The organism is Promicromonospora xylanilytica (assembly GCF_054782895.1).
In genome coordinates this window covers 57,352-113,284 of the sequence record NZ_BAAGRP010000006.1, presented here as the reverse complement: position 1 = coordinate 113,284, position 55,933 = coordinate 57,352, and the positions used below count along the sequence as shown (strand labels likewise).

General features: G+C 72.1%; 53 protein-coding genes (2 of these 53 running past the window's edge). 23 read left to right on the top strand and 30 right to left on the bottom strand.

Annotated elements, in window-relative coordinates:
• On the top strand, positions 1–534 hold the 3' portion of the coding sequence (locus ACYVK7_RS07670; protein WP_460887095.1) for a DeoR/GlpR family DNA-binding transcription regulator. It extends 273 nt beyond the left edge of the window; only the last 534 of its 807 coding nucleotides appear in the window; its start codon lies beyond the left edge, outside the window; it ends in the stop codon at positions 532–534.
• A gap of 510 nt (positions 535–1,044) precedes the next feature.
• Here the strand turns inward: ACYVK7_RS07670 and ACYVK7_RS07665 are convergent.
• The 6 genes from ACYVK7_RS07665 to ACYVK7_RS07640 form a co-directional block, all read right to left on the bottom strand.
• Positions 1,045–1,962 (bottom strand): 1-phosphofructokinase family hexose kinase, encoded by a 918-nt coding sequence (locus tag ACYVK7_RS07665; protein ID WP_460887094.1) that lies wholly within the window; start codon positions 1,960–1,962, stop codon positions 1,045–1,047.
• On the bottom strand, positions 1,959–2,954 hold the full coding sequence (locus tag ACYVK7_RS07660; protein ID WP_460887093.1) for a carbohydrate kinase family protein: 996 nt from the start codon (positions 2,952–2,954) through the stop codon (positions 1,959–1,961). Before ACYVK7_RS07660 ends, ACYVK7_RS07665 begins: the two co-directional genes overlap by 4 nt.
• Positions 2,951–3,841: a carbohydrate ABC transporter permease gene (locus ACYVK7_RS07655; RefSeq protein WP_460887092.1), complete on the bottom strand. Its 891-nt coding sequence runs from the start codon at positions 3,839–3,841 to the stop codon at positions 2,951–2,953. Before ACYVK7_RS07655 ends, ACYVK7_RS07660 begins: the two co-directional genes overlap by 4 nt.
• Positions 3,841–4,791, bottom strand: a complete 951-nt coding sequence (locus ACYVK7_RS07650; protein ID WP_460887091.1) for a carbohydrate ABC transporter permease — start codon at positions 4,789–4,791, stop codon at positions 3,841–3,843. The genes ACYVK7_RS07655 and ACYVK7_RS07650 overlap by 1 nt, the downstream gene beginning before the upstream one ends.
• Positions 4,788–6,116 (bottom strand): ABC transporter substrate-binding protein, encoded by a 1,329-nt coding sequence (locus ACYVK7_RS07645; RefSeq protein WP_460887090.1) that lies wholly within the window; start codon positions 6,114–6,116, stop codon positions 4,788–4,790. The genes ACYVK7_RS07650 and ACYVK7_RS07645 overlap by 4 nt, the downstream gene beginning before the upstream one ends.
• Before the next feature lie 113 nt (positions 6,117–6,229).
• Positions 6,230–7,117, bottom strand: coding sequence for an SIS domain-containing protein (locus ACYVK7_RS07640; RefSeq protein ID WP_460887089.1), 888 nt, complete (start codon positions 7,115–7,117; stop codon positions 6,230–6,232).
• Positions 7,118–7,360: 243 nt separating this feature from the next.
• Between ACYVK7_RS07640 and ACYVK7_RS07635 the strand changes: the two genes are divergently transcribed.
• From ACYVK7_RS07635 to ACYVK7_RS07620, 4 genes are all read left to right on the top strand, one after another.
• Positions 7,361–8,488, top strand: coding sequence for an amidohydrolase family protein (locus tag ACYVK7_RS07635; protein ID WP_460887088.1), 1,128 nt, complete (start codon positions 7,361–7,363; stop codon positions 8,486–8,488).
• 153 nt (positions 8,489–8,641) lie between these two features.
• Positions 8,642–8,791, top strand: coding sequence for a hypothetical protein (locus ACYVK7_RS07630; protein ID WP_460887087.1), 150 nt, complete (start codon positions 8,642–8,644; stop codon positions 8,789–8,791).
• Between the two features lie 78 nt (positions 8,792–8,869).
• Positions 8,870–9,499, top strand: coding sequence for a TetR/AcrR family transcriptional regulator (locus tag ACYVK7_RS07625; RefSeq protein ID WP_460887086.1), 630 nt, complete (start codon positions 8,870–8,872; stop codon positions 9,497–9,499).
• A 204-nt stretch (positions 9,500–9,703) separates the two neighbouring features.
• Positions 9,704–10,132 carry an organic hydroperoxide resistance protein gene (locus tag ACYVK7_RS07620; protein ID WP_460887085.1) on the top strand — a complete coding sequence of 143 codons (429 nt, stop codon included), beginning with the start codon at positions 9,704–9,706 and terminating at the stop codon, positions 10,130–10,132.
• Between the two features lie 46 nt (positions 10,133–10,178).
• On the opposite strand, the gene ACYVK7_RS07615 is transcribed toward ACYVK7_RS07620, so the two are convergent.
• Entirely contained in the window at positions 10,179–10,706 is a 528-nt protein-coding gene (locus ACYVK7_RS07615; protein ID WP_460887084.1) for a CGNR zinc finger domain-containing protein, read from the bottom strand.
• Positions 10,707–10,732: 26 nt separating this feature from the next.
• Between ACYVK7_RS07615 and ACYVK7_RS07610 the strand changes: the two genes are divergently transcribed.
• Positions 10,733–10,981: a hypothetical protein gene (locus ACYVK7_RS07610; protein WP_460887083.1), complete on the top strand. Its 249-nt coding sequence runs from the start codon at positions 10,733–10,735 to the stop codon at positions 10,979–10,981.
• A 135-nt stretch (positions 10,982–11,116) separates the two neighbouring features.
• On the top strand, positions 11,117–12,094 hold the full coding sequence (locus tag ACYVK7_RS07605) for a hypothetical protein (RefSeq protein WP_460887082.1): 978 nt from the start codon (positions 11,117–11,119) through the stop codon (positions 12,092–12,094).
• A gap of 12 nt (positions 12,095–12,106) precedes the next feature.
• On the opposite strand, the gene ACYVK7_RS07600 is transcribed toward ACYVK7_RS07605, so the two are convergent.
• Genes ACYVK7_RS07600 through ACYVK7_RS07590 form a run of 3 tightly spaced genes read right to left on the bottom strand, consistent with a single transcriptional unit; the run spans position 12,107 to position 14,695 of the window.
• Entirely contained in the window at positions 12,107–13,114 is a 1,008-nt protein-coding gene (locus ACYVK7_RS07600) for a hypothetical protein (protein ID WP_460887081.1), read from the bottom strand.
• A 47-nt stretch (positions 13,115–13,161) separates the two neighbouring features.
• Positions 13,162–13,614 carry a hypothetical protein gene (locus ACYVK7_RS07595; RefSeq protein WP_460887080.1) on the bottom strand — a complete coding sequence of 151 codons (453 nt, stop codon included), beginning with the start codon at positions 13,612–13,614 and terminating at the stop codon, positions 13,162–13,164.
• 31 nt (positions 13,615–13,645) lie between these two features.
• Positions 13,646–14,695 carry a DNA topoisomerase IB gene (locus ACYVK7_RS07590; RefSeq protein WP_460887079.1) on the bottom strand — a complete coding sequence of 350 codons (1,050 nt, stop codon included), beginning with the start codon at positions 14,693–14,695 and terminating at the stop codon, positions 13,646–13,648.
• A gap of 106 nt (positions 14,696–14,801) precedes the next feature.
• On the opposite strand from ACYVK7_RS07590, the gene ACYVK7_RS07585 reads away from it, so the two are divergent.
• Complete coding sequence (locus ACYVK7_RS07585; protein WP_460887078.1) at positions 14,802–16,775, top strand: thioredoxin domain-containing protein; 1,974 nt, start codon at positions 14,802–14,804, stop codon at positions 16,773–16,775.
• A gap of 14 nt (positions 16,776–16,789) precedes the next feature.
• Here the strand turns inward: ACYVK7_RS07585 and ACYVK7_RS07580 are convergent, their stop codons facing one another.
• From ACYVK7_RS07580 to ACYVK7_RS07555, 6 genes are all read right to left on the bottom strand, one after another.
• The gene (locus tag ACYVK7_RS07580; RefSeq protein ID WP_460887077.1) at positions 16,790–18,187 is read right to left on the bottom strand and encodes a threonine/serine exporter family protein; all 1,398 of its coding nucleotides are present in this window, start codon (positions 18,185–18,187) and stop codon (positions 16,790–16,792) included.
• Positions 18,188–18,287: 100 nt separating this feature from the next.
• Positions 18,288–19,919: an ABC transporter ATP-binding protein gene (locus ACYVK7_RS07575; protein ID WP_460887076.1), complete on the bottom strand. Its 1,632-nt coding sequence runs from the start codon at positions 19,917–19,919 to the stop codon at positions 18,288–18,290.
• A complete protein-coding gene (locus ACYVK7_RS07570; protein WP_460887075.1) occupies positions 19,916–21,625 on the bottom strand; it encodes an ABC transporter ATP-binding protein/permease in 1,710 nt (569 codons plus the stop codon). Before ACYVK7_RS07570 ends, ACYVK7_RS07575 begins: the two co-directional genes overlap by 4 nt.
• Before the next feature lie 3 nt (positions 21,626–21,628).
• Positions 21,629–22,642: an ABC transporter substrate-binding protein gene (locus tag ACYVK7_RS07565; RefSeq protein ID WP_460887074.1), complete on the bottom strand. Its 1,014-nt coding sequence runs from the start codon at positions 22,640–22,642 to the stop codon at positions 21,629–21,631.
• Positions 22,639–23,469 (bottom strand): ABC transporter ATP-binding protein, encoded by an 831-nt coding sequence (locus ACYVK7_RS07560; RefSeq protein WP_460887073.1) that lies wholly within the window; start codon positions 23,467–23,469, stop codon positions 22,639–22,641. Before ACYVK7_RS07560 ends, ACYVK7_RS07565 begins: the two co-directional genes overlap by 4 nt.
• On the bottom strand, positions 23,466–24,590 hold the full coding sequence (locus tag ACYVK7_RS07555) for a FecCD family ABC transporter permease (RefSeq protein WP_460887072.1): 1,125 nt from the start codon (positions 24,588–24,590) through the stop codon (positions 23,466–23,468). The genes ACYVK7_RS07560 and ACYVK7_RS07555 overlap by 4 nt, the downstream gene beginning before the upstream one ends.
• Before the next feature lie 95 nt (positions 24,591–24,685).
• On the opposite strand from ACYVK7_RS07555, the gene ACYVK7_RS07550 reads away from it, so the two are divergent.
• A complete protein-coding gene (locus ACYVK7_RS07550) occupies positions 24,686–25,135 on the top strand; it encodes an SRPBCC family protein (RefSeq protein ID WP_460887071.1) in 450 nt (149 codons plus the stop codon).
• 35 nt (positions 25,136–25,170) lie between these two features.
• On the opposite strand, the gene ACYVK7_RS07545 is transcribed toward ACYVK7_RS07550, so the two are convergent.
• From ACYVK7_RS07545 to ACYVK7_RS07535, 3 genes are all read right to left on the bottom strand, one after another.
• Positions 25,171–26,385, bottom strand: coding sequence for a sulfotransferase family protein (locus ACYVK7_RS07545; protein ID WP_460887070.1), 1,215 nt, complete (start codon positions 26,383–26,385; stop codon positions 25,171–25,173).
• A gap of 40 nt (positions 26,386–26,425) precedes the next feature.
• Entirely contained in the window at positions 26,426–27,757 is a 1,332-nt protein-coding gene (locus ACYVK7_RS07540; protein ID WP_460887069.1) for a cytochrome P450 family protein, read from the bottom strand.
• A gap of 116 nt (positions 27,758–27,873) precedes the next feature.
• Positions 27,874–28,224 (bottom strand): winged helix-turn-helix transcriptional regulator, encoded by a 351-nt coding sequence (locus ACYVK7_RS07535; RefSeq protein WP_460887068.1) that lies wholly within the window; start codon positions 28,222–28,224, stop codon positions 27,874–27,876.
• Positions 28,225–28,312: 88 nt separating this feature from the next.
• Here ACYVK7_RS07535 and ACYVK7_RS07530 point away from each other — a divergent pair, with 88 nt between their 5' ends.
• The 3 genes from ACYVK7_RS07530 (at position 28,313) to ACYVK7_RS07520 (ending at position 32,577) form a co-directional block, all read left to right on the top strand.
• Positions 28,313–29,197, top strand: a complete 885-nt coding sequence (locus tag ACYVK7_RS07530; RefSeq protein ID WP_460887067.1) for an enoyl-CoA hydratase/isomerase family protein — start codon at positions 28,313–28,315, stop codon at positions 29,195–29,197.
• 260 nt (positions 29,198–29,457) lie between these two features.
• Positions 29,458–31,212 carry an HNH endonuclease signature motif containing protein gene (locus ACYVK7_RS07525; RefSeq protein ID WP_460887066.1) on the top strand — a complete coding sequence of 585 codons (1,755 nt, stop codon included), beginning with the start codon at positions 29,458–29,460 and terminating at the stop codon, positions 31,210–31,212.
• 108 nt (positions 31,213–31,320) lie between these two features.
• A complete protein-coding gene (locus ACYVK7_RS07520) occupies positions 31,321–32,577 on the top strand; it encodes a prolyl oligopeptidase family serine peptidase (protein WP_460887065.1) in 1,257 nt (418 codons plus the stop codon).
• A gap of 105 nt (positions 32,578–32,682) precedes the next feature.
• Here the strand turns inward: ACYVK7_RS07520 and ACYVK7_RS07515 are convergent, their stop codons facing one another.
• The 3 genes from ACYVK7_RS07515 to ACYVK7_RS07505 all read right to left on the bottom strand — a co-directional run bounded on the left by ACYVK7_RS07515 (position 32,683) and on the right by ACYVK7_RS07505 (position 35,602).
• The gene (locus tag ACYVK7_RS07515) at positions 32,683–34,032 is read right to left on the bottom strand and encodes an MFS transporter (protein ID WP_460887064.1); all 1,350 of its coding nucleotides are present in this window, start codon (positions 34,030–34,032) and stop codon (positions 32,683–32,685) included.
• Positions 34,033–34,181: 149 nt separating this feature from the next.
• A complete protein-coding gene (locus ACYVK7_RS07510) occupies positions 34,182–34,889 on the bottom strand; it encodes a helix-turn-helix transcriptional regulator (RefSeq protein ID WP_460887063.1) in 708 nt (235 codons plus the stop codon).
• Between the two features lie 77 nt (positions 34,890–34,966).
• The gene (locus tag ACYVK7_RS07505; protein ID WP_460887062.1) at positions 34,967–35,602 is read right to left on the bottom strand and encodes a TetR/AcrR family transcriptional regulator; all 636 of its coding nucleotides are present in this window, start codon (positions 35,600–35,602) and stop codon (positions 34,967–34,969) included.
• A gap of 25 nt (positions 35,603–35,627) precedes the next feature.
• On the opposite strand from ACYVK7_RS07505, the gene ACYVK7_RS07500 reads away from it, so the two are divergent.
• Complete coding sequence (locus tag ACYVK7_RS07500; protein WP_460887061.1) at positions 35,628–36,434, top strand: CPBP family glutamic-type intramembrane protease; 807 nt, start codon at positions 35,628–35,630, stop codon at positions 36,432–36,434.
• 19 nt (positions 36,435–36,453) lie between these two features.
• Here the strand turns inward: ACYVK7_RS07500 and ACYVK7_RS07495 are convergent, their stop codons facing one another.
• A complete protein-coding gene (locus tag ACYVK7_RS07495; protein WP_460887060.1) occupies positions 36,454–37,746 on the bottom strand; it encodes a glycosyltransferase in 1,293 nt (430 codons plus the stop codon).
• A 164-nt stretch (positions 37,747–37,910) separates the two neighbouring features.
• On the opposite strand from ACYVK7_RS07495, the gene ACYVK7_RS07490 reads away from it, so the two are divergent.
• On the top strand, positions 37,911–38,543 hold the full coding sequence (locus ACYVK7_RS07490; RefSeq protein WP_460887059.1) for a TetR/AcrR family transcriptional regulator: 633 nt from the start codon (positions 37,911–37,913) through the stop codon (positions 38,541–38,543).
• Between the two features lie 166 nt (positions 38,544–38,709).
• Positions 38,710–40,002 carry a Na+/H+ antiporter NhaA gene (gene nhaA, locus ACYVK7_RS07485; protein ID WP_460887058.1) on the top strand — a complete coding sequence of 431 codons (1,293 nt, stop codon included), beginning with the start codon at positions 38,710–38,712 and terminating at the stop codon, positions 40,000–40,002.
• Between the two features lie 7 nt (positions 40,003–40,009).
• Here nhaA and ACYVK7_RS07480 read toward each other — a convergent pair whose 3' ends face one another.
• Positions 40,010–40,837 (bottom strand): helix-turn-helix transcriptional regulator, encoded by an 828-nt coding sequence (locus ACYVK7_RS07480; RefSeq protein WP_460887057.1) that lies wholly within the window; start codon positions 40,835–40,837, stop codon positions 40,010–40,012.
• A 201-nt stretch (positions 40,838–41,038) separates the two neighbouring features.
• Between ACYVK7_RS07480 and ACYVK7_RS07475 the strand changes: the two genes are divergently transcribed.
• Together ACYVK7_RS07475 and ACYVK7_RS07470 are read left to right on the top strand one after the other, a co-directional pair.
• Entirely contained in the window at positions 41,039–41,524 is a 486-nt protein-coding gene (locus tag ACYVK7_RS07475; RefSeq protein WP_460887056.1) for a nuclear transport factor 2 family protein, read from the top strand.
• Positions 41,524–42,411, top strand: coding sequence for an NAD(P)H-binding protein (locus tag ACYVK7_RS07470; protein ID WP_460887055.1), 888 nt, complete (start codon positions 41,524–41,526; stop codon positions 42,409–42,411). The genes ACYVK7_RS07475 and ACYVK7_RS07470 overlap by 1 nt, the downstream gene beginning before the upstream one ends.
• On the opposite strand, the gene ACYVK7_RS07465 is transcribed toward ACYVK7_RS07470, so the two are convergent.
• Positions 42,377–44,560 (bottom strand): DEAD/DEAH box helicase, encoded by a 2,184-nt coding sequence (locus ACYVK7_RS07465; RefSeq protein WP_460887054.1) that lies wholly within the window; start codon positions 44,558–44,560, stop codon positions 42,377–42,379. The two genes, ACYVK7_RS07470 and ACYVK7_RS07465, sit on opposite strands and share 35 nt — an antisense overlap.
• Before the next feature lie 457 nt (positions 44,561–45,017).
• Between ACYVK7_RS07465 and ACYVK7_RS07460 the strand changes: the two genes are divergently transcribed.
• The 4 genes from ACYVK7_RS07460 to ACYVK7_RS07445 all read left to right on the top strand — a co-directional run bounded on the left by ACYVK7_RS07460 (position 45,018) and on the right by ACYVK7_RS07445 (position 47,559).
• On the top strand, positions 45,018–46,091 hold the full coding sequence (locus ACYVK7_RS07460; protein WP_460887053.1) for a protein kinase family protein: 1,074 nt from the start codon (positions 45,018–45,020) through the stop codon (positions 46,089–46,091).
• A 78-nt stretch (positions 46,092–46,169) separates the two neighbouring features.
• Positions 46,170–46,610 (top strand): ribonuclease domain-containing protein, encoded by a 441-nt coding sequence (locus ACYVK7_RS07455; protein ID WP_460887052.1) that lies wholly within the window; start codon positions 46,170–46,172, stop codon positions 46,608–46,610.
• A 98-nt stretch (positions 46,611–46,708) separates the two neighbouring features.
• A complete protein-coding gene (locus ACYVK7_RS07450) occupies positions 46,709–47,119 on the top strand; it encodes a barstar family protein (protein ID WP_460887051.1) in 411 nt (136 codons plus the stop codon).
• A gap of 83 nt (positions 47,120–47,202) precedes the next feature.
• Positions 47,203–47,559, top strand: coding sequence for an FtsX-like permease family protein (locus ACYVK7_RS07445; RefSeq protein ID WP_460887150.1), 357 nt, complete (start codon positions 47,203–47,205; stop codon positions 47,557–47,559).
• Positions 47,560–47,579: 20 nt separating this feature from the next.
• On the opposite strand, the gene ACYVK7_RS07440 is transcribed toward ACYVK7_RS07445, so the two are convergent.
• Positions 47,580–48,023, bottom strand: a complete 444-nt coding sequence (locus tag ACYVK7_RS07440; protein WP_460887050.1) for a DUF4383 domain-containing protein — start codon at positions 48,021–48,023, stop codon at positions 47,580–47,582.
• Between the two features lie 211 nt (positions 48,024–48,234).
• Here ACYVK7_RS07440 and ACYVK7_RS07435 point away from each other — a divergent pair, with 211 nt between their 5' ends.
• Complete coding sequence (locus ACYVK7_RS07435) at positions 48,235–49,761, top strand: alkaline phosphatase D family protein (protein ID WP_460887049.1); 1,527 nt, start codon at positions 48,235–48,237, stop codon at positions 49,759–49,761.
• Between the two features lie 132 nt (positions 49,762–49,893).
• Here ACYVK7_RS07435 and ACYVK7_RS07430 read toward each other — a convergent pair whose 3' ends face one another.
• Positions 49,894–50,910, bottom strand: a complete 1,017-nt coding sequence (locus ACYVK7_RS07430) for a sugar phosphate isomerase/epimerase family protein (protein ID WP_460887048.1) — start codon at positions 50,908–50,910, stop codon at positions 49,894–49,896.
• A 351-nt stretch (positions 50,911–51,261) separates the two neighbouring features.
• Between ACYVK7_RS07430 and ACYVK7_RS07425 the strand changes: the two genes are divergently transcribed.
• Entirely contained in the window at positions 51,262–51,708 is a 447-nt protein-coding gene (locus ACYVK7_RS07425; protein ID WP_460887047.1) for a DUF4383 domain-containing protein, read from the top strand.
• Positions 51,709–51,916: 208 nt separating this feature from the next.
• On the opposite strand, the gene ACYVK7_RS07420 is transcribed toward ACYVK7_RS07425, so the two are convergent.
• The 3 genes in view from ACYVK7_RS07420 to ACYVK7_RS07410 are tightly spaced (at most 8 nt apart) and all read right to left on the bottom strand, a layout consistent with a single transcriptional unit that may run on beyond the window.
• Entirely contained in the window at positions 51,917–53,089 is a 1,173-nt protein-coding gene (locus ACYVK7_RS07420; protein WP_460887046.1) for a GDSL-type esterase/lipase family protein, read from the bottom strand.
• Positions 53,086–54,024 (bottom strand): glycoside hydrolase family 130 protein, encoded by a 939-nt coding sequence (locus ACYVK7_RS07415; protein ID WP_460887045.1) that lies wholly within the window; start codon positions 54,022–54,024, stop codon positions 53,086–53,088. Before ACYVK7_RS07415 ends, ACYVK7_RS07420 begins: the two co-directional genes overlap by 4 nt.
• An 8-nt stretch (positions 54,025–54,032) precedes the next feature.
• On the bottom strand, positions 54,033–55,933 hold the 3' portion of the coding sequence (locus tag ACYVK7_RS07410; protein WP_460887044.1) for an alpha-mannosidase. 1,156 nt of this gene lie beyond the right edge of the window; only the last 1,901 of its 3,057 coding nucleotides appear in the window; its start codon lies beyond the right edge, outside the window; its stop codon occupies positions 54,033–54,035.

Below are 55,933 nucleotides of genomic sequence, written 5' to 3'. Positions count from 1 at the left end.
GTCCGCATCGCCGAGCACGCCGCGGGCCTGCTCCCCGCGGGCCGCTACTCCGTGGCCATCAGCGGAGGCACCACCGCCGCCGCCGTCGCCAGGGAGCTGGCCACGCGCCCCGACCTGGCCATCGTCACCAACGCGCTGACGACGGCGACGGAGCTCGCCTCCCGGAGCAACCTGAAGGTGATCATGACCGGCGGGTTCGTCCGGTCCAGCTCGTTCGAGGCCGTCGGCGCCCTGGCGGAGAACACGTTCAACGCCATCAACGTCGGCACGGCGTTCCTCGGCACGGACGGCATCAGCGTACGCGGCGGGGCGACCACCCACGACGAGACCGAGGCCCGGACCAACCACGCGATGCTCGCGCACGCCGAGCACGTGGTGGTCGTCGCCGACGGCTCGAAGGTGGGCCGGGTGACCCTCGCCAAGGTGGCCGACCTCCCGGAGATCGACGTGCTGGTCACGGACTCCTCGGCGGACCCGGAGGCGCTCGCGGCGATCGAGGCGGCAGGCGTGGAGGTCCAGGTGGTCCCGGACTGAGCTCTCTGTCGGCCTGCTGGTCCCGACCCGCCGCCGAACCGCAACTTACGCGTCCAACTCGGCCGGGTCCGGCCGCTACCCGCCGCCGAACCGCAACTTACGCGTCCACCCGGCCGAGTCCGGCCGCTACCCGCCGCCGAACCGCAACTTACGCGTCCACCCGGCCGAGTCCGGCCGCCGAACCGCAACCTATGTGTCCCTTCGGGCGCCGAACCGCAGCAGGAGCGTGCATCGGCCCGTCGAAGGACCATCAACTTTCGGGTCGGCGCGAGATGGGCTCCTACATTGCGGTTCGGCGTTCGCCAGGGACCCGGATGCACGCACACATTGCGGTTCGGCGTTCGCCAGGGACCGGATGCACGCACACATTGCGGTTCGGCGCCGCGATCTCGGTGTGGGTGGGAACGTACGAGTAGGCCCGGGCCGAGCTGGAGCTCGAGAAGGTCCGCCTCGAGAAGGTCCGCCTCGAGAAAGTCCCAGGACTTCCGCCGACGTCCTGATCCGGTACACCTAGCAGCTGACCTCGACGTCCCGGGCGAGGAGGCGGGCCAGGGCCGGGTCGAGGATCGCCGCGCCCGGGACCTGCGCGTTGGCCGTGCCTGTCGCCGTGGCGAGCGCCATGGCCTCGGGCAGGTCGTCTCCCCCGTCGAGTGCGACGAGCAGACCGCCGAGGAACGAGTCACCGCTGCCCACCGGGAAGTGTCCCGTGTGTCCGGCGAGCCGCGCCCGCAGCACCCGCTCGCCGTCCGTCGCCCAGGCCCCCGCCGCGCCGTCGGTCACGACGACCAGGCCTCGGGCCAGCGCGTGCACGGCGGCGAGCAGGTTGGGCACCGGAACCTCCGGGTCACCACCCACGAGCTCCAGCGCCTCGGCCCGGTTGACCTTCACGAGGTCGGGCCCAGCACCGACGGCGCCCCTCAGCGCGGCGCCGTGGCTGTCGACGGCGACCCGGACCCCCGCGGCGTGCAGCCGGCGCACGACGTCGGCCAGCAGGCCCGCCGGGGCGGAGTCCGGCAGGCCGCCCGAGACGAACCACCAGCCGGGGCGGGACGCCGCCAGCGTGACGGCCGTGTCGAGCGCACGTGTCGCCGTGCCGGCCGCGACCGGCACGGCCCGCTCGTAGATCTCGGTGAGCTGCCCGGTGGCCAGCGAGAAGACGGAGACGCAGCTGCGGGTCGGCTCCTGATCCTCCACGACGTGCACGTCGACGCCGTCGGCCCGCGCGCCCGCCGCGACGTCCCTGCCCACGCCGGCGCCGAGCACCGCAACGGCGGACACCTCGGCGCCGAGGGCCGCGGCCGCTCGTGCCGCGTTGAGGGCCTTGCCGCCGCCGACGCGGTGCACGGAGCGGGGGCGCTGAATGCCGTCCAGGCCGTCGACCACGTACGTGACGTCGAGCGACGGGCTGAGCGCGATCGCCGAGATCACCGTGCGAGCACCTGCTCCAGCTCGTCGCGGGTCGCCTGACGCCCGGTGCCGCCGGAGCCGAGGGTCGACAGCGAGCCCGCGACCGTGGCCCACCGCACGCGTGTCTCCTCGTCGGGGACGCCGTGCGCGAGGGCCGCCAGGTAGCCCGCGTCGAAGCTGTCCCCGGCCCCGGTGGTGTCGACGACGTCGACGGTCACGCCCGGCGCGCGCACGACGTCGCCGTCGGCGCCGACCGACCAGCCGCCGTCGGCCCCGTCCTTGACGACCACCCGGGGGCCGCGCCGCGCGACCCGGACCGCCAGCGCGACGTCGTCGAGACCGTCGTGCGGGCCTACCGGCTCGCCGAGGGCACCGGCGATGGCACGCAGCTCGTTGCGGTTGGGCAGCAGCAGGTCCAGGTGCGGCAGCACCTCGTCCAGCCCCGCCCACTGCTCGCCCGGGTCCCAGTTGGTGTCGAGGCTCGTGGTCCAGCCCTGCTCCCGCGCCCGGGCGAGCACCCCGGGCAGCGCACGGGCCAGACCAGGCTGGAGAAAGTAGGAGGCGACGTGCAGCAGCCCGGGGCGTGCGTCGTCGAGCACCGCGCTGACCCGCTCCCCCGTCAGGGTCGGGATGGTGCCCGGCACCGTGAGGATCGCGCGGTCCCGCGGCGTGGACAGGATCACCGACAGCCCGGTCGGCTCGCCGTCCGCCACCTCGACGAGGCCGACGTCGACGCCGCAGCCGCGCAGCGCGTCGAGCGTGACCGTGCCGAACGGGTCGGCCCCCACGCGGGCCACCAGCGACGTCGGCACGTCCAGGCGGGCGGTGCCGGCCGCCGCGATGCTCGCGGAGCCGCCCAGCACCAGATCGCCCGAGTCGGCGAGCTGCTCGGCCTGACCGAACCGGGGCACGACGTCGCCCCGCAGGACGAGGTCGACGTTCGCGTCCCCCGCGACCACCACGGGTCGTGGGGCGGATCGTGCGGCGTGCGGCGAGGTCCCGGTGGTGGTCATCCCTTGACTCCTGAGAACGACATGGTGGCGATGAACTGCTTCTGCGCGAAGACGAAGAAGACGATCAGGGGCAGCGTCGCCACCACGTTGCTCGCCATGAGGAGCGACCAGTCGGTGCGCCGGGCGCCCTGGAAGTTGGTGATGCCGAGCTGGAGCGTGAACGCGCCCGGGTCGTTGATGGCGATCAGCGGCCAGACGAGGTCGTTCCAGGAGCTCAGGAGCGTGAAGATCGCCAGGGTCGCGAGGGCCGGCCGGGCGAGCGGCAGGATGATCCGCCAGAAGGTCGTGAAGCGGGAGCAGCCGTCGAGCAGCGCCGCCTCCTCGAGCTCCACGGGCAGCGACAGGAAGAACTGGCGCATCAGGAAGATCCCGAACACCGACGCGAGCCACGGGACCATCGCCGCGGCGAGCGTGTCGATGATCCCGACCCGGGCGAACATCACGTAGGTCGGCACCATGAGGAGCTGCGTCGGGATCATGATCGTCGCGATGATCATCAGGAACCCGACGTCGCGCCCCGGGAACGTGAGCCGGGCGAACCCGTAGCCCGCGAGCGAGCACAGCACGAGGTGGGAGCCGACCGCGACAAGGGACACGAGCACGGTGTTCCCGGTCCACAGGAGCACGTCCGTGTCGCGGAAGAGCTTCGCGTACCCGTCGAGGGTCAGCTCGGACGGGAAGAACCGCACCGGGAACCGGTTGATCTCCGACTCCGGCGTCAGCGAGGTGAGGAACATCTGCACGAACGGCGTGGCGAAGAGCAGCGCGACGGGGACGAGCACCAGGTGCCACCAGCCCCTGCGGGGCTTGCGGCGCGAGGGTTCCCCTGCCTGCTCGTCGTGCGGCGGCCAGGGTGCCGGCCGGGTGGGTGTGGCGAGTACGGTCATCAGAATCCACCTACCGAGCTGCGGCGCGAGTAGATCGTCACGCCGATCGTGATCGCGAGGGTGACGGCGAAGAGCCCGTAGGCGACGGCCGACGCGTACCCGAACTCCAGGTCCTTGAAGGCCGAGGTCCACAGGTAGTAGACGATCGTCTCCGTGGCCCCCAGCGGACCGCCCCGGGTGGTCGTGTACACGAGGTCGAAGAGCTGGATGGCCTGGATGGTCTGCCAGATGGTCACGAACACCGTCACGGGTGCGAGCTGCGGGAACGTCACGTGCCAGAAGGACTGCCAGCGGTTGGCTCCGTCGACGAGGGCCGCCTCGGAAAGCTCCGCGGGGATGTCCTGGAGCGCGGCGAGGTAGATGACCGTCGTGAAGGCGGCCTGCCCCCACAGCGACATGATCGCGAGGACCACCATCGCCTGGTTCGGGTCCTCGAGCCAGCCCTGCTGGGGCAGACCCACGACCCGTAGCACGTTGTTGACCAGTCCGAACTGCGGGTTGAACAGGTACGTCGTCAGGATGCCCGTGGCAGCGGCCGACACGACGAACGGGAGAAAGATCAGGGTGCGGTACAGGCCGACCAGGACGATCCGCCGGTTCAGCGCCGTGGCGAGGCCGAGGCCGAGGAGCACCGACGCGGGCACGAACAGCGCCGTGTACAGCACGGTGTGCGTGGCGGCGGCCGCGAGGTCGGCGTCGCCGGCCATCTCGGCGTAGTTCTCGAACCCGACCTGCTCGGGCACAGAGAAGCCGTTCCAGTCCTGCAGGGACAGCAGGAACGCCCAGACCGCCGGGAAGATGGACAGGCCCAGCACGATGAGGGTCGCGGGCCCGACGAATCCCCATCCGGTGAGGCCGTCCCTGAGCCGGTGGGCCGGGCGCGGGCGCTGCGGCGGGACGCCCCGCGGGATGGGGACGTCCCGCCGCGACGGGAGGGCGGTCGCGGTCACTTGTCCGCCAGGGCGGCCGTCGCCTCGTCCGCGGCTCGCGCGAGGGCGTCGGCAGGCTCGCCCTGGCCCTGCAGCACCTCGGAGATGGCGGTCCCGATCGCCTCGGAGAGGTTCACGTAGCCGGGGACGGTGGGGCGCGGGATGGTCGCGTTCTCACTGTTCGCGGCCATCACCTCGAGCCCGGGCATCTCCTTGACCTGCGCCTGGAACTCGGGCGATTCGATCTCGCTCGCGCGCAGGGGCAGGTTGCCGTAGGCGACGTTCCAGCGCACGTCCTGCTCCGGGTCGGTCAGCCACTTCGTGAACTCGTACGACCAGTACTCGCGGTTGGCGTCCTGGTGGTCGAAGAGCACCCACAGGTCCGCACCGGAGATCGTGGTGTGCTTGCCGTCGGTCCCGGGCAGCGGCACCACGCCGTAGTCCGTCTCCGCGACCTGGAGGTCGTACAGCGACCACGGGCCGGAGGTGATCATCCCGATCTGGTCGCTCGCGAAGATCTGCCCGAACTTCGTGTCGGTCTGGTCCAGGTACACGGACTCGTCCTCGACCGCCATGTCGCGCAGCAAGGTCAGCGCCTCGACGCCGGCCTCGGAGTCGAAGGTCGCGGTGGTCTCGGACTCGTCGAGGATCTCGCCGCCGTTCTGCCACAGGTGCGGCCAGAACTGCCAGGTCGTCTCCTCGGACCCGGAGACCGAGTACCCGTACCCGTAGGTGGTGGTCGCCGGGTCGGTGAGCTCCTTGGCCGCGGCGCGGAAGTCGTCCCATGTCCAGTCGGCGGTGGGGTACTCGACGCCGGCCTCGTCGAAGACCGTCTTGTTGTAGATCAGCGAGAGATTGTCGACGACGGCGGGGAACCCGATGGTGGCGTCGCCGGTCGGCTGCGCCGTCGCACGGGCGGCTCCCGAGAACTCGTCCCACCCGACGGCGGGGTCGGCCACCTGCTCCGAGATGTCGAGTGTCCGCCCGGAGTCGGCGAGCTCGCTCGCCCACGACCCGAACGCGTAGGAGATGTCGGGGTAGGTCCCGCCGGCGAACGACGACGAGAGCTTCTGGAGCAGGTCCTCCGTCGACGGCGCCCCCGAGGAGACCTCGATGGTCACGTTGGGGTGCTCCTCCTCGAACTCCTCGGCGAGCCCGGTGAGTATGGTCTGGGCCTGGTCGGCCTGTCCCGTCCACCAGGTGAGCGTGACGTCGGCCTCGGTGTCGAGCGTCGTCGCGCCCTGGGCGCCCGTCGAGCAGGAGGCGAGCAGGGCCGTCGTCGCGAGGAGGGCGGCGGCACCGATGGCGCCCCGTCCACGGTCGGTACGGATGTGTTGACGCAGCATGATCGTCCTCGTTCCTTCTGCGTACTTCGATGGTCTTCTCAGGTGTCCTGCAAGGTCGCTTCGTGGTCGCTGCCGTGCCGTGACTCGCGTCGTGGCTCGGCTCGTGCCGTGGCTCAGCCGAGCACGACCGACCGGGTCAGATGCCGTGGCGCGTCCGCGTCCAGTCCCCGCGAGCCCGCGAGCTCGACGGCGAGCCGCTGCGCCTGCACCAGCTGGATGAGCGGGTCGAGGTCCTCGTGCACGACGGTGGCCCCGGTGCGCTCGACGTCGGCGGTGAGGGCCGGTTCGGCCTCGCCGAAGAGCGTGACCAGGCTGGTCTCCCCCGCCACGGCCACGGGGCCGTGCCGGTAGTCGAGTGCCGGGTAGGCCTCGGACCAGGCCTGTGCGGCCTCGCGGATCTTGAGCGCCGCCTCCTGAGCGAGACCGTAGCCCCACGACCTGCCGAGGAACACGAAGTGCTCGAAGCGCGCGGGATCGACGGTCAGCGGTGCGGCGAGCACGTCGGCCACGCGGGCCAGTACAGGCGCCAGGTCCTCACCGAAGCCGGTCCGTGCCAGCGCCAGGACCGCGGTGGGGAACCGGGTCTGGACCACGGACTCCTCGTTCGCGAAGTCCAGCACCAGGCTCTCGTCGGCCGCCTCGGTCACCGGGGAACCCGCCACGCCGACGACCGCTGCTCTGGCCGTGCCGGCCGGCACGCGGCCGAGCGCCTCGAGCACCTCGCTCGTGGTCCCGGATCGGCTGATCACGACGACGCGGTCGTACGGGCGTCCTGGCGTCCACTCCGACGCGTACGCGGCGTCGGTCTCACCGAGGCCCGCGCCCTCGCGCAGCACGGCGAGGGACTCGGCGACGAAGGCGCTGGTGCCGCAGCCGAGCACCAGGACCCGCTCGCCCGGGCGGCCGAGCACCTGGGCGGCCTGGGGAGCCAGGGCGACGGCACGGGCCCAGACCTCGGGCTGGCTGCGGATCTCACGCTCGGTGGTGGTGCTGATGCTCACGTGCGGCTTCCTGTCGTCGTCCGGTCGCCCCGGCCCGGCGCCGAGGGCTCGGCACCGACTGGTCGGCGCCGCTGAGGCCCATCGTGCTCGACTGTTGCGCGGGAGTCACCAAGACTGGCGTATTCGATCACTCTGACTGATTGAATCGCGTAACAAGTCGGCAATCTGCTCATGGATGCTCGATCCTCAGGGACGTCTCGCGCACGTCGAGCACTTTCCTGGACTCTCGCCGAGGAGGCAGTCATGAGCCACGTTCCCGAACCCGCCGGCTCCAGCCATCCCAGCCATCCCAGCAGTGGCACGCACCCCGCCCGTCCCGCGGTACCGGACCTCCAGCTCGTCGACTGGGCGCCGTGTCCGCAGGTCTCACTGCCCGTCACCCGGGTGCCGCGCGCCGCCGTGCCGGCCGTGGACGTGCACAACCACCTCGGACGCTGGCTCACCTCCCACTGGTGCGCACCGGACGTCGCCGCGCTCCTCGGCATGATGGACGACGCGGGGATCGAGACGGTCGTCAACCTCGACGGACTGTGGGGCGACGAGCTGGAGGCCAACCTCGACCGGTACGACCGGGCGCACCCCGGCCGCTTCCTCACGTTCTGCCAGGTCGACTGGAGTCTTCTGCGCCGGAGCGGCGGGGAGCGGGAGATCCAGGACCAGCTGCGGGACAGCGCCGCGCGGGGCGCCCGGGGCCTCAAGGTGTGGAAGAACCTCGGCCTCACCGTCGTCGGACCCGACGGGGAGCTGGTGCTCCCCGACGACCAGCGGGTGGTCGACGTGCTCGCCCTGGCCGGCGAGCTCGGGCTGCCCGCCCTCGTGCACGTCGCCGACCCGAAGGCGTTCTTCGAGCCGCTGGACGCACGCAACGAGCGGTTCGACGAGCTCGCCGGCCAGCCGGACTGGTCGTTCGCCGACCGGGACCGCTACCCGTCCTTCGACCGCCTCCTCGACGCGTTCGAGGCCCTGGTCGTGGCGACCCCCGGCACCCGGTACATCGGCGCGCACGTGGGTTGCGCGGCCGAGGACCTCGACCGGGTCGAGCGGCTCCTGCGGGCGGCGCCCCACCTCGTCGTCGACATCGCCGGCCGGCTCGCCGAGCTCGGTCGGCAGCCGCGCCGGTTCCGGCGGCTCGTGGAGAGCTTCCCGGACCGCGTCCTCTTCGGCACGGACGCCTTTCCGCTGGACCCCGAGCAGCTCGCTGTCCACTTCCGCTTTCTCGAGACGGACGACGAGTGCTTCGACTACGCACCGGGCGAGGACGTGCCGCCGCAGGGCAGGTGGCAGATCTCGGGTGCCGCCCTGCCCGCGCACCTGCTGCCCGGTCTGTACGCGGGCAACGCGCGCCGGGTGCTGGGGATCGGTGAGGGGTGACCGGCTCGAGCCGCGCACCGTGGGCACCATGGCGCGACCCCTGGCCGTCCGACCGCAATACCAGTAATGCCCGACATGCGAGTAACCGGGCACGGGGGCACTGTCGAAGGAGCACGGCGCGATCACCGCGCCGTGCGGAGGAAGGAGATCGACATGCCAACGTGGCTCATCCTCATCCTGGTCGGCGTAGCGCTCGTGATTCTCGGTGTCGCCACCGAGATCGGCCAGTTCCTCATCTGGATCGGTGTGATCGTCCTCGTGGCCAGCCTCATCATCGGCCTCGTCGGACGCACCCGGACCTAGCGGCCAGGTAGACGAACCCGTCCGTACACCCCGGCGTAGACTGCTCGGTCAGGTCATCCGGAACGGAAGCGAGCAGGTATGAGCACGACGACGCCGGCCGAACCGTCGAGGGGCGGTGCCGCGGGCACCGGAGGCACCCGCTCCACCCGCGACCGCATCCTCGACGCGGCCACCGAGCTGTTCTACGCGCAGGGCATCCGCGCGATCAGCGCCGACAAGATCATCGAGCGCGCCGGCATCACGAAGGTGACGTTCTACCGACACTTCCGGACCAAGGACGCCCTGGTGGTGGCGTACCTCGAGCGGCAGGCCGCGTCGGAGCGGAGCGCGCTGGACGGGCTGCGCTCGTCCGCCGCGGACGACGCGGAGGCGCTCCGGCTGTTCGTCGCGGCGGTCGGTGCAGAGAGCTGCAAGCCGGGTTTCCGCGGCTGCGCGTTCATCAACGCGGCCGCGGAGTACGCCGAACCGGACGGCCCCGTCCGCAAGACGGTCGCCGAGCACCGGGCCTGGTACCGGTCGATGTTCGCCGAGCTGCTCGGCGGGATGGGCGTGACGAACACCGCCCAGGCCGCCGACGAGCTGATGATGCTCCGCGACGGGGCGATGGTGTCGGGATACCTCGACGAACCCTCCCGCGTGGGTGCCGCCCTGGAGCGCGCCGTCACCGCGGTCGTCGACGCCGGCCGCGCGGCCCGGCCGGCCGGCTGACCGCCGGGTTCCACCGGCGCCGCCCGGGACCCCGGGCGCCCGCAGCCCGTCGTCACGTCAGTGGCGGCGGGCTTTCACATGGTCCGGCGCCTGTCGCCGCCCGGTGCGCCGGGACTTGTGCGGGCGTGGCATCCGGCCTACGGTAGACGTACTAGTTCGTCTACATCGGCGCACCGTCGCCGTGCCCCATGAAGGAGCTGCACCATGGCCGACAGCATCTACACCGCCATCGCGACGTCCACCGGTGACGGTCGCGCGGGAGGCCGCGCCGCCACCGACGACGGCGCGCTGGACCTCACCCTGGCCGTGCCGGCAGCCATGGGTGGGCCCGGCGGGGGCACCAACCCCGAGCAGCTCTTCGCGGCCGGCTGGGCCGCCTGCTTCCACAGCGCGCTCAAGGGTGTCGCCGCCGCACAGAAGGTCAGGTTCGCCGACTCCGCGGTGGTCGCGGAGATCGGCATCCAGCCGATCGAGGGCGGCGCGTACGGCCTGAGCGCCGCACTGCACGTGGAGCTCTCCGGCGTGGACCAGGCCACCGCCGACCAGCTCGTCGAGGCCGCCCACAAGGTCTGCCCCTACTCGAACGCCACCCGCGGCAACATCCCGGTCACGATCGACGCGACCGTCGCCTGAGCCGGGGATAAACCCTGAGCCGGAGGTGCGGCGCCGGGTGCGGGCCCTACCGGCCCGCACCCGTCCGCTCGCGGTGCCTCCGCACGGCCGCCCGGTTGGCGCACCGCACGGAGCAGTAGCGCTGTCGCCCGTTCCGGGTGACGTCGACCACGACGGCCGTGCACGGTGCGGCCGCGCACCGCCCCAGCCGGTGCATCCCGCGCGTGACCAGGTGGAGCGAGGTACCCACGCTGATCACGGCGCGCAGGACCGAGGACAGGACCTGACCCTCGTCCCGGTAGTGCAGGTGCCATCCCTCGCCGTCGTGATCGGTCAGGCGCGGGTAGGCGGCTGCGGCCGCCATCTGGACGTTCAGCAGTGCGGCGCGCCGCCCCGGGTCCGCCTCGTCCACGACGCGCAGCCAGTCGTCGATGACCAGGCGTAGCCGGGCGTGGTCCTCCGGGTCCTCGTGGAAGGCCATCGTCATGCCGAACTCGCGGGTACGCGCCTCGATGCCCGCACGATCGGCCGGCCACTCGTTGGCCAGAGAGGCCGCCAGCAGGACCGCGTACTCGCCGTAAGGGTTGAGATGCACAACACCATTACACCATCGTGTGGTGCATGGCTCCCCTGCACATCCTTCCCGCGTCCCGGACCAGCACGGACGCGGCGCACGAGTACGAGCACGAGCACGAGCACGAGCACGCGTGGACGACCGAGTCACGCCACGCGACCTCGGCGGGATGCGTGCTCTACGTACGGTGCGCCACGTGCGGCACCCGTCGCGTGGATCTCCAGGGCGGCCTCGACACACCACCGACGCCGCTCAGCCGAGCGGTCGGCGAGCGCCCTGTGCGCCCCGTGCGCTGATACTTCGCATGATCACCTTGACCGCCGCGGGCCACCGGCCACAGATTCGGTCCCGATGGGTCCGGCGCGAGAGAAATTTCGCACCGCCGCGCACCGGAGCGCGGGGGCGTCCGCCCGGGCCGGACTGGAGTCATTGTGGAATCAGACCGAAAGCCCATGCTGGACCGGCGGAGCCTGCTCGTCGGCGCGACGGTGCTCGGCTCGGCCGCCGCCCTCGGCATCGCCCCGCCCGCCGCCGCGGCGGTACCCGGCTTCCCCGCCTTCACCCGCCTGGGCGCGGCGCTCGACAAGTCGGCGCTCGCCTACAACCCCACGGGCGAGCTCATCTTCCCGTCGGTGCGGCACGTCGCCGGGCGCGTGCGGAACCCGCTGGGCGCCTGGTACATGTACTACGCGCCGCACGACGCACCCGGCGGCATCTGCCTGGCCTACGCCGACTCCCTCGCGGGACCGTGGCGGGAGTACCCGGGCAACCCGGTGGTCTCCCGCACCTGGTCGCCGCACTACTCGGTCAGCCACGTCTCGAGCCCGCACGCGGTGTGGAACTCCGCGGACGGGCGGATGTACCTCTACTTCCACGGGGAGAACACCACGACCCGGGTGGCGACGTCGGACGACGGGCGGACCTTCGCCTACGGCGGCACGGTGCTGCACACCGGGATGCTGCCCTCGGACGTCACCGAGACGTCCTACGCGCGGGTGTTCCCCCACCCGACCAAGGCAGACACCCAGATCATGCTGTTCATGGGCGCCCAGGCCGGGACGCGCAAGATCTTCATCGGCTGGTCGAACCAGCTGGCCTCGGGCTGGCAGTTCAAGCACGCCCCGCTGATCTCGCCGATCTCCGGCGAGGGCGGCCAGCTCTCCGGGGCCCACTACTGGTCGCGGAACGGCGGCGGCCACGTGGTCTACCACAGCGGTGCCGGCACGATCCACGTGGCCGACGTCGGCACGAGCTTCGACCGCGAGCACCACCTCGGGGTGCTGTACGACGAGCCCGTCGCCACGCGCGCGGCGGCGCCGAGCTTCGCCGAGGAGGACGGCCGCCTCTACATGTACTACGAGGCCGGAATGCGTGGCAGGACCAACATCGCGATCGCCCGGGCCGGCTGACCGGGCCGCGCGTCAGATGGCGGACGGGGAGCCGGTCGGACCGGGCGTGGCCGTCGGCGAGACCGAGGGGTCCGGCGTCGGGTCCGAGGACGGCTCGGGCGTCGGCTCCGCGCTCGCCGACGGTTCGGCGCTCGGGGTCGGCTCGGCGGGCGACGGCGTCGTCGTGCCGCCGCCGGGCGTCCCCGGCCCGCCCGTGCCTCCGGTGCCGCCGTCGGAGCCGCCACCGCCGGTCCCGCCGCCGTCCGGGGCACCGGTCCCGGCGCCGCCCTCGCTCGCGCCGCCCCCGTCGGACGACGAACCGGCCGTCCCCGTGCCCTCGGCACCGCTCCCCCACTGTGACCGGGGCACCGCCGGGTCCTGCGGCGCCTGCCCGTGGCCGGTGACATCGGCCGCCGCGTCGAGGATGGCCGAGCGGCGCGCGTCGAGATCCTCGAGGTACGCGCTGGTGCGCGACGGCGGGGCTCCGGCGCTCGGTGGCCGCGCCTCCAGGGCCGCCCTCCCCGCGTCGAGCGCGCGGCGCAGGTCGCGCAGCGCGGAGGGTGCCGCGCCCCGGGTGACCGCCTCGGCGTGGACCGCCTCGCCGTCCTCGACCGCGTCGGCGAGCCGGTCACGCGCGTCGGCCACGCGCTGGTCCGGTCCGGACGCGTCGTCCGACGACTGCGATCCCGGTGCGGCGACGGGAAGCTCCAGCGCTCCCACGACGGTCGGTCCGCCGACGTCGTCCGGGCGGTCGCCACGCAGCGCGAAGGCTCCGCCGGCGCCCAGCGCGACCACGGCGAGGGTGACGCCGCCGGCCACCACGGCCCGTAGCCGCGAGCGCGGCGGGTCCGGTTCGGTGCCTTGCCCGATGCCGTCCGCCCGCACCGACCCGGGTTCCGCCTCGGCGCGCCGGTCGTCGTGCGTCTCGGCGTCGCCGGCCGTGGCCGCTGCCCACGCCTGCGCCGAGCCCGGAATCGGCGTGCCGACCCGGGACGGTTCGATGTGCTCAAGGTGGCGGGTGGGCCTCGGGTTCTCGATCACGAGGGAACGATAGCGCCTATGGGTGAAATGTCGGATACCACCGCGCGTCAGCGGGTGGGGGCGCGCTGGTCCGCGCGGGACCTGGCCCGGCGGCGCCCGGCCGGGGCGCCGTTGGTCGCTCCGGCGTCCCAGGCCCGTGCGATGCCGAGACGGCGCAGGTGGTCGGCGGTCACCGTCGCCCCGTCGGGCCCGATCCAGTGCTCGGGCCCGAAGCGGTCGTCGGTCCTCGCGTCCCAGCGCCGCATGAAGGGAGTGCCGTTGTCGGCGATGACCACCGACCCGTAGGTGGTGGGCAGCGTCGTGTCGGGCAGATGGATGAGGGTGTAGATCTCCGCGAGGTCCGCCGGGCCCACGGACGACACGCTGTACCAGTTGCCGTCGGCGTCCCGCTGGACCGCGTACCCGCTGGCGTCCAGCACGACGCTGAGGCGGGGCAGGTCGGCGTCGAGGAGCTCCTGGCTGTTCCGGTAGACGGTGCCGACCTGGGCTGTCTGGGTCATCGCGAGATCTCCTTGACGTCGAAGGTGGTATTCACCTATCAAAGCGGATTCGTCGCGGTTCGGGGTTTCTGACCGTGATCGCCGTCAGAAACTTCAGGAGGGCGCGCTCGTCGGCGTCCATCCAGCGGGAGGTCCGGACGGCGTTGGCGCCGGAGCGCTCGATCAGCCGGTCCAGCTCGGCACGGTCGTCGGCGAGGATCGCCGGGTGGATGTAGCTCTTGCGGCACACCGCAGGAGTGTTGTGGAGCTGGGCGGCGGCGATCCGGACGGCCTCGGCGCGCTGCTCGTCGTGCTCACGCCCGTTCGCCGGGTCGAGGCGGCGCAGGTGACCGAACGCGACCGCGCTGGCTCCCCACGTCCGGAACGTCTTGGCCGTGTAGTCGGCGGCGGTCACCAGGCCGAGGTAGTCGTTGACGTCGCGGGAACCGACGCTGCGGACCTCCTCGCCGTCCACGTACTGCAGCAGCTGCTGTCCGGGCAGCTCCCGGCAGCGGCGGACGATGTTCGCGACCCGCCGGTCGTGGACCACGACGTCGTGCGGCGTGCCCGACTTGCCGGGGAAGCGGAACCGCACCTCGGCTCCCTCGATCGTGGCGTGCCGGCTGCGCAGCGTCGTCAGCCCGAACGAATCGCCCGACCGCACGTACTCGTCGTTGCCGACCCGGACCAGCGTCGCGTCGAGCAGCCAGACGACGGTCGCGACCACCCGTTCCTGGCTGAGCCGTGGTGCGCGCCGGTCGGCGTCGACCCGTCGGCGCAGGGCCGTGAGCCCCTCGCCGAACCCCCGCAGCTCGTGGAACTTGGCCGCGTCCCGGTACGCGCGCCACCGCCGGTGGTACAGGTACTGCTTGCGGCCCTTGGCGTCACGCCCCGTCGCCTGGACGTGGCCGGTCGGGTCGACGCAGATCCACACGTCGGTCCACGCGGGCGGGACCGCGAGCGCCCGGATCCGCTCGAGCGCCTCCGGATCCGTGATCCTGGCCCCGCGATGGTCCACGTACGTGAAGCCCCTGCCACGCCGGTGGCGGTGGATGCCGCGGTCGGCGTCGCAGCTGTGGGTGAGCAGGTCCTCCGCGCTCATCGCAGCTCCTTCCGCACGACCTCCCGGTGCCGGCTCTCGCCTCCAGCCACTATGGCCCCGGTCCCGGTGCGGGGCGAGCGCGCGCGTGGGGTGTCAGGCTGGTGGGATGCCGAACCGTCTGGGGACCGCGACCAGCCCGTACCTCCTGCAGCACGCCGACAACCCGGTCGACTGGTGGGAGTGGGGCGACGAGGCGTTCGCGGAGGCCCGGCGCCGGGACGTGCCGGTCCTCCTGTCGGTCGGGTACGCCGCGTGCCACTGGTGCCACGTCATGGCGCACGAGTCGTTCGAGGACGCGGGCGTGGCCGCCGTCGTCAACGCCCGCTTCGTCGCGGTGAAGGTGGACCGGGAGGAACGCCCCGACGTCGACGCCGTCTACATGAGCGCGACGACGGCCCTGACCGGGCAGGGTGGCTGGCCCATGACCTGCTTCCTCACCCCGGACGGCGCACCGTTCTACTGCGGCACCTACTACCCCCGCGAACAGTTCCTGGCCCTGCTCGACGCGATCACGGAGGCCTGGACGCAACGGCGCGACGCCGTGGCACAGCAGGGCGCGGCGATCACCGACGCCGTACGCACGGCCTCCCGGCTGACGCCCGACGCGCTGGACGACGCGGCCCTCGACGGGGCCGCACGGCTCGTGACCCGCGACGCCGACCCCGTACGGGGCGGGTTCGGCGGCGCGCCCAAGTTCCCGCCGTCGATGACCCTCGAGCACCTCCTGCGCCACCACGCACGCACCGGGGACCCCGAGTCGCTGCGCGTCGTCGAGCGCACGTGCGAGGCCATGGCCCGTGGCGGCATCTACGACCAGCTCGCCGGCGGGTTCGCGCGGTACTCGGTGGACGGCGCCTGGGTGGTGCCCCACTTCGAGAAGATGCTGTACGACAACGCCCAGCTCCTGCGCGTCTACCTGCACCTGTACCGCGTGACCGGCTCGACGCTCGCAGCACGCGTCGCCCGCGAGACCGCCGGCTTCCTCCTCGCGGACCTGGGCACGCCCGAGGGCGGGTTCGCCTCCGCGCTCGACGCCGACACCGACGGCGCGGAGGGGCTCACCTACGTCTGGACCCCGCAGCAGCTCACGGCAGCCCTGGGGCCCGACGACGGCGCCCGCGCCGCCGAGGTCCTCTCCGTCACACCAGAGGGCACGTTCGAGCACGGCACCTCGACCCTCCAGCTCCTCGCCGACCCCGACCCGGCCTGGTGGGCCGGGGTACGGGCGCGGCTCGCCGAGGCCCGGGCAGGGCGGCCCCAGCCCGCGCGGGACGACAAGGTGGTCACCGCATGGAACGGGCTGGCGATCGCCGCCCTCGCCGAGGCCGGCGCCCTGCTCGACGTCCCGGGCCACGTCCTCGCCGCACGGGACTGCGCCGAGCTGATCCTGCACCTCCACCTCGTCGACGGGCGGCTCCGGCGGGCGTCCCGCGGCGGCGTGGTCGGGGCCGCACCAGGGGTCGCCGCCGACCACGGCGACCTCGCCGAGGGGCTCCTCGCACTGCACCAGGCGACGGGCGAGGCACGATGGCTCGAGGCCGCGGGCAGCCTGCTCGACACCGCGACGGCCCGGTTCGGCGACGGCGACGGCGGGTTCTTCGACACGGCCGACGACGCCGAACGCCTCGTGAGCCGGCCGAAGGACCCCACCGACGGCCCAGAACCCTCCGGGCAGTCGTCGCTCGCGGGCGCCCTGAGCACCTACGCGGCACTGACCGGGTCGCCCCGGCACCGCACGTCGGCCGAGACCGCCGTCGCCGCGGCGGGCACCCTGGCCCGGCAGGCGCCGCGGTTCGCCGGCTGGACGCTCGCCACCGCGGAGGCGCTCGCCGCCGGCCCGCTGCAGGTCGCCGTCGTCGGGCCCGACGACGCGGCGCGGGCGGCGCTCGAGCACGTGGCGCGACACGCCGCCTCCCCCGGCCTGGTGGTCACCGTCGGCGAGCCGGACGCACCGGGTCTGCCCCTGCTCGCCGGCCGACCGCTCGTCGACGGCCGGGCGGCCGCCTACGTGTGCAGGGAGTTCGTGTGCGACCGGCCGGTGACGACGCCCGCGGACCTCACGGCGGCGCTCGCCGGGTGATCCGCCGCCGGCCGTCAGCGGCGAACGCGCGCGCGGGAGCGCGCGACGCTGGAGAGCGTGGCCCGCACCGGCGTCCCGAGGTAGATCCCGAGCGACGCACCCGCCGCGAGCCCGACGCCGACGGACGCCGCGAGGATCAGGGAGCCGGTCCCGCCGCCGGACGCCGATGCGGGGTCGGCGTGCACCATGCCCAGCAGCCCGTAGAACACCGCGCCACCCGGCACGAGCGGCACGATGGCCGCCGTCGTCACCGCGACGGACGGGACGTGCAGCCGGTGGGCGATCAGCACCCCGACGAAGCTGGCCAGCAGCGCCGCGACGCCGCTCGCGGCCGCCTCGTGCAGCTGTGACGTCACGGCGACCACGTGTCCGAGCACCGTGACCGCGCCCAGCACGGCGCTGACGGCGAGGATGCGCACGCCTGCGCCGTTGAACAACGCGACGGCGACCGCGACGATGACCGCACCGGCGAGCTGGTCGGGCAGCGGGCCGAACGGCGGCGGACCGTCCGGCAGGGTCATCCGGAACCCGAGCACGCTGCCGAGCTCCAGCCCCGCGAGAATGCCCACGACCAGGCCGAGCGTCTGCAGCGTGACGTCGAGGATGCGGCCGGCGGCCGTGAGGGCGAACCCGTCGATGGCGTCCTGCGCCGCCCCGACGACGGTGAGTCCGGAGAGCATCAGGACGATCCCGGACGCCACGATGATGGAGGGTGACACCCCGGCGAACGGCTCGATGCCCGCCGCGGCGAGGGCCGACACGGCTACCGCGACCACCGTGGTGACGAAGGCTCCGGCGATCTGGCTGAAGAACGACGGCACCCGCAGGCGCGCGAGCCCCGACTGGGTCGCCGCCGCACCCAGCGCCGCGACGAAGGTGAGCCCCACCACGGCGGCCGAACCTCCGGAGAGGATGCTCGCGCCCACCGCCAGCAGTGCCCGGGCCGCCACGACGACGGGCTGTCGGTAGCGGAACGGCACCCGCCGGATCGCCCGGAACGCGACACGCGCCTGGTCCAGGTCCAGCCCCTCGTCGACGTCGACCAGCAGCGCCTGCAGGCGCTGCAGCTTCGTGTGGTCCGGCGCCGCCACGCGCACCACCCTGAGCAGCGTGTGCGGCCAGCCCTCACCGCTGCGGTGGTACGAGAGGGTGATCGACGTGTAGGTGACGTCCACGTGCACGCCCCGCAGCCCGTAGGCCGTGGCCACGCGTGTGATCGCAAGGGTCACCTCGTGCGCCGACGCGCCGACCGCGAACATCGACTCGCCGATGCGCATCGCCAGGTCCAATGCCCGGAGCACCATGGCGTCGTCGACGGCGGGCTGCACCTCCGTGTCCGGCGCCTGGGACGGGTCGGTGTGCAGCACCTTGCGCACCGACGAGTACAGACTCCGGCGAGGTGGCTGGCTCATGCCCTCCATTCTGCAGCCGAACGGTCGCGGCCAGGGCGGTGGGGCCGGTACCAGGGCCAGCGGAAGGGACGGCCGGGGGCCGGCGGCGGGGTCAGCCCCGTCAGCCGACCGGCGGCACGGTGACCTGCCGGTCGGCCCGGGCGATGGTGGCCGGCCGGTGCGCGACGAGCAGCACGGCGCGGTCGCACGAGCGGCTCAGCAGATCGAGGATCGCGGTGTCCGCCTCGTGGTCGAGGGACGCGGTCGCCTCGTCGAGCACGAGCAGCCTCGGCTCCCGCAGCAGCGCCCGGGCGATCGCGACCCGGGCCCGCTGCCCGCCCGACAGCCCGGCGCCGTGCTCGCCGACGGGTGTGTCCAGGCCGAGCGGCAGCCCGACGTCGGGGGCGTCGAGCCCTGCGTCCCGGGCGGCGCGCAGCACGTGGTCGTCCGGGGCGTCCGGCCGGCCGAGCACGATGTTGCTCCGGACAGTCCCGTGCAGGAGCGGGGAGGACTGCGGTACCACGGCGACGAGCTCGCGCAGCCGGTCCTCCGGTATCGCCCGCAGGTCCACGCCGTCGAGGCGGATGCTGCCGCCGTCCGGGTCCCAGAGCCGCAGGGCGAGTCGTGCGACGGTCGTCTTGCCCGCGCCGGAGGGACCGGTGAGGGCCACGATCTCGCCGGGGCGCACGTGCAGGTCGAGCTGCTCGAGCACCGGCCGGCTCCGTTCGTAGGCGAAGTCCACGCGGTCGAAGACGAGGCCCGTCTCGCCGGGGCGCGCGCCCACCGGAGCCGTGGCGGCGAGGTCGACGGCGGGCGGCTCGTCCAGCGAGCGGAGGATCCGGGCGGCGGACTCGCGCAGCGTGCCCGCGTTGCGCAGCAGCTCGGCGAGCTGGGCCGCCGGGCCGAGCCCTGCCACCGCGACGGTCACGGCGAGCGGCACCGCCGCGGCCTCGACGGCCTCGGCGTTCTGCAGCACGACGGCGATCGCACCGACGGCCGCGAGGGCGAACATCGCGTCGGCGATGCCGCGCTCGGTACCCAGCCGGGCCGCCTCGCGCCGCTCGACACGAGCCTGCGCCAGCGTGCCGGCGGTGATCCGAGCGAGCTGGGCGTCCAGTGCGTCGGCACTGGTCAGCTCCCGGATGCCGTGGATCGTGTCGAGCAGCTCCGCCCGGACCTGCGCCGATCCCGCCGCGAGCGCCTCCGCGTTGCGCCGCGCGTGCCGGGCGGTGACCAGGGGCACGGCGACGCCGACCACGAGCAGCGGGACCCAGACGAGCAGGAGCAGCGGGGTGATCCAGAGGGACACGAGCGTGCCGGCCGCCAGGACCAGCGCAGCGCTGAGCAGCTGTGCGACGGTGTGCGCGTAGAGCCATTCGAGCGTCTCGATGTCGCCCATGACGGTGGTCGCCAGATCGCCGGTGCGGTGCCGCTGTCCGCGTGCGGGGAGCGCCTGCCGCAGCGCCGCGAAGACCCGGCCGCGCAGCAGGCCGATGAGGCCGTAGGCGAGGCCGTGGGAGACCCAGGACTCGCGCCAGGCCGCCACCGCCGCGAGCACCGCGACGGCGACGAGGGCGGCGGTGACCACCGGCAGCGAGACCGGGACGCCCGCCGCCACCTGCCCGACCACCAGGGCCAGCCCGAGCGCGACGGTCAGCACCGCGGCCTGGGTGACGGTGCTCCACAGGACGGTCTCGACGAACAGGCGCCGGCGGGCCGCGATGACGGGCAGGAGCCGCAGGACCGGCGTCATCGCGGGGCTCCAGCGGGTACGGGCGCGCCCTCGCCGGTCGCGGCGACCTGTCCCTGTTCGATCCGGACCCAGCGTGAGCACCGCTCGGCCGCGCTGAGCCGGTGCGCGATGACGACGGTCGTGCGTGGGCCGGCGTGGTCGAAGATGCCCTCGATGACGCGGCGTTCCGTGTCGGCGTCGAGGGCGGAGGTGACCTCGTCCAGCACGAGCACGGGCGCGTCGGCGAGCAGGGCACGCGCGATGGCGATCCGCTGCCGCTGCCCGCCCGAGAGCTGCTGCCCGTCCTCGTCGAGCACGGTGTCGTAGCCGTCGGGCAGGGCACCGATCAGGTCGTGGGCGTCGGCGGCCGTCGCGGCGGCCTCGATCTCGGCGTCCGCGGCGTCGGGTCGGTAGAGCCGTAGGTTCTCGCGGACGGTCCAGGCGAACAGCACGGGGTCCTGCGGCACCACGACGACACTGCGCCGCAGTGCGTGCCGGGTGTATCCGCGCAGGTCGGTCCCGTCGATGCTGACGGTGCCGCTGTCCGGGTCCGCGCCCCGCTCGAGCAGCCGGGCGAGCGTGCTCTTGCCCGCGCCGGACGGCCCGAGCACCGCGACGGTCTCCCCCGGCGCGATCCGGAGGTCGACCCCGCGCACGCCGGTGTCGGCGCCGGGGTACCGGTAGGTGACGCCGGCGAGCTCCACCGACGCCCCGGCGGGCGCCGGAGCGGTACGGGACCCTTCGCCGGTCACCGCCGGCTCGGCCGACAGGAGGCTGTCGAGCCCGTCCACGGCCGTCAGCCCGAGGTAGCCGGCGTGCCAGTGCTGGCCCAGCTCCGACACGGGCCGGAAGCACTCGCGCGCGAGCATCAGCACGAGCACCGCCGTCGTCGCCGTCGTGGCGCCGGTGACGACCGCACCGAGGGCGGCGAGCACCGCCGCCACCACGCCGACGTGCACCGCGAGGGCACTCAGAGCGCTCTCGACGAGCGACACCCGCAGCTGGGACATGGTCCGTGCACGCAGCTCCTCGGCACGGACGTCGAGCCGTGCCCCGACCCGCTCCGCGGCCCCGAAGGCGCGCAGGAGCGGGATCGACTGCAGCGCCTCGACGTAGTCGCCGGACAGCCGGGTGAAGGCCGCCCATCGTCCGCGGCCGTTGCGCAGCAGCCGGGCGTCCCACAGCCGCGGTGCGAGCACGGCGACGGTGACGGCGACGGCAAGGGCCAGGCCCGCGGCGGGCGCGAGCGCCGTGACGATCACGACGGTCGCGGCCGGGACCAGCAGCACGACGACAAGCTGCGGCAGGTAGCGCGTGTAGTAGGCGTCCAGCCCGTCGACCCCGTCGATCACGGTCGCGGCGGTCCGTCCGGCGCGCCGCTCCGCCTCGGGGACGTCGGCCACCTTGTCCAGCAGCCGGGTCCGCAGCCGGACCCGTACCGTGACACCGATCCGGGTGATGAGCGACTCCCGCGCCCAGATGACCGCCGCTCGGACGAGCGCGACCACGGCGAGCGACGTCAGCGGCCCGCCGACGTCGCCCACTCCCCCGTCGCCAAGGTTCCCGTCGCCAAGGTTCCCGTCGCCGCGGACGAGGGCCGCGACGACCAGGCCGACGAGGACCGCGAAGGTCACGTGCAGGGCGGACAGGACCAGGCCGACGGCGGCCAGGGCGAGGACCGCTCCCGGTACGGCACCGGCGAGCTGCAGGAGCCGTCGGTGGATCACCGCTCAGAGCTCCTCGGGGTAGAGCGCCTCCGCGATCTGGCGGACCGCGGCGACGTTGCCGAGCGTGCCGGGGAAGACGTCGGCGGCGGAGATCGCGATCAGCCGGTCCTCCCGCACGGCGGGCAGGTCGGGGAACGTGCTCGTGAGGTACTCGCGGGCCGCGGCCTCGTGCTCGGCGTCGGACACGGAGAAGACGAGCGCGTCGGGCGCCTCGGCGGCCAGGGACTCGGGGGTGATCTCGGCGGCGAAGAAGGCGGAGAACGCGGGTTGCTCGGGCGTGTACACGTTCTCCGACCCGGCCAGCCGCAGGATGTCGTACTCGACGCCGGCGCCGATCGCGGAGAGCGAGGTCCCGTCGACGTAGACCTGGGCGACCCGCAGCCGGTCGACGTCGGCCACGGCGGCGGCCACCTCGTCCAGCTCCGCCTGGCTCTCGGCGATCAGGTCGGCGGCGGTGTCCTCGACGCCGAAGATCGCGCCGAGATCCTCCAGGTCGGTGAACAGGTCGGTGACCTGGCCGGTCATCCGCCGGTCGGCGCAGCCCCCGGTGGCGACGTAGACGGCGGCACCCGCGTCCTCGAGCTGTTCGACGCTCGCGAAGCCCTGCTCTGCGGTGAACTCGTAGGTGGTCGGCGAGTAGACGAAGTCGGGTTGCACCGCCAGGAGGTCCTCGCGGCTGGGGGGCGTGTCTCCACCGATCACCGGGACGTCCGCCGCGAGGTCGGCGACGGCGTCGGGCAGCTCCCGCGCGCCCGCCTGCGCCTGACCCACCAGGCGGTCGGCCAGCCCCAGCCGCAGCAGGAGCTCGGTCTGCGAGGGATGCATGCCCACGACGGCCTCCGGCACGCCGTCGACCACGATCTCCTGGCCGCAGTTGTCCACGCTGACGGGTTCTCCGCCGCCTGCCTGTCCGGCCGCGGGGGTGACGCCCGTACCGCAGGCGGACAGGAGCAGGGTGGCCGCGGCCAGGGTGGTGACGGCGCCTGCGGCGGCCGTACGACGGGGACGTCGGGTCATGACGAGATCTCGCTTTCGGTGTGGGCGGGCACGGGGACCGGTGCGGTCCCGTCCGGGTGCGGGCCGGGGTGCGGCCGGCGGAACGCCAGCACGCGGTCGTCGTGGTCCTCGAGCACGCGCGCCTCCACACCGAAGACGGTCCGGATCAGCCCGGGGGTGAAGCTCGCGGCGGGTGGCCCGTCGGCGACGACGGTCCCGGCGTCGAGCACCACCACGCGGTCGCAGTACTGCGCCGCGAGGTTCAGGTCGTGCAGGGCGGCGATCACCGTGCGGCCGAGCCCGCGAACGGTGCTCATCAGCTCGAGCTGGTGCTTGATGTCCAGATGGTTGCTGGGTTCGTCGAGCACGAGCACGGGGCTCTGCTGCGTCAGGGCGCGCGCGAGCATGACCCGCTGCCGCTGGCCGCCGGAGAGGGTGCCGACCATGCGGCCGGCGAGGTCCTCGATCCCGGTGCGGCGCATGGCGTCCTCGGCGATCCGCAGGTCGTCGGCGGTGTCCCGGCCGAACGAGGCGTGGTGCGGCGCGCGGCCCAGGAGCACGACCTCGTGCACGCTGAGATCGAAGTCGGTGTGCGGGTCCTGGAGCATGACCGCGACCTGTCGCGCGTGCTGTCGCCCCGACAGGGTCCGCACGTCGGCACCGTCGAGGCGCACGGTGCCACGGCTCGGCCGCACGGCCCGGTAGAGGGTCCGCAGGAGCGAGGACTTGCCGCTGCCGTTGGGCCCGACCAGACCGACCACGGTTCCCGGCTCCACGGTCAGCGAGGCCCCGTGGACCACCTCGGTCCCGCCGAGGACCACCGTGACGTCGTCGAACTCGACCCTCATCGTCCGAACCCCGCTCGGTCCGCGCCGCCACGGCGCATCAGCCAGAGGAAGAACGGCGCCCCGACGAACGCCGTGAGGATGCCGAGCGGGATCTCGGTCGGCATCGCGACGGTGCGCGCCAGGAGGTCCGCGCCCATGAGGAACACCGCGCCCGCCAGCACGGTGACCGGCAGCATCCGCCGGTGGTCCGCGCCCACCACGATGCGGGCGACGTGCGGGATCACGAGGCCCACGAACCCGATGCCGCCGGCGACCGAGACGACGGTTCCCGTCAGCAGCGAGGCCACGACGAGCAGCAGACCGCGCAGCCGGGTGGCGTCGACGCCCAGCGAGGTGGCGGACTCGTCGCCCATCATCAGGGCGTTGAGCGAGCGCGACGTACCGGCGGCGACCAGGCAGGCGACGACGAGGGCGACCGCCGGCCCGGCCAGGCTCGGCATGGTCGCGGCCGACACGCTCCCCAGCAGGAAGAACATGATGCTGACGACGTTCTGGGCGTCCGTCGAGATCGTCAGGTAGCTCGTCACCGCGCTGAACAGCGTGCCGAGGGCCACTCCGGCGAGGATCATCCGGGTCGGGGACAGCTCACCGTCCTTCCGCGCCAGCGCCGCCACACACGCGCACGCCGCGAGCGCGCCGACGAAGGCGGCCACGTTCAGCGACAGGCCGCCCAGCACACCGGTGCCGAAGACGATCACGAGCACGGCGCCGACGCTCGCCCCCGAGGAGACCCCGAGGATGTAGGGCTCGGCCAGCGGGTTGCGCACGGTCACCTGCATCAGCGCGCCCGCGAGCGCCAGGCCCGAACCAGCCAGTCCCGCGAGCAGCGTCCGCGGCAGACGGAACTGCCACACGGCCTGGTCCTGGAGCGGCGTCAGCGTGCCGTCGGACATCCACGGCATGCCCGGTACCAGGTGGCCCACGGTGATCTGCGCCGCCTGGGCGAGGGTCACGTCGACGGAGCCCACCGCGCCGGAGACGACGACGAGCACGGCGATCCCGAGGGCCAGGACCGCGCACGACCAGCCGGTTCGGCGCGCCAGGCGGCGTCGGATCACGTACGAGGCGCCTGACGGGCCTGCGGAGGTGGGCGCCACAGAGGCGAGCACGCGTGTGGTCACGCCGTGAGAGTAGTGATAATCATTATCAAACTCAACCCTGCCCACCTGGGGCAGGCGCGGTACGGTCGTTCCCAAAGGCTCCACGGAGGGCAGCGATGAGCACCGATACCCCGCGCCACACCGTCACCGCGACGACGCACGTCGCCGAGCCGCCCGATCGGGTCTGGGCCGAGCTGGTGCATCCCGGAGCGCGCTGGGTGCTCGGCGCCAACATCGAGACGGACTTTCGGCCGGGCAGCCCGATCACCTTCGAGGGCCACTTCTTCGGCCGGGTGTTCGCCGACAAGGGGCAGGTCATCGCGGTCGAGCGGCCACGGCTGCTGCGCTTCACGCACTTCGCACCGCTCAACGGGCTCGAGGACGTTCCGGAGAACTACCACGAGGTCCGCATCACGCTCGAGCCCGACGACGGCGGCACGCTCGTCACCGTGGTCGAGGAGAACTTCGACACGGAACGGCATGCCGCCGCCGCCGAGGGGCACTGGAAGGACGCGCTCGCGACGCTCGCCCACCGCGACGACGGGACCCGCGCGACGCACGACTGAGCCGGACACCGCGAGCCAGGGCGAACCGGGGTCGCTCACAGCTCCACGGCGGGCTCCGCGTCGCGCAGGTCCAGGCGGTCCAGCAGGCGGTTGTACGGCGCGAACGTCTGCTCGACCTCGGCGGGGTCCAGGTAGCTGGACAGGTCGTACCGGTGGGAGGGGGTGCCCTTCGGCTTGGCGATCACCTCTGCCAGCCGCTCCTCGTCGCTGTCGGTCCAGGTGGCTCCGATCGCCGAGTAGAGCCGGGGCACCTCGGTGAACGGGTCGGCGCTGAGCTTGTGGTACGGCACGTCAACGATCGACGACGGCGGCAGCTGCCTGCGCAGCTCCAGGCCACGCTCGACCTGCGCGAGCAGGTGCTCCAGCGCGAACCGGCCGATCACGGCCCGGTCGGTGTCGTGCTGGTACATCCCCCAGAAGGTCTCCACGAGGCTGCAGAACGATCCGATGACCGTGACGGGGTCCCGGTGGGTCCACACGAACGTGGCGTCCGGGAACACCTTCTTGATCGTGTCCATGTCCTCCAGGTGCGCCGGGTACTTGAGGAACCACCGCTTGGGCGCCCGCCCGTGCTGCAGCACCTGCAGCCCCAGCTTCAGGTACTCGTAGTCCCCGGTCACGTCGCGCTCGGCCGCCCAGGCGCTGTAGGACGGCATCAGGCCGTGCAGGATGGGCCAGTGGCTCCCGTGCGGCAGGAGGAACATCGACTCCTCCGGCCGGTCGATGCTGATCGGGTGGATGTGCGGGATGTCCGGCGCGAACCGCTCCATCAGGCCGGCGCCCTGCTCGAGCTGCTTGATCAGCTTCCGGGCCGCCTGCGGGTCGTCCAGGCCCGTGTTCTGCATCTCCCACAGCAGCGGGGCCCGGTGGTCGGACGAGGCGGACAGGACCCGGTGGGCCAGCGTCGTCGCGGTACGCGGCAGCCCGCAGACGATCACGGGCGCCGTGATCGGCTCGTCCGCGATGCGCGGGTTCTCGGACAGCACCCGCTGGATACGCAAGCGGTTGACGTACCGGCCTTTGACGTCGCTCATGATGAGGTACCAGCCGAGAGGCGACAGGCGGGGAATCGCCGCCGCTGCCTCGACGACCATGCCGAGGTCGTCGGCGAACTGCCGGTCCTCGGCCCCCGCCTCCTTCTCGACCTGCGCGACGGCCTTGGCCCAGGACCGGGACGGATCCTGGTACCCCTTGACGACCGGGGAAAGCACGGTGTTCAGCACGCGTGTCGTGCGGGGACTGCGACTCACAAGTTCTCCTGGTTTGTCATCGACGTGTCTACGGCAAGCACTACGCACTGGTGGGACGGAACGTCACCGGCAGCGACTGCGGACGGCGGAAGCGAAGGTCAGGGGCCCAGCGGATCTCCTCGACGCCGGTGGCCAGCACGGGTTCCACCTGGCGGAGCAGCGTCTCGACCGCCGTCCGGACGATCAGCCGGGCCTGCCCCGGCGCCGGGCAGCGGTGCGAGCCGGCCCCCCAGGCCAGATGGGCCCGGTTGCCGAGGCCGTCCCAGGCGCCGTCGCCCCGGATCCTCGGGTCCGACGCCGCGGCGCCGACCGCCAGGAGTACGGCGTCGCCCCGCTCGACGTACGCGGACTCACCGAACAGGTGACCGTCCTTGAGGGCGAACCGCGGAGCCAGGACGCTCACCGGCGACGCGTTCCACAGGACCTCGTCCAGCGCCTCGTCGGTCCCGAGCCTCCCGCCGGCCAGCCGTCTGAGGAACCCGTCGTCGCTCAGGGCGAGCAGCAGAGCCTGCCCCAGCCACGCCTGCAGGCCCCGGCTGGCACCGGTCACCAGGGACAGCATGCCCAGCACGGCCTCGTCCCCGCCCTCGTAGGAGGGATGCTGCGCCAGCAGGCCGGCCGGCGTGAGACCGCCGCTCGCATCGCGGCCCATCACCTGTCCGCCGAGCAGAAAGCTCAGCTCGTCGACGCTCGACGCGTCCCCCTGCCCGGCCGCGAGGTCGTCGGCGAGCTCGAACACCTGACGGCCGGTCTCAGGATCCAGGCCCAGGACCGTACCGAAGGCGAGTCGGGCCACCGGTGCGACATACTCGCGCATCAGATCGACCTCCTGCGCGGGGTCGTTCGCCACTGGGGCGTTCGGCGCCGGGTCGTTCGGCGCCGGGTCGTTCCATCGCGCGACGATCTCGTCGCACACGGTGCGCGTGACCCTGGCGACCTCTGCTCCGTCGACGAGGGCGAGAACTTCCTCCAGCGGGCCGCGCAGCCGGGCGTGCGCGGGCCCGGAAGCCGTCTCGACCGTCTCGGCCCAGGGTCGGAACAGCGACCTCAGGGGCGCGGGCAGCGACCCGTCCGCTCCGCCGTTCCAGGCGCCGACCTCCGTCGTGACCATGCCGGACTCCCTCGCCAGCATGACGATGGTCTGATACCCGGTCACCAGCCAGGCGCGGACCCCCGACCCCAGATCCACCGGGGCGACGTCACCCCAGTCCTGGCGCAGGCCGGACCACGCGGCGTCGACGTCGCGTGCCGCGAGCAGGTCGGCGAGCAACGGAGGGTCGACAGGTTCGGCAAGGCGCATCGGCGACCGGCCGAACGCCGGCTCCGCCCACGCCATGCCTGGCTCGGTCGCGGACGCAGTCGAGTTGGTCATCGTTCTCTTCCATGATCAGCCCGGCCAGGACTTCTGACGCAGAAGCGACGATAGCGACAAATAACGCGAATAGACCTTCTTTCACCACCCCGACTTGTGCGAGGTGCGTCGCAGCCCTACGTGTCTTCGGGGTCGTACGCGTCGAGAAGCTCGGCCCCGTGCTCGTCGCTCCAGGCGTAGACCATGGTGAGCAGGTCGAGCATGCTGTGCCCGAGGTCGGTGAGCTCGTAGGTCACGGCCCGACCCGCCGTCCTGCGGCACACGAAGCCGTCGCGCTGCAGGTTGCGCAGCGACCGGGTGAGCTCCTTCGCGCTGGTGCGGTGGAGCGGGACGCGCAGCTCGGAGAACCTGCGTGGCCCCTCCCCCAGGCAGCGCAGCACCATCGGCGCCCATTTGTCCTTCATCCGCAGCGGCTGCATCGGTGACGGGCAGATCTCGTCGAACATGTCGACGGCCAGCTCGGACATAGCACGAGTCTAGGTTCCCGGTCGGTAACCTGTCCGCTTCCTAGGGTCTGGACTCGCACGCAGTACCCCACCGACCCCAGGAGTTCTCATGAGCTACGACGACCTGCCCGGCCTCCGGATCGCAGCATCGGACGGCGTCGCGACGGTGACGCTCGACCACCCGCCGCTCAACCTGATGGACGGCATCCTGCTGCCGTCGCTGCGCGGCTTCGTCCACCACGTCAAGGACGACGCGAGCATCCGCGTCATCGTGTTCGACAGCGCCGACCCGGAGTTCTTCAGTGCGCACGGTGACATGGGCTACCTCACCGAGGCGGACGCGCTGCAGGCCGCGACGCGCGCGGCGATCGCCGCCGCCGACGACGCGCCGGTCCCCGACGGGATGAACATCCTGCAGGCCATGAGCGAGGAGGTGCGCGACCTGCCGCAGGTCACCATCGGCAAGCTGTCCGGCTTCGCCCGCGGTGCCGGCAACGAGTTCCTCATGTACCTCGACCTGAGGTTCGCGGCGATCGGCGCCTCGGGACAGTCGCAGACCGAGGCACTGATGGGGATCCTCCCCGGCGGTGGCGGAACCGTGAACATGACCCGCCTGACGGGGCGCGCCCGTGCGCTCGAGCTCATCCTGGGCGGCGAGCTCGTGGACGCGGAGCTGGCGGAGCGCTACGGCCTGATCAACCGCGCCCTCCCGGCGGACGAGCTGGACGCGTTCGTCAGCGACCTGGCGCGGCGTATCGCACGTGTCCGACCGGAGGTCGTCGCCGCGATCAAGGAGGCGGTGAACGCCATGGCTCCGGCTGTCCCGCGCGGGGCGTACGCGCTCGAGAACGACGGCCTGATGACGACGATGGGCCCCGAGGTGACCCAGCGCGCGCACGAGCTCCTGGCGGCCGGGATCCAGACCCGCGAGGGCGAGCGGGACCACGAACGCATCATCGGCTCCTTCGCGGGCCTCCGCCCAGCCGCTCGCTGACACTGTCCGCGCAGCCCCCGGCCCGCGCGCAGCGCGCGGGCCGGGCGCTTCCGGTCGACGTCGCGAACGCGGCCGACGCCCTGCCCGCCGGCATAGTCAGGGGCACTCCCCGGTGTTTCGCCGTGATGTCGGAGCGCACCATCACCACTGCAAGGTGTGCAGAGCAGAGTTATCCACAGATTTGAATTTGGCCCTGCAGCCCGTACGAGTGTTCGAGATGATGGGATCAGCGAACAGACGACGGGCGGGGGTGGGTGCTGATGGGTCAGCCGACGAACGGGACGGCGCCTGGTGGTCTGCCTCCTGGTGGTCTGCCTCCTGCTCGGTCGATCGAGGACGCGCTGGCCCGGATCGAGGACGCGGTAGCTGACCTGGCGGGTCTGACGGGCCCGGGGGTGTTGGAGGGGTGGGACGCGCCCAGTGTGGGCCGGTTGGTTGACGCGCATGCCCGGATCCGTCGGGTGACCGGCCGGTTGGACGGTGTCCGATACACCCTGCTGCCTCGGATCGAGGCGGAAGGGTCGTGGCGGTCGGGTGGCATGGCGCGCACCTTCGCGTCCTGGCTCCGTGTCCGTGAGGGTGTCTCGGCGGGGACGGCGCGTAAGGACATGCTGATCGCCCGCCGCCTGGTCACCGCACTGCCGGTGACCCGGGAACGCCTGGTCGCGGGAACCGTGGGTGTGGATCACGCGCGGGTGTTGACGCAGGTCGCGCCGACCAGCGAGACGCGTACGGATGCGTTGGCGTGGCTGATCGACACCCGCACGGGTGAGACGACGACACCGGAACAGTTCGTGCAGAGCGTCGCGGTGGACGTCCCGGACCCGGTGGATGACCCGGACGGGTCCCGCACCCGCGCGGTGGTCACCCGCGTGCTGCAGGACGCGGTCACCGACGGGACCCTGGTCACGGGTGAGGGCCTGGTCCTGCGGGAGGCGAACGTGCTCAACGCGGACCAGTTCCGGGTCGTGGCACGCAGGTTCGCGACCGTGACCGACCCGGACACCGACGACATCGACGACGACAAGGCCGCCCGGGGTGAGTTCCTGGACCTGTCCAAGACGTTCGGTGGGTATCACGTGGCCGGGTTCCTCACCGACGAACACGGACTGCTGGTCCAGAGCGCGCTGACCGCGGTGATGGGTGCCCCGGCCGCGGAGGACACCCGCACACCGGGGCAGCGCCGGGCGCAAGCCCTGGCGGACGTGGCCCGCGTCGTGCTGGACACGAACCAGGCCTCGCCGGGCGCGGCGATCGCCCCGCACCTACATGTCACGGTGTCCTGGACCGAGCTGGAGACCCAGGTCACCCGCACCCGCGACGGCCTCTGCGTGACCTGCGGACACACGACCACACGCCGAGCCCCAACCGGCACCACTGGCGCCACCGGCACGGCTGGCACCACGGGCACGGCTGGCACGGTCGGCATGCCTGGCACGGTCGGCACGTCCGCCCTGTCCGGACTGTTCGCGGGTGGTGGCCCGGTGTTCACCGAGACCGGTGGTCGTGCACCACGCGCCCTGTTGCGCCGGTTGGCGTGCGACAGTGCGGTCACCAGGATCGTGTTCGGTCCCGATGGCGCGGCCCTGGACGTCGGCCGCGCCCAACGCACCGTGACCGGGCAGATGCGACGTGCCGTCATCGCCCGCGATCAGCACTGCGTGTATCCCGGGTGCGACCAGCCGCCGTCACGGTGCGAGATCCACCACGCGGTGACCCACTGGGCCGACGGAGGAGAGACCTCCGTCGCCAACAGCGCCCTGCTGTGCTGGTTCCACCACCAGCTCGTGGATGCGAAGGGCATCACCATGCACTGGACCGGCAAACCCACCACCACCCACACCGGGACGCGCACCGACACGGGCACTGGCACTGGCACTGGCACCACCACCGGCACCGGCATGCCCGGAGCACTGCTCGAGACCGGATGGGCCTTCACCGACGCCCGCGGCCACCGCATCCGACTACCTGAAGCCCTCGAACCCCTACCGCCCCCGGACGCCGAAGCCGCCTGACCCGGCGCTCGATCCGTTGACGCGCATCAGCACAGATCATTAGCCTCCGGATGGTTGGTGACGCGCTCGCGCATGCCGGCCTCTGGCCCCGAACGAAGGAGTTCCGCCATGCGTACCCCTCTCACCCGCCGCACTCTGCTCGTCTCCGGTGCCGCCGTCGGCGCGTCGGCCCTGCTGGGCGTCCCGGCCGCGAGCGCCGAGACCCGCGAACGTGGCGATGCCCTGGTGACCCCCGTCGCCGAGGTGCTCGACGGCGGTGAGCAGGTGACCTCACTCGTCATCTCCTCCCCCGCCCTGAGCCGCGTGGAGCGGTCGTCGCTCACCACGTCGACGTTCACCGTCCGTGTCACCGCCACGAACCCGCTGAGTGGCGAGGTCGCCTACGAGCAGGACCGTCTGGTGACCGGGGCGGACTGGACGCGCCGTGGCGCGATCTCGCTGGGGCTGGAGCACGGGTGGGGGGTCGACGGCGGCGGCACCCTGCAGTACATGGGCGCGTACGGCCGCAACGTGCTCCTGGACCTCGGCTACGTGATCACCCAGGTCGAGCCGTTGCGCGGCAGGGGCGGGTCGGGCGCCGTCGTGCTCGGCTCGTTCCGTCAGGACCGCCTGTCCGACCCGGAGGTCGACGCGTTCACCCACCACGCGACGGCGTCCGGCCTGAACTACCGGCTGTTCTCCCCGGAGCGCGGGCGGGGTCGTGACGGTGCGGCGCTCGTCGTCTGGCTGCACGGCGGCGGCGAGGGCGGCCTGCGGACCGACGGGTACGACTACTACGACAACGAGGCTCAGCTGCGGGCCAACCGGGGCGCGCTCGGCTTCGCGACGCCGGAGGCGCAGGCGCTCTTCGGCGGCGCCTACGTGCTCGCACCGCAGGCGACGTCGGCGTGGATGCAGGACGGCGACGGTTTCGCGCCGCTCGTCCTGGAGGCGATCGAGGAGGTCGCGGCGGCGCACCGGATCGACGCGAGCCGCATCCACGTCGTCGGCTGCTCGAACGGCGGGTACATGTCGCTCAAGATGGTCGCCGAGCACCCGGAGACGTTCGCGAGCTCCGTTCCGATCTGCTGCGGGATCGGCGCGCGCGACGGTTCAGGCGCCTACTTCATCTCCGACGACGAGCTCGCGGCGATGACGACGCCGACGTGGCTCGTGGCCTCGGCCGACGACACCACACTCGACCCCGAGGACAACACCGTCTACGCCCACGAGCGGATCGACGGATCGATCATGACCATGTACGACGGCGTGACCTGGGACGGGAACACCTTCCCCGGGCACTGGTCGTGGATCTACGTCGCCCGGAACGACCCGCGCCACGACGGCGCGCGCATCTGGGAGTGGATGGCGGCCGCGAGGCGCTGAGCCGAGCACACCGCGCCGCACGAGAACACGCACCGAGAGCAACCGCACCGCACGAGACCGAGGCCCGCCCCGCACCCGATGCGGGGTGGGCCTCGGTCTCCGGACTCACGCCCTGGAGGTCGAGCGGGGCGTCCCCGGCACCGTCTTCAGGTCGTGGAGGCGGGAGCCGTCGGTACTCATGCGCGCGCTGCCGGTCGCGATGGCGCCGACCACGCAGATCACCGCGCAGTACACGACCACCGGCCAGATCTCTCCGCCGACCAGCGCGACGAGCGCGGTGCAGATGAAGGGCGCGAGCCCGCCGCCGAGGGTGTTGGAGATCTGGTACCCGATGTTCACGCCGGTGGTGCGGGCCTCCGGGTCGAACATCTCGGCCAGCATGGTCTGCAGCGTCGCCTGCATGGCCACGCCGGGGATCACGAAGCCGAGGATCATCCCGGCCCAGATCAGGATCAGGTTGCTCGTACCGAACAGCAGGAATGTCGGCCACACGAGCACCGCGAAGCCGATGCAGCCCGCTATGTACACCTTGCGGCGGCCGATCCGGTCGGACAGCGCCCCGTAGGCCGGGGCGACGAAGATCTGCAGGATGCCGACGATCATGGTGCCCGCGAAACCCTGCCAGGCGGGGATGTCGTTCTGGTTCACCATGTAGGCGATGCCGAACGTGAGCACGACGTACCCGGCGATGCTCTGCGGCAGGCCGATGAGGATGCCCATGATCGCGTTCTTCGGGTGCCGGAAGACCTCCTTGATCGGGTTGCTCTTCACACCGGCGTCCGCCTGGGCCTGCTTGACGTCCTTGAACTCCTGCGACTCCTCGAGCTTGCTGCGCAGCACGATCGCGATGATCGCGAGCACGAGGCCGATCACGAAGGGGATGCGCCAGCCCCAGGTCATGAACCAGGACTCCGGGCCGAGACCCAGGCCGGCCATGAGGCCGGCGGACGCCACGTTCGCGATGCCGGCGCCGCTGATGAGGAACGCGCCGTACATGCCGCGCCTGCCGACCGGTGCGTGCTCGACGACCATCGTCGCGGCTCCGCCCATCTCGCCGCCGACGAAGAAGCCCTGGCACATGCGGAAGAAGATCAGCAGCAGGGGCGCGGCGATGCCGATCGACGACTCCGGGGGGATCAGCCCGATGCCGGCCGTGGCGATGCCCATGCCGACCACCGTGATCATCAGCGCCGTCTTGCGTCCGACACGGTCACCGATGGGACCGAACACCAGGCCGCCGACCGGGCGGAGGAAGAAGCCGACCGCGAACGTCGCGAACGACGACAGCTGCGCGACGATCGGGTCCTCACCGGTGAAGAACACCGCTGGGAAGATCGCGGCCGATGCCAGGCCGTACAGGTAGTAGTCGTAGTACTCCATGAGCGTCCCGATCGCGCCGCCGGCGATCGTGCGCTTCTGCGTGCCGCTCAGCGGCGTCGTAGCCGTCCCAGCCACCAGAACCTCCGGGTAGTCAGATCAAGGTCCGGCGTCGGGTCAGGCCGCGTTGCCGACCTCGTTCCGGACCTGAGTAGTCTGACCACCCTCTGAACGAAACGTCTACGACCAAGACGTTTCGTTCACGTAAAACCTACGGGCCGACACACTCATTCTCGTTCCGAACGCATCTTGTCCAGGTAGGCATACGCGGTGACCTTGGAGATCCCCAGGCGCTTCGCCACCGTCTCGACCGAACGCTTGACGTGAAAGGCCCCCAGACCGTCGAGGGTGCGCAGCACGGCGATCCGGTCGGACTTGTCCATCATCGCCACCGGACGGCCGACCACCGAGATGGCGTCGGCGATCATGGTGTCGAGCAGGCTCGCGATGTCGTGCGTGTGGAGCTCGCGGTCGCGCTTCTCCGGCGCCGCCGAGGGCATCAGCGTGCCGAGGATGTTCTGGGCCGTCTGCAGCGGCGTCAGGTCCACGTTGATGCAGAGCGCGGCGATGATCCGCCCCGCCGCGTTCCGGTAGTAGACCGACGAGCAGTGCAGCTCACGCCCGTCGGCCGTACGGCCGGAGTAGCCGAACTCGTTGTGCTCGGCATCCTCGTCCCGCACCGCCTCGAGGCCGAGGTTCGTGGACGGCCCGCCGACCTTCCGGCCGGTGACGTGCCCGTTGACGATCGCGTAGATGGTGTGGTCCAGGTCGCGCTGGCTCAGGTCGTGCAGCACGACCTCGCAGTGCTCGCCGACGGCGGACGCGATGGCGCGCATGACCGGCTCCAGCACCAGATGAGCCGCCTCGATGCTCTCGAAGCGGCCGTTCGTCACCATGGCGCGGATCCGATCGTCCGCGTCCTCCCTGCCTGCCATCAGCGCTCCGCCCGGTCGTACCGTGCGAGATTCTACGGGGCGCGCGAGACCTCACCACGAGACCTCACCACGCGACCTCACCCAGAAGGCCTCCGGCGAGACCCTCCGGCGAGCAGCGCGCTCGCGACCAGCACCAGGTCGTCCGGCTGCGGTGACGCACCGAGCATCGCCGCGGTGCGCGGATAGGCGTCGAGGTCGATCGCACCGAGGCGGGCCAGGAAGGCGGGCGACGGCGACGCCGAGGGCGACAGCACGGCGGCGCCGTGCACCCACTCGGTCAGGAAGCCCGTGGCCGACCACGCGCGCTCCTCAGGCAGCCCTGCCGCGTCGAAGAAGCGCAGCAGGGCCTCGTTGAGCTCGAGCGAGTGCGGCCCGATGACGCGCTGCGCGGCCAGGATCTCGGCACGAGCGGGCTGGTCACGAAAACGTGCGAGCACCCCGCGCAGGAAGGCCGCCAGCGACTCTGAGTCCGGCGTGGAACCGAGAGGCGTGAGGTCGAACGTGCCGAGGAAACGGTCACCGACGTCGTTGCGCAGCGCCTCCACGTCAGGAAAGTACGTGTAGATGGCGTTGGGCGTGATGCCGGCCGCCGCCGCGATGCCGCGCAGGCTCAGCCCACGGAACCCGTCCTCGTCGAGCACCCGCTCGGCGGCGTCGATGATGAGTGCCGCGGAGACGTCTCCGCGCGGTCCACGACGTCGTTGCCCTGTCATCGGACCAATGCTAGCGTGCCTATTTGTGCAGCGTACAAATCCACGCGAGCTCCGCGCCGCCCTCCTGTTCAGCGTCATCGTCCTGGCCGCCATCACGGCCATCTGCGGCACGTTCGTGCTCGTCGGCGCCCCCATCCCCGACTGGTTCGTGATCGTCGGCCGATGGCTGCCCGCGCTCGTCACCCTTGTCGTGCTACGCGTCGTCCCGCTGCCCGGTGGGATCGCACACTGGTGGGGCCTCCGCCCCGGCGGATGGCGGCGGTTCCTCGCGGGAGCGCTCGCGGGAGTGGTGATCCTGCTCGCCGTCTACGCGGCTGCGGCACTGATCGCCGGATCCACCGGCCTCGCGACCCTGCTCGGCGGCGCAGAGCTCATCACCATCGCGGCGGCGCTGCCCGTCGCGGTCGTCCTGCTCACGCTCAGCACGTTCGGCGAAGAGGTCGCGTGGCGCGCCTTCCTGCAGCGCGCCCTCAGCCCGTGGGGATTCTGGCGCAGCTCGACGACGATCGCGCTGGTCTGGGTGGCCTTTCACGTCCCGCTGCACGGCGCCATGGCACTTCAGGGCACCCTGCCCTGGTCCGCCGCGATCAGCTCGACCCTCCTGCTGCTCCCGCTCGGCATCCTGCTCAGCGCGCTGGTCGTACGCTGGGGAAGCGTCTGGCCGGCCGTGCTCGCACACGCACTGCCGCTCACGGCACTCAACCTGCTCGCCGGCCCCGGCCACCTCGAGCTCGCCCCGCAGCTCGCCATCACCGCGATCAGCGGAGTGCTCATGCTCGGCGCGGCCGCGCTCGTCGCACCCCGGAGCGCGGGCCGGCCGGCTCCTTCCTGACCGGGCGCAGCCGGGGGCTTCACGAGCGTCCCTCGACCGCCCGCTCGACGAGGGCGACCGCCCGGTCCGGACCCCGCTCCTGAGCGATGCGCTCCCCGAGGCCTGCCGCCGCCGACGTCGTCGCCGGCGCGCACGCCTCGGCGACCCGGTCCGCGAGCCGCGACGCGGTGAGCCCGCGCTGGTGCAGAGGCTCCGGGGCCACCCCGCGCGCACTCGCCACCCGCCCCCAGAACGGCTGGTCCGCGACGAACGGGCACACGACCTGCGGCCGCCCCGCCATGAACGCGGTGCCGGTCGTGCCCGCCCCGCCGTGGTGCACGATCGCGGCCATCCGCGGGAACAGCCGCTGATAGTCCACGTCGCCGACGACGACGAGCTCCACCCCGCGCTCGGCCGCTGCGTCGTTCGCCGCCTCGTGGTCGAGCCCGCCCCAGGCGGTGGCCAGCACGAGCCGGTGCCCGGTCAGTGCGGCGGCCTCGACCACGGCCCGGGTGCTCGCCCGCGGGTCCGTGCCCGACATCGAGCCGAACCCCGCGAACAGCGGAGCGGGACCGTCGGCCAGGAACCGCTCGACGTCGGCCGGGAGCGCCGGCTCGGGCGGGAGGAACCAGTACCCGGTGACGTCCGCCTCCGCGGGCCAGTCCGCGGGGCGCGGCAGGACGGACGGACTGTAGGCGTGCAGCACCGTGGCCGCACCGCCGTCGGGCCGGACCGTGGGGTCGTGGCGGCCAGGCCTGGCCGGCAGACCGAGCTCGTCGCGCCGCCACCGGTCGAGCACGCGCCCGAACATGGCCGCGGGCAGCCGCATCCCGCCGAACGTGGCGCGGTTCAGAGGCCCCGGGAGGCCGAACGGCAGCGACTGGCCGGGCCACGGGAACTCGCGCGTCGGAACGTACATGGGCAGCGGCAGCCCCAGGACGGCCGGGATCCCCAGCGCCTCGGCCACGTGCTGGCCGGCCAGGATCTGCCCGTTGTGGACGACGACGTCCGCTCCCGCGCCGGCGCCGTGGGCGGCGACCTGCCAGGAGTCGGCCAGGACCTGGTGGAACGTCGACGGCATCTCGCGGATCTGCCGCAGCCGGGTCCGGACGCCGCCCGCGAACGCCTGGCCCGCCCCGGCCGGCGAGTCCAGCTGTCGCATCGGCCCGTCGTCGACGCCAGCGAACGTCACGCCGTTGCCGGTGACGAAGCCGGCGAAGCGGTGCGGCGCGCAGAGGACCGCGTCGTGGCCCGCCGCGCCCAGCGCCCGGGCCAGGGCGACGAACGGCTGCACGTCGCCGCGGGTGCCCAGGGTCATGATCAGCGCCTTCATCGGAGACCTCCTTGATAGGTCGACAAAGCTGACGCCGACCAGGCTTCCCGGCACACCACGAACGACGGTAGACCTCGTACCCCACTGCGTCAAAACATATTGACTCGTTTGTTTTCACGGGCTCAGGATGGTCCCACGACAGACCCAGCGAGAGGAGGCCGACCGTGCCACGAGGGTTCACGACGCAGGAGCGCGACCGGATCAGCCAGGCCCTGCTGACGGCGGGACGGGAGCTGTTCACCAGGCAGGGCCTGCGCAAGACGGCGCTGGAGGAGCTGGTCGCTCCGGCCGGGATCGTGAAGAGCACCTTCTACCAGTTCTTCGACTCGAAGGAAGCGTTGTACCTGGAGCTCATGCTGGGTGAGGCAGGACAGGTCAAGTCCCAGGTCATCGACCAGGCGCTGCTGTCGACGCACGACACACGCGAGGGCCTGCGCCGGTTCCTGCACGCCACGCTCGAGGTGCTGGAGACCAACCCGCTGTGGCGGCGCCTGGTGACCCATCCGGAGGAGATGTCGGCGGTCGCGGCACGGCTCGACCCGCAGCGGATGGCCGCGATGGGCGACAACAACCCGGGCACCGCGCTCGCGGCCTACGTGGCCGACCGGCAACGGCGCGGCGACCTCGCCGGCGACGACCCGGACGCCGTCGTGGGGGTGCTGCAGTCGGTGCTGCTCGTACCCTTCAACGCCACGCACATCGCCGGCGGAGACCCCTGCACGTACCGCAAGACCGTTGACCTGCTCGTCGACCTGGTGGCGACCGGGCTGACCGCTCGCGAAGGAGACCGGGCATGAGCACGCGCCCCACGCCGGGCTCCAGGACCAGTCGCCGGGACAGGACTCCAGGACAGGTCTCCAGGACAGGTAGAGTGGACGCCAGGTGTGCCGGGAAGTCTGGTCGGCGTGGACCGGCCGACGGCCGGTCCTCAAAGACAACCCCACCGGCCCCGAGAGGACCTTCGTGCCGAGCACCACCCCTCCCCTCCCGTTCCCCCAGCGCTTTCGAACCTGGGTCTCCCGCGAGACCACCGGGGGCGCGCTCCTGATCGGGGCTGCGATCCTCGCCCTGCTGTGGGCCAACTCGCCCTGGCGCGAGGCGTACACGTCGCTGTCCGCTGCGGTGGTCGGCCCCGCGTCGATCGGGCCGCTGCCCGTCCACCTCGACCTGTCGTTGAGCACGTGGGCGGCCGACGGGCTGCTGGCGATCTTCTTCTTCGTGGTGGGTGTCGAGCTCAAGCACGAGTTCGTGGCCGGGAGCCTGCGCAACCCGAGGGAGGCCGGCGTCCCGATGGTCGCGGCGGTCGGTGGCATGGCCCTGCCCGCCCTGGTCTACGTCGGTGTGGTCCTCGCGCTCGGCGACTCGGGCGCGCTGCCCGGCTGGGCCATCCCGACGGCCACCGATATCGCGTTCGCTCTCGGTGTCCTGGCGATCTTCGGCCGCGGCCTGCCGGTCGCGATCCGCACGTTCCTGCTCACGCTCGCCGTCGTGGACGACCTGCTGGCGATCATCGTGATCGCCGTGTTCTACACCGAGACCATCCACTGGTGGCCGCTCGCCGGCGCCGTGGCGTGCGTGGCACTGTTCGCCTGGCACGTCCGCTCACGCAGGCCCCTGCCGGTCGTCCTGCTGCCGCTCGCGCTGGTGGCCTGGACGCTGATGCACTCCTCCGGGGTGCACGCGACGGTCGCCGGAGTGCTACTCGGCTTCACGATCCCGGCGCTCGCCAGGCACGGCGAGGCCACCTCCCGCACTCACGCCTTCGAGCACGCGGTCCGTCCGATCTCCCAGGGGCTCGCGCTGCCGGTGTTCGCGTTCTTCGCCGCGGGGGTGACGCTGGTCGGCGGCGACGGGCCCGCCGCCCTGATCGGACAGCCGGTGGTTCTCGCGATCACCGCCGGGCTCGTGCTGGGCAAGCTCATCGGTATCCTCGGCGCCGCCGCCCTGGTCACGCGGATGACGCCGCTGCGCCTGCCCGCGGGCATCGGCGTGCGTGACCTGCTGCCCGTCGCGTTCCTGGCCGGTATCGGATTCACCGTGTCGCTGCTGATCAGCGAGCTGTCCTTCGGTGCGTCCGACCATGCCGACGGCGCCAAGATCGCGGTCCTCGGTGCCTCGGTGCTCGCCGCGGTCCTCGGCGCCGTCTCGCTGCGCTGGGACGCACGACGCGCGCGTACCTCAGACATGAACCTCGACGGTGTGGACGACGACGTCGACGGGTACATCGGCGACGCCGTGGACCGCGAGACCCACTGACACCTGGTCAGAGGCTCTTCAAGGCGGCGGCGCCGGGGCTCCCGGCGTCCGCCGTGTACATCACCAGGGAGAGCCCCGAACCCGGCAGGCCGAGGGTGTTCCGGTCGACCTCCAGCTCCCCCGCCGTGGGGTGCCGCAGGCGCTTCCGGACGCTGGGTACGGGGCGGACGGCGTGGTCGCGCCAGCTGCTCGCGAACTCCGGATCGTGGGTCGCGAACTCGTTGACGACCTCCGCGAGCACGCTGTCCGTGGGATACCGGGCACTGGCCGCCCGCAGCTGGGCGGCCGTCTGCCGGGAGAAGTAGGACTCCGCGCCGGGGACGCCGGCGCAGAGCGTGTCGCGGAACCGCACCGAGATACGCGTGACGTTGCGCTCCTTGGGCGGCAGACCGGCGAAGTCCGTGATCAGGGCCGCGGCGGCCGCGTTCCAGGCCACGATGTCCTGGCGGTCGTTGACCACGTACGCGGGGATGCCGTCGAGCCGGCCGAGCAGCTGCCGGGCGTCCTCGGAGGCGTGCTCCGGGGCGCCGGCGTCCCCTGCGGGCAGCACCTGCCCGGCCAGGCGGGCCAGGTGGTCCCGCTCCGCGTCGGCGAGCCGGAGAGCTCTCGCCAGCGCGGACAGCACCTGCGGCGAGGGCCGGGGCGCTCGCGCCCGTTCCAGCCGTTCGTAGTAGCTCACCGACACCTGGGCCAGGGCGGCGACCTCCTCGCGGCGCAGTCCGGGTGTCCGACGCGCGCGTCGACCGGACGAGAGCGCCACCTCACCCGGCACGTCCTCTGGTCGCAGGTCCTCGCGGCGGCGGCGAAGAAAGTCTGCGAGCTCCTGGCTGCTCACCCGCCCACTCTGGCACAGAGCTGGCACAGAGCGAGCACAGAACGGGTGGCCATGCCTCACCCTGCTGGTCCGGGGCTCATCCGTCCGTTCCGCAGTCCTCGGTGTGCCGCGCATGGTGGTCGCACTGCTCGGCACCACACCGAGGAACCACGCCGAGGAACCACACCGAGGAACCACGCCGCTCGACCACGAGGAGAACTGATGTCCAGCACGCCCGAACACACGTTTCGCCGCATGACCGACCTGATGCTGGCCAAGGACATGGATGCCGTGGCCGACCTGTGGGCGCCCGACGGGATCGCCGAGTTCCCCTTCGCGGCGGGGACCTCCCCTCGCGTGCTCCACGGACGCGAGGAGGTACGCGCCTACCTCGCCCACTACCCGGACCTGATGGACATGGCGGAGGTGGCCGCCCTCACCGTGCGGCCGACGGACCGGAGCGACACCGTCGTGGTGGAGTGGACGGCCAGCGGAACCACCGTGGCCACCGCTCTCCCCTACCGCCTGGACTACATCGTGGTCCTGACGGTCCGCGACGGGCTGATCACCCTGTTCCGGGACTACTGGAGCCCGCTGTCGGCGGCGGCCGCCGCCGGGGATCTCGCAGGCCTGCTCGGCTCGGGGCTGGTCAGCTCGGGGCTGGTCGGCTCGGGGCTGGTCAGCACGCCGGAGAGGAAGGACGCCTGATGGCCGGGGTTCTCGTGACCGGAGGGACCGGCAGGACCGGCCGGGCGCTGGTGCACAGGCTCCGCGACGCGGGTGTGCGCACCCGGGTCGCCAGCCGGCGGCCGGTCGCGGACGACCCCGACGCGACCCGCTTCGACTGGGGGGATCCTGCCACGCACGGCCCAGCCCTCGACGGGATGGATCGGGTCTTCCTGCTGCCGCCGGTGGAGAGCGTGGACCCGCTGCCGCAGGTCGAGCCCTTCCTGCAGCGGGCGGAGCGGGCCGGTGTCCGGCGCCTCGTGCTGCTCGGCTCCGCCATCGTGCTGCCGAACGCGCCCAGCGCCGTGGAGATGGCCGCTCGGGTCCGAGCCCAGCCGGGTGGGGTGGTGCTCCGCGCGTCCGGCTTCATGCAGAACTTCTTGCGCCCGCACCCCCTGGGCGAACGCATCCACCGACACGGGGAGATCCGGACCGCGGCGGGCGACGGCGAGCTGGGCTGGGTCGACGCGCGGGACATCGCGGCCGCCGCCGCCGCGCTGCTCGCCGGCCGGGTGACGGACCCTCGGAGCGACTACCTGGTCACCGGGCCGCACGGGATGAGCTACCCACAGGCGGCGCGGATCATCACCGCGCGGACCGGCAGGATGGTTCGGGTCGCACGGATGACCCAGGAGGAACAGGCAGCCGCCTACCGCGCCTCCGGACTACCGACGTCGTTCGCCGACGCTCTCGCCGCCGTCGAGCGCGGCATCGAGGAGGGTCGCGAGGACCAGGTCAGCACCGCGGTGCTCGAGCTGACCGGCCGCCCGCCGCGCGCGTTCGCCGAGTTCGTCGCAGATCACGCGGACGAGTGGGGGTGCCGGACGAGTGAGCTCAGGGCGCCGCGTCCACGGCGAGCGCATCGGTGAGCAGCGTGACCAGGGCTTCGAGCTGAACGTCCGTGGACGAGGCCACGTCCTCGTCCCCGGCCCCGTCCAGCGCCCTGGCGGCCAGCCCTGACTTGCTGTCGATGAGCTCCGCGATCGTGGAGTCGATGGTCTGGGCGGCGATGATCCGCCACGCCGTCACGGGTTCGGCCTGGCCGATCCGGTGGATCCGGTCGATGGCCTGGGTCTGCTCCGCATAGGTCCAGGACAGCTCGGCCAGCACCAGGTTGGAGGCCACCTGAAGGTTCAGCCCCACCCCGGCGGCCGTCAGGGAGCACACCACGATCGGCACGTCGGGGTCGTTCACGAACGCGGCGATGTTCTTCTCGCGCGCCCTGGCGGTCTGGTCGCCACGGATCGAGGCGTAGCCGATGCCGCGAGCGGCGAACGTCTGCTCGGCCTGATCCATGACGTCGACGTGCTTGGCGAAGAACACCACCTTGCCGACGTTGCGGGCCAGCTGCGCGGCGTAGTCGGCAGCCAGCCCGGCCTTGGCCTGCCCGATCCGGCGGACCATGGTGAACACGTTTTCGCCACCGGACTTCGAGCTCGAGTCCTTCAGCTCCGCGGCGGCGACCCGGCGCGCGAGCTCGACGTCGACCCTGCGTTCGACGCCGTCGTCGAGAACGTCGTCGACGATACCGGCGGCCACGCCCTCGGCGCGCGCCTCCAGGGCGGCCCGGTAGCGGCTGACCAGACGGCGTCCGAGCGCGTCCTCGGCGGCACGGATCGAGCGGCCCGCCGCGCCGTCGAGCTCGACCGGCAGGTCCGCCACCCGCCGGGCGGGGATGTCGGCGACGACGTCGGCCTTGCGGCGGCGCACGATGCCCCGGTCGATCACGGTGGTCCGGGCAGCGGCGTAGAACCCCGGGTCGGCCGGGGTGAGGCCGGTCTCCTCGAGGGCGGTCAGCAGCGCGCCCAGCGGCTTCTCGTCGTCGATCCAGCCGAGGAACTGCCAGATCGCCCGGAAGTCCTCGATGTCGTTGATCAGCGGGGTGCCGGTGAGCGCCATCAGGAGCGGGCGGGCCGCGCGGGCTCGGATGCGCTCGGAGACGGCGAGCACGTGCTGGGAGCGCTGGGAACCCTTGTTCTTGATGAAGTGCGCCTCGTCGACGATCATCCCGCGGAAGCCGAGGTCGCCGAGCCAGCCGACGTGCCGATCGAGGAGCTCGTAGTTCACGATCACGACGTCCGCGAACCCGTCGATCCGCTCGCCGTCGCCATGGACCACCGTCGCCCGGCGCCGCGGGGTCCACATGCCCACCTCGTGCGCCCAGTTCGTCTTCACCACGTTGGGTGCCACGACCAGCAGCGGGTAGGCGTCGGCCGCCTGGGCGGCGAGGAGTGCTTGGGCGGTCTTGCCGAGCCCCGGCTCGTCGGCGAGCAGGAACGTGCGGTGCCCGCGGGCCGTGGCCTCGACGACCTGGGCCTGGTGCGGCATGAGCTGCCGGCCGCTGGGTGCGGACACGGAGCGCGCCTCGGGCAGCGGCATGCAGGCGGGTGCTCCTGGACCGGCGTGCTCGAAGGACCGGAAGAGCGGCTCGAGCAGCTCCCAGCCGGCCAGGCGACGGGGCCGCGGGGCCAGCCGCTCGGCCGCGGCCTCGAAGTCCGGGGCGAGGAACGGGTTCGCGAGCTGCCGGGAGATCACCGAACGGGGCACCACCCGCTTCTCGGCACCCGGCGCGGGCGCGGTGGGCGCGGCAGGCGGTGGTTCCGCGGGCGGCTCCAGCCCGCCGGCCCGCATCACTGTCGCCTTGTACTCGCGCGCGGCGTCCGACACGCGAGCGTCCTCGGCGAGCAGCTCGAGGAGCGAGGTATCCCGGGCGGCGATCTTCGCCAGCAGCGTCGCCACGCCGTCGAGCCGCTTGAGCTGCTGGGTCCGCTGGGACTCGGACAGGGCGTCGTCGGCCCGCACCCTGGCCCGCTCCTCCCGCATGAGCAGCGCCACGACCTGGAACTTCGTCCGCACCGCCTGGCTGGTCGGAGGTCGCCGCACGGCGCCGTCGACCTCGCGGGCGACGTCCGCGAGCACCGGGATGATCCCCTGCTCCGCGGGCCGCGGCGAGCGGCGGCGCTGGGCGCCTGAACCGGCCCGCGCGCGACCGGACCTACGTTGGCCTGGTCGTGCCACATCTCCTCCTTCATGCGTCCGTACCCGCGACCTCGTGCGCCCGTGCCCGCCACCGAGGCGGCACACGCCCGGGACCGGTCGAGCCGTCGGGCAACCGGCCGTGAGGTGGGGAGCCCGGGCCGGGCGATGCCGGTCGGGCCGCCGGGTCACCACGCGGCGTTCCCGCCTGCGCCGACCGCGTCCCGTGCTCACGCTGATCGTGACACGTCGCAGGGTGCCGTGGAAAACCACCGTGGGGGCACGTGGCCCTGCGTGCTGACACATGATGACACCGTGTGATCGCCGCAGAAACATCGCCGCAGAAAACGGAGTCTACCGCCCGATACCTCCACCCTGTCGCACTACAACGGCAGCATGTCACCCGATGAGAGGGTGGCCGCAGCGCCTGCCACGGTGTCACCGCAGCGGTGACACGAGAGGCGGTGCCCGTCTGGAGGCAGAGTTGCAGAACCCTGACATGTCCCGCGGTGCTCGACTGGCCGCGCATGGCGCCGCCTCCACGGCCCTGTCGCTGTGCAGCGATCACCGGTTGCGCGAGCTCGTGGACGCCGCCGCACCGGTCGGATCCGGGATCGGCGGGCAGACGGTCCTGCTGGAGGTCGAGGGAACCAAGGTCTTCGTCAAGCAGGTGCGCCTGACCGATCTCGAGCTGCGGCCGGAGAACGTGCGCTCCACGGCCAATCTGTTCGAGCTGCCCAACTTCTGCCACTACGGCGTGGGTACCATCGGCGGCCCGGGGTTCGGAGCCTGGCGGGAGCTGGCCGTGCACGCCATGACCACGAGCTGGGTGATCGCGGGCGACCACGAGGGTTTCCCGTTGATGCACCACTGGCGGGTGCTCCCGGATGCCGGGCGGCCGCTTCCCGAGGAGCTGGCCGATGTGGAACGGGCCGTCACCTACTGGGGCGGAGGGTCCGGGATACGACGCCGGATCGAGGCCGTCGAGCGGTCCACGGCGAGCCTCGTGCTGTTCCTGGAGTACATCCCGCAGAACCTGCACGACTGGCTGGGCGACCAGGTAGAGGCCGGGGACGAGGCCGCCGAGCGGGCGTGCGCCATGGTGGTCGACGAGCTGAGCGCCGGCATCTCCTTCATGAACGCACGCGGGCTGCTTCACCTCGACGCCCACTTCGAGAACATCCTGACCGACGGCAGGCGGCTCTTCTTCGCCGACTACGGTCTCGCGATCTCCTCCCGCTTCGAGCTCACGCGCGGCGAGACCGCGTTCTTCGACGAGCACGGGGACTACGACCGGCACTACGCGGTCACCCACCTGGTGAACTGGCTGGCCGTCGCCCTGTACGGGTACGGACCGGAGGAGCGCAGAGCGTTCGTGCGCGCGTGCGCGCAGGAAGTGCCCCCGCCGGGGGCTCCGCCGGCAGCCGCGGCGGCTCTGCTCCGCCACGCGCCGGTCGCCGCGGTGATGGGCGACTTCTACCGCCGGTTCCAGCGCGAGAGCCGGGCAACCCCCTTCCCGCACGACGCGGTCCAGCGGGCCGGCCAGGAGCGGACAGCAGAAATTCACCCGTAGGTGGGAGTGTCGTCGGGTCCGCGTCGACCTGGCGGGCGAGGATCTCACCCGGTATTCCCAACCGAGAGGGAGATCAGCGTGTCCGAGAACGTGTCCCAGAAGGTGTCCCCGAAGAACAGCGTCCTGACCAGCCTGGTCAGGATGCTCGTCGTCCTGACCGCCATGGTCGGCTTCGTCGCCGGCGGTGTCGCCGTCGCGCCCGCGTCCGAGGCCAACGTCTACGACTCCTGCACGCACAGCGGCTGTGCGGAGGCGTACTCCTCGAACTCGATCTGGAGCTCGAAGGGCTACCCGAGCACCCGCGGCTGGGTGAGCTGGCCGGACGGCCAGTGCAACTACGCGGGCGGCACGCACTACAACAGGGAGGGTCAGCTCCCGGCCGGTCACTCCTACCTCGAGTTCGACGTCACGCCGCGGGCCTGCGGCGCGGCGCGGCAGTCCTACCGGCTCGTCCTGGACCGAACCACCGGCGTCGTCTACTTCTCGCCCAACCACTACGGCGACTTCTACCGGATGTGACCCGGTCCCGTGCGCTGCGCCCGGCCTCTGACGGCCGGGCGCAGCGCACGGGCACAACGCACGGGCACAGCCCTGAGCGGGACGGATAGCCTCGAACCATGACTCGTGACCTCCCCGTGCTCGTCATCGACGGAACGCGGTTCGGCGACCTCGACGGCTTCGCCCGCGAGTTCTCCCAGCTGCTGAGCGGGTACACCTGGCGAGGAAACCTCGACGCCCTCAACGACGTGCTCCGCGGCGGGTACGGCACCCCCGCGGGCGGCTGGGTGCTGAGGTGGGTGGGCTCCGAGACGTCCCGGGCAGCGCTCGGCCACGCGGAGACGGCCCGGCGGCTCGAGCGGCTCCTGCCGTCGGTCGACCCGTCCAACCGCGCGGCCTTCGAGGCGCGACTCCTCGCGGCACGCCGCGGCGAGGGCCCGACGCTGTTCGACGAGATCGTCGCCATCATCCGCGACCACGGGCCGGGCGGCCGGGAGTCCGTGGACGGGATCGTGCTCGAGCTGAGCTGAGGCTGATCTGAGCTGAGGTCCGCGGTTCGCGCCGGGGGCGTACGACGCCGGGGCTACTCGGCCTCGGGCCGCGCCACCCCGTTCTGGTAGGCCCAGACGGCTGCCTGCAGCCGGGACCGATCGCCGCCGCGAACACCCTCGTCATGCTCACCGGTGCCCGCAGGCCGGAGCTCGCGCTGCTGCGCCGCGTCGGGACCACCCGCCGCCAGCTGACGGCGATGATCTCGTTCGAGTCCGCGTTCGTGACGATCCTGGCCCTGGCGATCGGCACCCTCTCGGTGGTCCCAGCTCTCGTCGGCGTCGCCTACGGCATGCTCGGCAGCTTCTCGCTCGCGATCGACTGGCCGGTGTACGGCATGCTCGCCGGGGCGGTCGCGCTCATCGCCTCGGTGGGGATGGCGGTGGCCGCCCTGGTCGCCGGGCGGGCACCGAGAGAGTGAACGGGCCCGGCAGGACGGCGTCACACCCACTGCGAGCCGGGCGCGGCACCGGCCTGCCGGTGGGGCCACAGCGCGATGGCCAGGCCGACCAGGACGCTCAGGACGTGCAGCACGTTGTCCGCCGCATTGATGTTGAGAATGTTGATGTCGGGGTTGTTCACGGCGAACAGGCCGTAGACGAAGGTCGCCCCGTACCCGGCGACGAGCAGCCAGCCGAACACCCGTGCCCGGCCCGCCGCGGACCACATCAACAGTCCGAGGAGCCCGATCAGGAGATGCACGATGTTGTGCAGCGGGTTGACCGCGAACCCGAGCAGCGTCTGGCTGTGGTCGTGCTCGGCGAATCCGTCGAACCCGGTGACCAGGAACCCCGCCGCGCCGACCAGGAGATAGACGACGCCGATCGTCAGGGCGAGCCGCTGATGAGGCGCCCGGGTGTGCGTCGAGGACTTGGACTGTGTCATGGCACTCTTCCCATCTGTGTGGTGACCAGTAGGCGCCGGCCGCAAGCGGTGCTCGCGGTGACGCTCGTGCAGGTGGTTCGGAGCCACGGCGGAAATGGATCGGCCTTGGTCACGAACTCGGCCCACCCGCCTCGGTGCACGCCACCGCTGTTTCACCCAGGCTTCGGCATGTGGCCATCCGGGCGTCTCCTGGCCTGGCTAGAACGGACGCATGAACCCTGGTCCCGAACTGAACCGCCGCGCCCTGCTCGGCGCCACCGGGCTGGCCGCCGCCGGACTGCTGCTCCCCGGAGCGCCCGCCTTCGCACGGTCCGGCCGTCCTGTGCTGACCCACGGCGTGCAGCTCGGCGACCCACGCACGGACGGTGCCGTGGTGTGGACGAGAGCCGACCGGCCGTCGCGGATGTTCGTGGAGGTCTCCCGCGACCCCGACTTCCGTCGTGCGGCGCGGATCCGCGGCCCGCTGCTGACCCCGGAGACGGACGGCACCGGCGAGGTGCGCCTGACGGGGCTGCCGGCAGGACAGGAGGTGCACTATCGCGTCGTGGCGCAGGACCTGGAGGGCCGGGCCGACAGCCAGGCCCTCGTCGGACAGTTCCGGACCGTCCCGCGCGGCCGCCGCGACGTGCGCTTCACGTGGTCGGGTGACGTCGTCGGCCAGGGCTGGGGCATCAACCCCGACGTGGGCGGGATGACGATCTACGACGCGATGGCCGCCCGTCGCCCGGACTTCTTCCTGCACAGCGGCGACACCGTGTACGCCGACGGCCCCCTGCAGGAGTCCGTGGTCCTGCCCGACGGCCGTGTCTGGCGCAACATCGTCACCCCTGAGAAGTCCAAGGTCGCCGAGACGCTGGCCGAGTACCGTGGACAGTTCGCCTACAACCTGCTCGACGAGAACGTCCGCCGGTTCGCGGCACAGGTCCCGCAGATCGTGCAGTGGGACGACCACGAGGTCACGAACAACTGGTACCCGGGCGAGATCCTGAACGACGACCGCTACACCGAGCAGCGCGCCGACGTCCTCGCCGCGCGGGCCCACCGAGCGTTCCACGAGTGGCAGCCGGTGCGACAGCAGGACGCCGTGGACGGTCGGGTGTACCGCAAGGTGTCCCACGGCCCGCTGCTCGACGTCTTCGTGCTCGACATGCGCAGCTACCGGGACCCCAACTCGACCGGCACCGCGCCCGAACGGATCCTCGGCGCCCGCCAGGCACGCTGGCTGGTGGAGTCCCTGGACCGCTCCCGGGCGACCTGGAAGGTGATCGCCTCCGACATGCCGATCGGCATCCAGGTGCCCGACGGCGACAAGATCGAGGGCGTGGCCAACGGCCTGCCCGGAGTGCCCAACGGCCGCGAGGCGGAGCTCGCGTGGGTGCTGCAGGAGATCAGTCGCCGCCGGGTCCGCAACACCGTCTGGCTCACCGCGGACGTGCACTATTCCGCCGCGATCCACTACGCGCCCGAGCGAGCCGCGTTCGAGGGGTTCGACCCCTTCTGGGAGTTCGTCTCCGGGCCCCTGCACGCCGGGGCGTTCGGCCCCAACGCGCTCGACCCGACGTTCGGACCGCAGCAGGTCTTCGTCAGCTCGCCGCCGCGTGCCAACACCTCACCGTTGGAGGGCTTCCAGCACTTCGGCGAGGTCAACGTCGACGGTGCCACCGGGCAGCTCCGCGTCGACCTGCGCGACCAGGCAGGTCGCTCGCTCTGGACCACCACGCTCGACCCGAGGCGCTGACCGCCGGCCATCGCCGCCGCCGCGCACGGGGCGCGTCCGGTGGCCGCCCATCGTCACCGCCGCCCCGCTGAACCCCGCGACCGCACCGGACCGTGACACGGTCCGGTGCGGTCGTCCACACCCCGGGTCGGGTCAGCGCCGACGACGCGGCAGCTCGTGCAGGTGCGAGCAGCCACGCCAGATGGTGTTCGCCGAACCGGCCGGGTTGAGTGCGAGGTCGCCGGCGTCGTCGTGCTCGAGGAAGAACCGGTGCTTGCCCCAGTTCCTGATCGGCGAGAGAACGTCTGCCCAGTCGATGTCGCCCTTGCCGACGTCCGTGAACCGGAAGTTCCGGCCCGCGTTGACGGTGCCCGCAGCCGCAGTGCGGTTACCGGCCGGGTCCCACGTGACGTCCTTGACGTGGAAGTACGGGATGCGGCTCTGGTACGCCTGGATGTACTTCTTCGGGTCCTGGCCCGACACGGCCACCCACCCGAGGTCCAGCTCGAAGAACACGTACTCCGGGTCGGTGTTCTCGATGAAGAGGTCGAAGAGGGGCTTTCCCTGACCGTCGAGCGCGAACTCGCTGTCGTGGTTGTGGAAGAAGAACCCGGCCATCCCGTTGTGCTTCGCGTCCCTGCCCCACTGGTTGAAGAGGTCAGCCGCCCGCAGGTACTCGTCCCGGGTGTGGTTGTCCCGGGCGATGATTCCTCCCAGGCTGCCGGTCCCGACCAGCGGGAAACCCAGCGCTTCGGCATCACGGTAGATCGCGGATCGGCCCTCCGGCGTCGCCCAGGGCAGCACCTCGCTCCCACCGCGCGGACCGAAGTGGTTGCTCGCGATATCGATGTCGAACGATCGGAAGATCTGCCGCAGCTCGGCAGGTGACCGGTCGTAGAAGCTGCCGGCCAGCTCTGCCTGCTTGACGCCCGCGTCCGCAGCGATCTCCAGCGCGCCCTCGAGCCCCAAGGTAGAGCTCACCAGGCTCCGCATGGTGAAGATCTGCATCCCGACCGACTCCTCGGGGATGCCGAACCCGTTTCCTCTGCCGCGGGCGGCTCCGGTCGCGACGGTCTCAGCGGAGGCCGGGCTCATTGACGCCAGCACCCCTGCCGCGGCAGCCCCCGCCGTCAACAGCGAACGCCGGCTCAACTTCGATGTGTTCTCCACGTGTGCTCCTCTGCACGGGGCCAAAACTACGGCCGGTCCGGTGAAAGTCAGCTCGGCCTGAGGCGTCGTCACCTCGGCCCGCTCCCGCCTCGACCACGCGCGTGCTCCGGGGTGTGAGCCGCTGGGGCGAGGTACCCCGGCACCATACGAGGGCCACAGACTTTTAACAAACGAAGAGCAAAAGATGCGTGCCGTTCGACCGAACGAGGTCGAGCTCGCCGCACCAGCCCCTTCGACGCAACCTGGGTGGGCGGCACGAGTGCGGCATTCGTCTGTGCCGAGATCGCCGGATGCGAGTGGAACGGCACCACCGCAAGGTGATCTTGATGGTCCTCAGACGGGAGGAACGCCATGACACAGTCCATCCCGGCCACGCACACGCGGGCGCCCTACCAGTGGCTCGCGCTGACGATCGGCGTGGTCTATCTCCTGGTGGGAATAGCGGGTTTCTTCGTCACCGGGTTCGACGGATTTGCGGAGCACGACCATGGCCAGACGCTGCTCGGCTTCGCCATCAATCCTTTGCACAACATCGTGCACCTTCTCATCGGGCTCCTCGGTGTGACCATGTGGTCCTCGCCGGGCCGGGCGCGGACGTTCGGCTGGCTGCTGGTGATCGGGTACGGCGCAGCGTTCGTCTACGGCCTGATCGCGGTGAACAATCCCGACATCAACGTCCTCAACATCAATGCGGCGGACAACTGGCTGCACATCCTGAGCGTCGTGGCCGGCCTGGCCATCGCACTGTGGCCCCGTCGGCACGGCGGCACTGCCTCAACCGAACCGCCGTCGACCTGATCTGTGCCGAGGGGCGGACAGTGCGTTCCACCCGCGACGTGCTGGACGACCATCTGGAGTGCCGGCGCGCCCTCGCCCTGGACAGCGACCTGGCGCGCAGCTACGCATCGGGCGCGGGCTCATCGCGGCTCAGGCGATCGGCCACCTCAGCGTCTGAGGCCCACGTGCATCTGAGGCCCACGGCCGGTCGTCGTGGCGGACGTCGATGTCACCAGCTGGCGATGACGTCCCGCGCCCAGCGCCGCCCGATGAGTCGCTGGACGTCGGGACCCGGGTGCAGGTTGTCGGGCAGCGGCATCGTCCGCGCGTCGTCCGGCCCGTACAGGGACAGTCCGTCGACGTAGGTCAGGTTCGGGTCCGATGCGCGGCGTGTGTCGACGACGGCCTCCAGCTCCGACCGGATCACCTGGAGACACAGCTTGCCCTCCGCCACGTCCTGCACCGTTCCGGCGGCCGTGCACCAGCTCACCGCCTTCGAGGGGTCGTCGACCGTCGGTCCCGCGGATCGTTCGACGGGTTCGCACCAGATCGGCGACGCCAGGACGATCGGCGTGCCCGGGTGCCCGTCACGGATGGTGTCGAGGAAACCGTGCATCGCCGTCCGGAAGGCCCGCGTGCGCATGTGGTCCCCGTTGACCAGGTTGATCCCGATCTTCAGGCTGATGACGTCCGCCGGCTGGTCACGGATGATCCGCGCGACGAACTGGTCGAGCAGCGCGCTCCCGGAGTACGCCAGGTTCGTCAGCTCGACGCCTGTCTCCAGCGCCGCCACGACGGGCCAGGTCCCGGTCGTCGAGTCGGCCGCGTAGCCGTGGCTGATCGAGCTGCCGTGGTGGACCCAGCGCGGTGCGCCGGTCGGCGTGGCCGCCGTCACCGGAGCGTCCGCGCGCAGCGCGCGAAGACGGACCGCGTCGGTGTACGGGACCCAGATCTCCAGGTCTCGCTCGGTCCCGGTCGCCAGGCCGTCGAGCCGGACGGTCGACGACGCCCCGGGAGCCACCCGTGCGGTGTCGGGTCGCTCGAACGAGAACAGGTAGCGGTGGCCAGGGGGCGCGCTTGCGCTCGCTACCACCCGGCCGTTCTCGGTCACGTCCCAGACGCCGGGCGCGAGGTCCACCTGCTCGTTCTCGGCGATGCGGGTTCCGTCGTAGTCGATCTCGATCACGTCGGCGGCGGTGCGTACGGCAAGCCGGACGCCCGCGGACTCGGACGTCGTCTCCGCCATGAACGCGTCCGGCACCCTGGGCCGGGCCCAGGCGGGGATGCGGTGCGGCACGACGGCGCCGTCGCCCGTGCGCTCGGTCTCGACGGCGCCCCGGACCCAGGTGACCTCCAGCGGGATGTCGCGCAGTCCCGGCCCGGTCTCGCGGACGGCGCTCATCGAACGTCCCATGGTCCGCCGGGACGGAACGACGCCACACCGACCGTGGTGTCGCTCTGCCCGTAGTAGGCGAGCCACTCGCCCCTGAAGTGGACGAGCCCTTCGACGAACGTCACGTTGTCCACGAGACCGTGCCGGTCCTCGGGCGTCGTCGGCTCGAGCCACGGCCTCACCATCTTGGCGACCGGTTCGTCGGGCACCGCCGGATCGATCAGGACCTGACCGCACGAGTAGTACACGCCCCCGCCGGGCAGGTCGACCGCGCTGTTGTGCATCAGCAGGACGTAGCCGTTCGACGTCATGACCGGCTGGGGGCCGGTCTCGACGAGGTCGCCCATGAAGCCTCCGGGCTCCGGCCGGAGGACGGGGCGGGCGTCGGGGTCGACCCTCCAGTGGACCAGGTCGGTCGAGCGCGCGAGGTAGATGGCGCCCTCGCCGAAGTACATGAGGTACTCGCCGTCGACCGGTTCCGTGAGGATCGCCCCGCCCTTGCTCCAGCTCCGCTCACGCCTCGGGTCCAGCCCGCGGAAGGTACTGAACCCCTGGAACAGCGGCCCGTGCTTGGTCCACGACCGCAGGTCGGTCGACGTGGCGAGGCACAGCTCGGCCGTCTCGCGGTCCCAGCCGGTGTACGTGAGGTAGTACATCCCGTCGATCCTGACCAGGCGGGGGTCCTCGCACCCGAACCGCTCGTAGCCGTGCTCGGGCGAGAGGATCGGCTCGGGCTCCGTGGTGAAGTGGTATCCGTCGTCGCTCCAGGCAAGCCCGAGGTGCGAGACGACGTCGTCCGCGTGGGCCCGGTAGACGAGGCCGACGCGCCCGCCCTCGACGAAAGCGGCCGGGTTGTAGACGCTCCGCGACTCCCAGGGGTGGCGGCCGGGCACAAGGACCGGGTTGCCGTCGTACGGCCGGAAGGGGCCGAGGGGGTACTCCACGCGGGCGTTCACTCGGCGCCCCGGGCGATGCGGAGCGTCACGAGCTGGAACGGACGCAGCGACAGCGCGACCGACCGCGTGTCGGAACCGACGACCGCCGAGGGCTCGGTGGCGCGTTCGTGCAGGTCGGTCTCCACGACGGAGCGTGCGGCGAAGCCCAGCCCCAGGGTGGCGTGCACGCGCGTGCCGAACGCCTCGTAGAGCCGCACGACCACGTCGCCCGACCCGTCCTCGGCGAGCTTGACCGTCTCGACGACGGCGGCGTCGGAGCTCGAGCGCAGCAGCGGCTCGATCCCCTGCACGCCGTCCACGGCGCGCAGGGGCAGGTTGAGCCGGTAGCCCGCCCGGACGGCGTCGTCCACCCCGCCCGGCACGAGCGACGTCCGGAAGACGTGCCCGCCCTGGTCGGCGGTGGGGTCCGGGAACAGCGGCGCCTTGAGCAGGGTCTGGCGCACGAGCGAGTACGTGCCGCCGCCGCCGCGCTCGTGCCGGGTGACGTCGTGGCCGTAGGTCGCGTCGTTCGCCACGGCGAGGCCGAAGCCGGCGTCCGCGACGTGCACCCACCGGTGCGCGACCGTCTCGAAGCGCGCCTCGTCCCAGCTCGTGTTCGCGTGCGTGTCTCGCTCGATGTGCCCGAACTGGATCTCCGACCGGGCCGACGCGGTGTGCACGTCGATCGGGAACGCGAGCTTGAGCATCTTCTGCCGCTCGTGCCAGTCCACGACGGTCTCGATGTCGACCGCCGCCCGGCCGGCCGCGACGGTCAGTGTCTGGGTGATCACCGAGCCGGCGAACTTCCGGACCGTGCGCACGGCCACGCGCTCCCCGCCGGCCTCGAGCACCTCGACGCTGTCCGCCTCGGCGAGGTCCTGACCGAGTCGCCGGTACTCGACGTCGACGTCCCACGCGTCGAAGCGGCGCGGTGTATCCGTGAAGACCTGCAGCAGGCCACCACGCCGTCCCGGCGGGATGCACTCACGAGCGGCCGCCAGGTCGAACAGCGACGTGATGAGCCCGTCCCCGTCGATCGTGACGGCGATGAAGTCGTTGCGGACACGGAGGCCCGCCGCGGTCTCCGCCACCGTGACCGTCCCGGAGGTCCGACGGCGACCGACCGAGAAGGGGGCGACCCCGTCCAGGGCGTACGGACCAGGGTTCGCGACCAGACCGCCGTCTCCCGGACCGACCTCCTCGTCGGCACCGAGCGCCTCACCGGCACCGAGCGCCCTCATCGCCTCGGCGACGACGGACTCCAGCTCCGCCGCCACCTGGCGGTACTCCTCCTCGGCCTGGTCGTAGACCCAGCCGATCGACGACCCCGGCAGGATGTCGTGGAACTGGTTGAGCAGGACCGTCCGCCATGCCGCGCGCAGGCGCTCGGCGGGGTACGGGGCACCGGTGCGGACGGTGGCCGTCGCGGCCCACAGCTCCGCCTCGTGGAGCAGAGCCTCCGACCGGCGGTTGCCGCGCTTGGTCCGCGCCTGCGAGGCGTACGTCCCGCGGTGGCTCTCGAGATACAGCTCGCCGACCCACACGGGCCGGGTCGCGAGCTCGGCGGCGGCCGCCTCGAAGAACCGCTGCGGGGACGCGACGCGAACGGTCGGCGAGCCCTCGAGGTCCGCCGACCGGCGGGCGGCGGCCATCATCTCGCGCGTCGGGCCACCGCCGCCGTCCCCGAACCCGAACGGCACGAGGGAGGTGTTGGCCCGGCCCTTGTCGGCGAAGTTGCGTTCGGTGTGGGCGAGCTCCGCCGGGCTCAGCGTCGAGTTGTACGTGTCCACGGGCGGGAAGTGCGCGAGCACCCGGGTCCCGTCGATGCCCTCCCAGTCGAAGGTGTGGTGCGGGAACGCGTTGACCTCGTTCCACGACAGCTTCTGCGTGAGGAAGTACCGCGCACCGGCCGCCCGGG

Excerpts from the sequence above, each read along its gene's own strand:
- ACYVK7_RS07660 (WP_460887093.1), bottom strand. The coding sequence starts at position 2,954 with ATGACCACCACCGGGACCTCGCCGCACGCCGCACGATCCGCCCCACGA.
- ACYVK7_RS07655 (WP_460887092.1), bottom strand. The coding sequence starts at position 3,841 with ATGACCGTACTCGCCACACCCACCCGGCCGGCACCCTGGCCGCCGCAC.
- ACYVK7_RS07645 (WP_460887090.1), bottom strand. The coding sequence starts at position 6,116 with ATGCTGCGTCAACACATCCGTACCGACCGTGGACGGGGCGCCATCGGT.
- ACYVK7_RS07635 (WP_460887088.1), top strand. The coding sequence starts at position 7,361 with ATGAGCCACGTTCCCGAACCCGCCGGCTCCAGCCATCCCAGCCATCCC.
- ACYVK7_RS07630 (WP_460887087.1), top strand. The coding sequence starts at position 8,642 with ATGCCAACGTGGCTCATCCTCATCCTGGTCGGCGTAGCGCTCGTGATT.
- ACYVK7_RS07625 (WP_460887086.1), top strand. The coding sequence starts at position 8,870 with ATGAGCACGACGACGCCGGCCGAACCGTCGAGGGGCGGTGCCGCGGGC.
- ACYVK7_RS07620 (WP_460887085.1), top strand. The coding sequence starts at position 9,704 with ATGGCCGACAGCATCTACACCGCCATCGCGACGTCCACCGGTGACGGT.
- ACYVK7_RS07610 (WP_460887083.1), top strand. The coding sequence starts at position 10,733 with ATGGCTCCCCTGCACATCCTTCCCGCGTCCCGGACCAGCACGGACGCG.
- ACYVK7_RS07595 (WP_460887080.1), bottom strand. The coding sequence starts at position 13,614 with ATGACCCAGACAGCCCAGGTCGGCACCGTCTACCGGAACAGCCAGGAG.
- ACYVK7_RS07590 (WP_460887079.1), bottom strand. The coding sequence starts at position 14,695 with ATGAGCGCGGAGGACCTGCTCACCCACAGCTGCGACGCCGACCGCGGC.
- ACYVK7_RS07585 (WP_460887078.1), top strand. The coding sequence starts at position 14,802 with ATGCCGAACCGTCTGGGGACCGCGACCAGCCCGTACCTCCTGCAGCAC.
- ACYVK7_RS07580 (WP_460887077.1), bottom strand. The coding sequence starts at position 18,187 with ATGAGCCAGCCACCTCGCCGGAGTCTGTACTCGTCGGTGCGCAAGGTG.
- ACYVK7_RS07575 (WP_460887076.1), bottom strand. The coding sequence starts at position 19,919 with ATGACGCCGGTCCTGCGGCTCCTGCCCGTCATCGCGGCCCGCCGGCGC.
- ACYVK7_RS07565 (WP_460887074.1), bottom strand. The coding sequence starts at position 22,642 with ATGACCCGACGTCCCCGTCGTACGGCCGCCGCAGGCGCCGTCACCACC.
- ACYVK7_RS07560 (WP_460887073.1), bottom strand. The coding sequence starts at position 23,469 with ATGAGGGTCGAGTTCGACGACGTCACGGTGGTCCTCGGCGGGACCGAG.
- ACYVK7_RS07550 (WP_460887071.1), top strand. The coding sequence starts at position 24,686 with ATGAGCACCGATACCCCGCGCCACACCGTCACCGCGACGACGCACGTC.
- ACYVK7_RS07540 (WP_460887069.1), bottom strand. The coding sequence starts at position 27,757 with ATGACCAACTCGACTGCGTCCGCGACCGAGCCAGGCATGGCGTGGGCG.
- ACYVK7_RS07535 (WP_460887068.1), bottom strand. The coding sequence starts at position 28,224 with ATGTCCGAGCTGGCCGTCGACATGTTCGACGAGATCTGCCCGTCACCG.
- ACYVK7_RS07530 (WP_460887067.1), top strand. The coding sequence starts at position 28,313 with ATGAGCTACGACGACCTGCCCGGCCTCCGGATCGCAGCATCGGACGGC.
- ACYVK7_RS07525 (WP_460887066.1), top strand. The coding sequence starts at position 29,458 with ATGGGTCAGCCGACGAACGGGACGGCGCCTGGTGGTCTGCCTCCTGGT.
- ACYVK7_RS07520 (WP_460887065.1), top strand. The coding sequence starts at position 31,321 with ATGCGTACCCCTCTCACCCGCCGCACTCTGCTCGTCTCCGGTGCCGCC.
- ACYVK7_RS07510 (WP_460887063.1), bottom strand. The coding sequence starts at position 34,889 with ATGGCAGGCAGGGAGGACGCGGACGATCGGATCCGCGCCATGGTGACG.
- ACYVK7_RS07505 (WP_460887062.1), bottom strand. The coding sequence starts at position 35,602 with ATGACAGGGCAACGACGTCGTGGACCGCGCGGAGACGTCTCCGCGGCA.
- ACYVK7_RS07495 (WP_460887060.1), bottom strand. The coding sequence starts at position 37,746 with ATGAAGGCGCTGATCATGACCCTGGGCACCCGCGGCGACGTGCAGCCG.
- ACYVK7_RS07475 (WP_460887056.1), top strand. The coding sequence starts at position 41,039 with ATGTCCAGCACGCCCGAACACACGTTTCGCCGCATGACCGACCTGATG.
- ACYVK7_RS07470 (WP_460887055.1), top strand. The coding sequence starts at position 41,524 with ATGGCCGGGGTTCTCGTGACCGGAGGGACCGGCAGGACCGGCCGGGCG.
- ACYVK7_RS07460 (WP_460887053.1), top strand. The coding sequence starts at position 45,018 with ATGTCCCGCGGTGCTCGACTGGCCGCGCATGGCGCCGCCTCCACGGCC.
- ACYVK7_RS07450 (WP_460887051.1), top strand. The coding sequence starts at position 46,709 with ATGACTCGTGACCTCCCCGTGCTCGTCATCGACGGAACGCGGTTCGGC.
- ACYVK7_RS07440 (WP_460887050.1), bottom strand. The coding sequence starts at position 48,023 with ATGACACAGTCCAAGTCCTCGACGCACACCCGGGCGCCTCATCAGCGG.
- ACYVK7_RS07435 (WP_460887049.1), top strand. The coding sequence starts at position 48,235 with ATGAACCCTGGTCCCGAACTGAACCGCCGCGCCCTGCTCGGCGCCACC.
- ACYVK7_RS07425 (WP_460887047.1), top strand. The coding sequence starts at position 51,262 with ATGACACAGTCCATCCCGGCCACGCACACGCGGGCGCCCTACCAGTGG.
- ACYVK7_RS07420 (WP_460887046.1), bottom strand. The coding sequence starts at position 53,089 with ATGAGCGCCGTCCGCGAGACCGGGCCGGGACTGCGCGACATCCCGCTG.